The organism is Vibrio sp. 2132-1 (assembly GCF_033344315.1).
The window spans coordinates 1-57,671 of sequence record NZ_JAWPON010000008.1 but is presented as its reverse complement, the minus strand read 5'-3'; the positions used below and the strand labels follow the sequence as shown (position 1 = coordinate 57,671).

Genomic DNA, 57,671 nt, shown 5'->3' with positions numbered 1-57,671 from the left:
CCTTCAGAAACGTAATCGAAACGCCTTCCATATCGAGTGACGTACAGAAGTTACCGACCATATTCCGCACGATACGGAACCCCGCTTGCTCGCAGTTATGAGCAAGACGGCGGTACACTCCGTAAAGCTCTGAAGTTGGCGTACCACCCATACCATTCACCATCACGATGTAGTCGTGCTCAGCGGCGAAAGGCTCAATGCTGGATTCCACTTCATCCCATTCACCTTCGTCACGATTCCAAATACGCAATGTGCGCTGATAAGGCGTGTTTTCAGCAACTTCAGCAAACATCTCATCCACTAACGTATCGGCGTCGGTGTATTTCACTCGCTTGATACCTGGTTCACCATGGATACCAACACCAAACTCCACTTCATCATCTTCCAGAACAAAAGATGGTTTACCTGCTGCGGGTACAACACAAGCATTAAGCGCCACGCCAAATGAACGACAGTGATTATTCACGCGACGAGCCAGCGCTTCACATTGCTCCAACGAATAACCTTTGCTCGCGGCAGCCCCAACTAACTTTTCAACCAATACCGTTCCAGCAACGCCACGGCGACCAGCGGTGTATAGGCTGTCTTTGACTGCAACATCGTCATCCACCAACACCGACCCAACTTTGATACCATCGGTATGAAGCAGCTCCACAGCCGTTTCAAAGTTCAACACATCACCGGTGTAGTTTTTAATGATAAACAGCACGCCCTCACCGGTATTCACTTGGTTGCCACATTCGTACATTTGATCAGGCGTAGGTGAAGTAAATACCTCTCCTGGGCAGGCGCCTGTCAGCATGCCTTTACCAATAAAACCTGCGTGCAAAGGTTCATGACCACAGCCACCACCAGAAACCAGTGCCACTTGCCCCGGCGTTTCCTCATGCCACATGTAACGAGGTTCGTAGTTCGCTTTTAGCTCAGGGCGGGACAATGCTAGGCCTTCCATTTGCTGCAATACAACATCATCGACTTGGTTAATTAACTTTTTCATCGTTCTATCTCATTCCATTTATATTTTTATGTAGGGTATGAATTCATCTTAAACAGAGAAAAAACGTGCTCAACAAAAATCAATCTGTTTCATATTGAAACAACGACTTCGGTATTTTCGTTTCAATATGAAACGAAAAACGACAGATTCGCTTGAATAGTGATCGGCGCCATAAAGCATGCTGATGCTTATTACTTCTGACAGTCGGTTTGACACAGAGGTCATAAAAGCATGGAACAAAACCAGAGATATCCTTCACCACCTACCACACCAAACCTAATATAAACCTTATCCCTACAATGGATATTCATTGCAGTCCAAAACACACATAAAAAAGGTTAAAGGTTTGAATTATGGACAAAATTATTATCAGCCCAAGCAAATACGTCCAAGGTGAACAAGTACTTACATCTATCGCTCACTATGTGAAAACATTAGGTGAACGTCCGTTAGTAATTGCCGATGAGTTCGTGACTAACCTGGTTGGTGATGACGTCAAACAAAGCTTTGCTGACGAAAAGCTTCCACTCACTATGAACATTTTTGGTGGCGAATGTTCGCGCGTTGAGATTGAACGCATCACGGACATTTGTGCCACTCAGAAACACGATGTCATTGTCGGTATTGGTGGTGGTAAAACGTTAGATACAGCAAAGGCTGTTGCGTTTTACACAAAAATTCCTGTCGTGGTGGTTCCTACGATTGCCTCGACAGATGCACCAACCTCAGCGCTTGCGGTGATATACACACCTGAAGGTGAATTTGCAGAATATTTGATGATCCCTAAAAACCCAGACATGGTCATCATGGATACGTCAGTCATCGCCAAAGCCCCTGTTCGCTTAATTGTATCGGGGATGGGCGACGCGCTTTCCACCTACTTTGAAGCTCGTGCCAACATGACTTCTGGTAAGGCAACAATGGCTGGTGGGTTAGCGACGCGTTCAGCACAAGCGCTTGCGAAACTTTGCTATGAAACCTTGCTTGAAGATGGTGTAAAAGCAAAAGCTGCGGTAGAAAATGGTGTGAGCACCAAAGCGGTAGAAAACATTATTGAAGCCAATACATACCTAAGCGGTATCGGTTTTGAAAGCAGTGGTCTAGCGGGTGCTCACGCTATTCATAACGGCCTAACTAAGCTTGAAGAGTGTCATCATCTCTATCATGGTGAGAAAGTCGCGTTCGGCACACTAGTTCAGCTGGTACTAGAAAACGCAGCGATGGAAGAGATTAATACGGTTCTTGCATTCTGCCGCTCTGTAGGTCTACCAACCAACTTATTTGATATGGGCGTTAAAGAGCTTAACCACGCTAAGTTGCGCGAGGTCGCCGAAGCCTCAACGGCCGAGGGAGAAACCATCCACAATATGCCATTCCCAGTGACGGCAGAAAATGTCTACTCTGCAATTCTAACCGCTCACCAGTTGGGTCAATAACTCACCCCCTTAAAGTGGGCTTAAATAAAAAAGCGGCACATACTCTCGCATGTGCCGCTTGGATTTTTGCTGTTAAGCGTAATTACTCAACCGTTACCGCTTTCGCCAGGTTACGTGGTTGGTCTACGTCCGTACCTTTGATCAGTGCTACGTAGTAAGACAGCAATTGCATTGGGATGGTGTAGTAGATCGCCGCCGTGATTTCACTAACGTGAGGTATCGTGATGATCTTCATTGTTTCATCGCCTTCGAAGCCTGCGTCTGCATCTGCGAATACATACAGAAGACCGCCACGCGCACGTACTTCCTCAACGTTTGATTTTAGCTTTTCAAGTAGGTCGTTGCTTGGTGCAACCACAACAACAGGCATGTCAGCATCAATCAGCGCAAGAGGACCGTGTTTTAGTTCACCCGCCGCGTACGCTTCTGCGTGGATGTAAGAGATCTCTTTCAGTTTTAGAGACGCTTCCATCGCGATTGGGTAGAACTCGCCACGGCCTAGGAACAATGTGTGGTGCTTGTCTGCAAAATCCGTTGCTAGTGCTTCAATTTCTTTCTCGAAAGAAAGTGCCGCGTTGATTTGCTTAGGAAGTGCATGCAGCGCTTCAACAATCTCTTTTTCTTTCTCTTTGCTGATGCGGCCTTGCTCTTTACCTAGTGCTGTTACCAGCATAAGTAGTGCAGAAAGCTGAGTCGTGAACGCTTTGGTTGAAGCCACGCCGATTTCGACGCCAGCGCGAGTCATGAATGCAAAATCTGATTCACGAACCAGAGAAGAGCCTGCTACGTTACAAATGGTCATCGCCGCCATATAACCTTTCTCTTTCGCAAGACGAAGTGCTGCTAACGTATCTGCAGTTTCACCAGACTGAGACAACGTAATAAGAAGGCTGTTTGGACGAGTCACAAACTTGCGGTAACGGAACTCAGACGCGATTTCTACATCACAGCTAACGCCAGCAATGTCTTCAAACCAGTAACGCGCTGTCATACCTGCGTTGTAAGACGTACCACACGCGACGATTTGTACGTGTTCTACTTTGCTTAGAATGTCTGCCGCGTGCACACCGATCGCGTCTGTCACAACAGAGTCTGCCGTGATACGACCTTCCATTGTGTTGATCAACGCTTTAGGTTGCTCATAGATTTCTTTTTGCATGAAGTGACGGTATTGGCCTTTATCACCTGCATCATGCTCTGCGTTAGATTCAACAATTTCACGCTCAACTGGCTCACCCGTTGCATCAAACACAGTGACTTCACGGCGAGTAATTTCTGCTACGTCCCCTTCTTCTAGGTACATGAAACGGCGCGTAACGTTAAGTAATGCAAGTTGGTCAGACGCTAGGAAGTTTTCACCTACACCAAAACCGATCACGATCGGGCTGCCTGAACGCGCTACTACGATGCGTGAAGGATCTTTGCGATCCAACGCTACCGTGCCGTATGCGCCTTCAAGTTGTTTTGCTGTTTTTTGTACCGCTTCTAATAGCGTTTCTGAAGTACGAAGTTCCCACTCAACCATGTGTGCGATAACTTCTGTATCCGTTTGCGATTCAAACACGTAGCCACGAGATTGAAGCAGCTCACGCAGCTCTTCATGGTTTTCGATGATGCCGTTATGGACAACTGCGATATCACCAGACATGTGTGGGTGAGCATTGATTTCAGAAGGTTCACCGTGCGTCGCCCAACGAGTGTGCGCAATGCCAGTTCCGCCGATCACTTTTGCTTCTTCTACTGCATCAGCCAATTCTTGTACTTTACCCAAGCGACGAACGCGCGTTAGGTTTGATTCGCCATCAACAACCGCAACGCCAGCAGAGTCGTAACCGCGGTACTCTAAGCGGCGTAGACCTTCAACCAAAATTTCTGCAACATCTCGTTGTGCTACTGCACCTACGATTCCACACATGTGTTTATCTCCGTTTGTAGTTTTGTTCTTCCCTAGCCATGATTTCAAATAGAGGCAGCAAGCAAAGGCCTTTATCCAGAGGGAAGTGAAATATGAAACTGATTACATCATTAGGCGCAAATGACTTTCACGCCATGTTGTTCAATCTGTACTTTATGCTCTGCTTGGATATCTGCATCGGTCACCAACACATCAACTTGATGCCAAGCGAGCTCTAAGTTTGGGATCTTACGGCCGATTTTTTCGGACTCTATCATTACGATCACTTCACGTGACGCTTCTGCCATTACCTTACTTAAGCCAACCAACTCATTAAATGTCGTGGTTCCACGCTCGAGATCGATGCCATCCGCACCGATGAATAGTTGGTCAAAGTCGTAAGCTCGTAATACAGATTCGGCTACTTTGCCTTGAAAGGACTCTGAGTGCGTATCCCAAGTACCGCCAGTCATCAGCAGTGTCGGTTCGCTCTCTAATTCATTTAGGGCGTTAGCAACATGCAACGAGTTGGTCATGACCACTAAGCCACGTTTGTCATTCAACTGTTGAATCAGCGCGGCAGTCGTGCTGCCACTGTCGATCACGATGCGATTATGCTCGCGAATCAATGATGCTGCTGCTTTTGCTAAGCTTAACTTTCGAGTCGAAACATTAGCGCCCAATTCTTCGTGAATGACTTCCTTTGGGATAGCAATCGCACCGCCATAGCGGCGTAGAAGTTGGCCGTTTTTCTCTAAAGAAGCTAAATCCTTTCTAATCGTGACCTCTGAGGTTTCGAATTTCTGAGCAAGTTCATCAACGCTGACTTCTCCTAGTTCAGAAACCAAGTTAGAAATGGCGTGTCTTCTTAATTGAGTATTTCGTTTCGACATTTAAGTTTTGACTTTAAGTTTCGATGTGAAACTTATTATAGTCAAACCGAAACTTTCAAGTCCATTTATTTCGATCCAAAAAATTAATATTTCTCGATAAAACCTTGTCCTAAGACAATTCTTAAACAGTGATATTGGATTCATTCAGTGGTAGAATTCGCCACCGAAAAGAAAAAAAATTACAGAATTGAAGGCTATTTTTTTGCAACTTTCTGCATATAAAGTGGGATTAGTCACAAAAAGGTAACCAAAATCGCCGATCTTTTAGTCATAAAATGACTAAACTTGGTGAAAGACTTTCAGAATCTGAAGTTCTAATAATGAGACGAAAAATCGGTGGATGACAGGTACTAAATGTCATCAAAAACGTCCTGACTTCAGAGTAAATAACCGACTTTCAAATTGTAACTATACTTACCGGAGAGTATCTTCCATGAAAAAGACCAAAATCGTATGTACGATTGGCCCTAAAACAGAATCTGTAGAGAAGCTAACTGAACTAGTTAACGCAGGCATGAACGTAATGCGCCTTAACTTCTCTCACGGTGACTACGAAGAACACGGCACTCGTATCGCGAACTTCCGTAAAGTAATGGAAGCTACTGGCAAACCACTAGCAATTCTTCTAGATACTAAAGGTCCAGAAATCCGCACTATCAAGCTAGAAGGCGGTAACGATGTTGATCTAGTAGCAGGTCAAGAATTCACTTTCACAACTGACACTTCAGTTGTAGGTAACAAAGATAAAGTTGCAGTAACTTACGCTGGTTTCGCAGCCGACCTAAACGTAGGTAACACTATCCTAGTAGACGACGGTCTAATCGAGATGGAAGTTATCTCTAAGACTGAAACTGAAGTTAAATGTAAAGTTCTTAACAACGGTGCACTAGGCGAAAACAAAGGTGTTAACCTTCCTGGCGTTTCTGTAAACCTACCTGCACTATCTGAAAAAGATAAGAACGACCTTAAGTTTGGTTGTGAGCAAGGCGTTGACTTCGTAGCAGCTTCTTTCATCCGTAAAGCGTCTGACGTTCAAGAAATCCGTGAAGTACTTGCTGCAAACGGCGGCGAGAACATCCACATCATCTCTAAGATCGAAAACCAAGAAGGTGTTGATAACTTCGACGAGATCCTAGAGCTTTCTGACGGCATCATGGTTGCACGTGGTGACCTAGGTGTTGAAATCCCAGCTGAAGAAGTAATCTTCGCTCAGAAAATGATGATCGAGAAGTGTAACCGTGCACGTAAGATGGTTATCACAGCAACTCAAATGCTTGATTCTATGATCAACAACCCACGTCCTACTCGTGCGGAAGCAGGCGACGTTGCTAACGCGGTAATGGACGGTACTGACGCAGTAATGCTTTCTGGTGAAACGGCGAAAGGTAAATACCCTGTTGAAGCGGTAACTATCATGGCTCAAATCGCGAACCGTACTGACTCAGCGCTAAAAGCTGAACTAGGTTCTCGTCTAGACAGCCCACGCCTACGCATCACTGAAGCAGTATGTAAAGGTGCAGTAGACACAGCTGAGAAACTAGCTGCTCCACTTATCGTTGTTGCAACTGAAGGCGGTAAGTCTGCACGTTCAGTACGTAAGTACTTCCCAACTGCAAACATTCTAGCGCTAACAACTAACAAGAAAACTGCTGCACAGCTAGTTCTAACTAAAGGTGTTACTCCTGTAGTTGTTGATTCAATCGAAAGCACTGACGCATTCTACGTAGCGGGTAAAGAACTTGCTCTAGAATCAGGTCTAGGTAACAAAGGCGATATCGTTGTTATGGTTTCTGGCGCTCTAGTTGCTTCAGGTACTACGAACACAGCTTCTGTACACGTGCTATAAGACTGAACTTTTAACACTTCAGTTTCTTGAGAAGGAGGGCTTATGCCCTCCTTTTTTATATGGCTTTCTTGCTCTCATAATAGGCTAATTGTATTATTTACCTCTATCAGAATTTCGTACTGTTTAATTTTATCGTCACGATTAAAGTTTCTATGAGGTGTATGTGTCTAGTCCCACTCTTACCGACAAAGTATTAAGAATGATCCGTCAGGATATTCTCGATGGCGAGCTTAAACCAGGTCAAAAACTCGTGGTTGCCGAACTCAAAGAGAAGTACAACGTAGGAGCGTCACCCATTCGAGAAGCATTGGTGCAATTATCTTGGAGCAAATACGTCAAACTCGAGCCGCAAAAAGGCTGCTGGGTTGCACCTATATGTAAAGATGAGTTACATGACTTGTACGAAAGCCTGCAAATGGTCTCCGCATGCTTACTCAGTAAGGCAATTACGATTGGCGATGAAAAATGGGAACTGGATGTACTAACTGCTTATCACAAGTTATCCCGAGTAAAACCTGGCGAAAGCTTTTGCTGGAGGGAATGGGAAGAGCGCCAAAATCAGTTTCTTACTGCGCTGTTTGAAGGTGCTGGCTCTGTCAATATGTTTGGGTTTTTCCGCGATCTACTCACGCAAATTAAACGCTACCAATACTTCGCGATGCAGATTTTAGGCACAGGGAACCCTGGGCACTGTAATCTCGATGAGCAAGAAATACTGATGAAGGCATCGCTAGACAAAAAGAGTCAGGATGCTTTAGGTTATCTAGAGCGTTATTTGAGACAGTCAATACAGTGTATCGAAGCCGCCATCGACAACCAATGTCGCATACTGGCTAGCGAATAACGCTGAGACTAAAAAGCGGGGGTCTATCCCCGTTTTTTCGTTTTTGTAAAAGCACTAAGCAATATCATCATAACTATGACATAGCGATACGCAGTTACGCCCTGCACTTTTTGACTCATACAAAGCAATATCAGCACATTTATACGTTCTTGTACGATCAGAGGTTAAATCACTATACCCAGCACTGACAGTAATGCCTCTATCACTACGCATTTGAACCGCGACACGTAGCCTGTTCAATACAATTTCAGCCTCTTCTAGAGTTGTATGCGGCATAATCACTGCAAATTCCTCACCACCGACACGAGATACAAAGTCTGTGCTGCGGACTTCTTCTAGGAGGGTTTCTGCGACACTACAAATCACCTTGTCTCCTTCGTCGTGGCCAAGCTCGTCATTAATACGTTTAAAGTGGTCAATATCAAACAACGCCAAACAAGCAGGAGGGCTATCAGGATAGCGTTCAATAATCCCCGCATATTGCGCCAATTGCTCTTCAAATTTTCGGCGGTTCCACAACCCCGTCAAGCCATCTTTTTCGCTTAGGTTTCGTAATTTTTCTTCTAACTCTTTTTGCCCAGAGATATCCACCAGCGACGTAATGTAATAACTCACTTTACCTGATTTGGTTAAATTCGCCTGAATACGCATTATTGCAGTAAAGACTTGATTAAACTTAGTTCGACAACGAATCTCCCCTTCCCATACGTGTTCACTCTTCAGTGTTTTCCAGATACTCAGGTTTGCTTCGAGATCTTCAGGTAAGAGAATTAAATGATGTGCACTCCAACCTTGGGCATGCTTGGTTGAGTAACCCATCATGTTTTCAAACTCTTGATTAACCATGATGATTCTATGTGAAGCATCCGAGATCATCACCGCAGTCATACCATCAAGAGCAGCTCGAGCCAACTTCGATTCCATACTATGACGCCGATAATGCAGAGCAAGGGCTGCCGTCGGCAAAGTGAAGCCGAGCACCAAACTTAGAACAAAAAACGCTTCTTGGATTAAGTCATCAATATCCCTCTGAGCTCGGGATAATAACTGCTCATTGGTAAGATCAATAACCAGATGAAGAGGTTCGCTAGAAACAAACTGGATGGTGCGATACGCGACCAAATTCGAACCATTGTAAGCATAGCCCGAATCTTTTGAATTTAAACTACGCCAAATGTTTGGGTACATCCGGCCAAAATTAAATTGAGAGCGAGCGGGAATTATATGGCCATACAAACGAGCTGATTTAGGGCTATCAATGTAAAATCCGTCACTCTTAATCAGCTCAATATGGAAATCAAGCACTGACGAATAGTTGAGTCGAGAGGATAAATAGTCAATATCAACATTAAGCACAAGATACCCTTCGCGCTTTCCGTTAAGCGAAATAGGCATCAAAATACGCAGTGACGGGCTATAGGGATAGACTAACTCGCCATACTCTCGTTCTAAACCTATCCCCCACGAAGCGATTTCGCCATCGTCTAAGTTCTTAGCGAATTGAAAGTAATCTCGCTCTGACTTATTTTGCAATTTGATCGCGGGCAACGCAGCGCCTGTTTCAATCTCATAATTAATCCTCACTTTTTCTCGACCAGAAACATCAAGAAAGCGAATTTGCTTATACAACTTTTGATTGATTGCGACCGAGATCCACATGTCTTCTAAGATGGAACGGTTCACCCGGTTAGGTTGGCGCAGATATTCATACAGACTTTGGCTGTGACCAAGTAGGTCACTGATCGTTTCGATTTGATCCTGAATATTGCTGTATTCACGGCCAGTATAGGCCAATTGATGTACCGCTTCTTGAGCGGTGTTCTCAACATTGTTTTCTAACAACGTCAGATATTTCTGATAGTAGTAAGCGGCAGTGAGTGCACTAAAAAATAGTGCTGTCGCCAATAAGGTGCCGACTCGCTTAGGTACTTTCACACGTCTAATGCCTATCATGCTTACTAAAACGACAATTATATCATTAATTGTTATTTTCTAAACAAAAAAGCCACTTAGATTAAGTGGCTTTTCTATATGCAATCAGAGAGTTAAGGTTTGAGAGCTCGCTCTCCTCGCGCAATACCAACGACACCACTACGAGCAACTTCGACAACTTCGGTCACTTCGGATATCGCTTGAATGAAGGCATCTAGCTTTTCACTCGTACCCGCAAGTTGTACGGTGTATTGGGAAGCCGTGACATCCACGATCTGGCCACGAAAGATGTCTGCCGTCCGCTTCACTTCTGCTCGCGCAAAACCACTGGCTTTCACTTTCACCATCATCAGTTCACGCTCAATGTGCTCATACTCGGTGACTTCTTGCACTTTCAGCACATCGATCAATTTGTGTAACTGCTTCTGAATTTGTTCCAACTGCATCTCATCAGATGTCGTGGTAATGTTCATTCGCGACAGGGTTTCATCATCAGTCGGTGATACCGTCAAAGATTCAATGTTGTAACCACGTTGAGAGAACAAACCAACAACACGAGACAACGCACCCGGTTGGTTTTCCAATAGCAATGAAATAATGTGTCTCATATTAAGTTCTCTCCGTTTTGCTTAGCCACATTTTATCCATACCCTCACCTTTGATTTGCATCGGGTATACGTGTTCGGTTTCGTCTACGTTGATGTCCACAAACACCAGACGATCTTTCATATCCAACGCTTTTTGTAGCCCTTCTTCGAGCTGATCAGGCGTTTCGATACGAATACCGACGTGACCATAAGCTTCTGCAATCGCTGCAAAGTCAGGAACAGAACTCATGTAAGAATTAGAGTGACGACCTTGATAAATAATGTCTTGCCACTGTTTTACCATGCCTAAGAATCGGTTGTTCAGGTTGATGATCTTCACTGGAATGTCGTATTGCATGGCTGTCGACAATTCTTGAATATTCATCTGAATACTGCCGTCACCAGTCACAACCACGACCTCTTCTTGTGGCATGGCAAACTTCACGCCCATGCCAGCCGGAAGACCAAATCCCATGGTGCCAAGACCACCAGAGTTTATCCAACGGCGCGGCTTATTGAATGGGTAGTACAACGCCGCAAACATCTGATGCTGGCCCACATCAGACGCCACATATGCGTCACCATTAGTTAGCTTGTGCAGCGTTTCAATTACTTGCTGTGGCTTGATTCGTTCTGGAGACGTTTCATAAGACAAGCAGTTACGGTCACGCCATACTTGAATGTCATCCCACCATGCGGTGATAGCATCTTGATCATTTCCACTACCTTGCTCTGCAAGCAGCCCGAGCATGGTTGTCAGCACTTTTTCCGCAGAACCTACGATCGGCAAATCCACTTTCACGTTTTTCGAGATCGATGACGGATCGATATCAATATGCATCACTTTTGCGTTTGGGCAGTACTTTTCAAGGTTGTTGGTTGTACGGTCATCAAAACGCACACCGATACCAAAAATAAGATCGGCTTCATGCATTGCCATATTAGCTTCGTAAGTGCCGTGCATACCCAACATGCCCAGTGAGTTTTTATGTGTACCCGGGAATGCCCCCAAGCCCATCAAAGTACTCACAACGGGTAGGTTCAGTTTGTCGGAAAGCTCTAAAATATGTTCATGGGCGCCAGAAATCACCGCACCACCACCGATATAAAGCACTGGTTTTTTCGCTTCTAATAGCGATTTAAGCGCTTTTTTAATCTGGCCTTTATGGCCCGAAGTTGTCGGCTTGTAAGAGCGCATTGAAAGCGTTTCTGGATATTGATAAGGCAGTTTGATTTGCGGGTTCATTACATCTTTTGGTAAATCAATCACAACTGGACCAGGTCGACCTGTAGTCGCGATATAAAACGCTTTTTTGATTGTTTCAGGAATATCTTCCGCTTTTTTTACTAAAAAGCTGTGTTTGACCACTGGGCGGGAGACACCGACGATGTCACACTCTTGGAAAGCATCATTACCAATTAGGCTATTCGGTACGTTACCCGAGATAACGATCATTGGGATAGAATCCATATACGCTGTTGCAATACCCGTAATGGTATTGGTCGCGCCCGGCCCCGAGCACACAAGTACGACACCCGGTTTACCGGTAGCTCGAGCGTAACCATCTGCCATATGAGTGGCGGCTTGCTCATGCCTTACAAGTACGTGTTTGATTTGATCGGTTTTGGCATGCAGTGCATCGTAGATATCCAAAACAGAGCCACCTGGGTAGCCAAAGATCTGCTCTACGTGCTCTTCTATCAGAGATTGAACCACCATCTCTGCGCCTGACAACATTGCTGTCATAATTGCTCTCCTTAGCCAGTTTCCTCACCGTAAGGTCAACGGATTGGTCTGGTTTTACATAGTCTAGGTCTTATTCGTAGCCTAATCGAAATACTTCCACGTTTTCGGCTATGTCTTGCGTTCGTCATAACATCCCGCAAGGTTACCCAACAAATGTAACGTTTTATTATCAAAGGGTCTAATGAGAGATTGGTCTACTTTTTAAACAAGATACTAGTAATTAGAATGTTAGTAGGAATAGCAGCCACACATCTCCTATTTCACAGTACAACCTAAAAAGTTAACGCTCAAAAAAAGAACATTATTTCATAAGCTTTTAGCTACAGGGTGCGAAATAGCGTTATTTGACGAGCAGAACAGAAAAAATCAATACAAACAAAAATCCCCAGCAATGCGCGATCACATCACTGGGGATTTTTTCATCAATATAAAATCTAAGTCAGCTTAAGTTACTTTTTATCCGACTTTTCCTTATACATTTCTTCAATTTCATCTTGGTATTTGTCATTGATGACTTTACGACGAAGTTTTTGAGTTGGCGTTAACTCACCATCATCCATAGAGAAAGCTCTTGGTAACAATTTAAACTTCTTCACTTGTTCAAACTTTGCCAACTCTTTTTGAAGATCGTTCACACGCTTCTCAAGCATTTCGACCACCTGGTGGTGCTTAATCAACTCAACGCGATCGTGATATTTGATATTCAGCTCTTTCGCGTACTCTTCTAGCGAATCATAACAAGGCACGATAAGCGCAGAAACAAACTTACGAGTATCCGCAATGACTGCGATTTGCTCGATAAAGTGGTCTTTACCAATCGCACCTTCAATCATTTGTGGAGCGATGTATTTACCACCTGAAGTTTTCATCAACTCTTTGATACGGTCGGTGATGAACAAGTTGCCATTTTCATCAATGTAACCAGCGTCGCCCGTTTTTAGGAAACCGTGCTCATCAAAGGTCTTTTCCGTCTCTTCTGGCATTTTGTAATAGCCACGCATCACCATTGGACCACGAACCAGAATCTCGTTGTTTTCGCCGATCTTAACCTGTGCGCCAGGCATCGACATACCAATAGAGTCGGGGTTAAAACATTTATCATCCCAACACGATACTGTCGCCGTGGTTTCAGTCATGCCGTAGCCCAACTTAACGTTGATACCAATCGCATGGAAGAATCGACCGATGGTTTCATCCAGCTTTGCACCACCACAAGGCATAAAGTTGATTTGCCCGCCAAGTAGCGCACGCAGTTTGCTCAGAACCAACTTATCCGCCAAAGCGTATGACTTACGCAGCAAGAGCGATGGCTGACGTTTTTCTTGATGACAAGCGGCCATTTTTGCGCCCATGTTGACTGCCCAAGTAAACATGATCTTACGATGAATCGGCGCGCGAGACACTTTCTCATGAATCGCAGAGAAGATCTTCTCATAGAAACGCGGTACGGCACACATCACGGTAGGTCGCACCTGGCTCAGTGCATCACGTACTTGCATGGTGTCTTGCAAATAGCAGTTGGTCGCCCCTTTGTACAATACATAAAAGGTCCAAGCGCGCTCAAATACGTGTGACAACGGAAGGAAACATAATGACACGTCACTTTGAGAAAGGCTCAAGCGCTGATCGTGCCCTTCCAATTGCGCCGCAATGTTTGCGTAGTCCAACATAACGCCTTTTGGCTGCCCTGTTGTACCCGAGGTGTAGATCAGCGTGAGTAGATCATCTTCTTTTACCTGATCTAAACGCGCATCCAATTCAACTTGATATGTAGTGTCGCCTTTGGCAACAAATGCTTGCCAAGAGATAACGAAATCATGATCGCCAAGTTCTATATCATCAGACATCGCAACAATGAGCTCTAACTGTTCGCACTGGTCGAAAATGCTCACGGCTGCATCAAATTGAGGCTGTTCACCAACAAACAGAACTTTGACGTCTGCATTGTTAATGATGTACGCCGACTGAGCGGCAGTATTGGTTGGGTAAATAGGTACTGTCACGCTGCGTAATTGCAGTGCTGCGATATCAGCGATCGTCCATTGCGGCATGTTGTTCGAGAAAATGCCGATCTTATCTTGGACTCCTAATCCCTGAGCCAAAAGTGCAAGTGATAAAGCATCAACTTGCTGACCAAATTGCGTCCACGTAATACCTTGCCACTCCTCACCCACTTTATGCTTGAGTGCAACGCGTGTACCACCGTTCGCAATTTGTTCACGAATACGTTTAACGATATGAAAATCTAACTTGGCCATTCTTTTACTTACCTTTTGGCTTACAGGCGTAAGCTAATTGAGCGAACAAGTGTACTCACGGCTTGCTAAAACGCAACTGACCAGTATCAAACTTATCACTAATAAGAGACAACTATCACTTATACGTCGCGAACGTACCTAAAATTGCTGAATGATTACTCTATTTAACTTACTGTTTAGATTGTTTATTACGAAAACAAAAAGCCCCGAGAGACAAAAATCGCTCGGGGACCAATGAATTGTAAAAATTGATGATTACCAATATGGTCTAATCGAGAAGACCAAACGTCATCTTATTTTGCGGCAACGACTTCACCACAAGTGATCATCAGTTGATCGCGTAGCCAAATGTGGCCTTTATCTTTTTCACTTGATTCATGCCAGCTTAAGAATCCGCTGATTTCTTTGTTCGCAAATGGGAAATCAAGAATTTGCAGTTGATCGCTGTTTACCGCATTTTCCGCCATCCAACGTGGTGCAATAGTCACAAGCTCAGATTGACCCACCACGTATAGTAGGTTGCTTAAACTAGAACCTTCATACGCCGCTTGGCAATCCAGTTCACGGTACGCTTGCTCTGAGAAACTACGTTGGCCATGCACTTTCGATAACTTCGCATGCTTTTCGTTAAGCAGTTGCTCAGCCGTCACACCACCTTGAATGCGTGGGTGGGTTTTTGATGCGATAACCACTAATTCATCTTTGAAGATTTCAGTACTTGAGAAACCTTGCTCATCAAAACGAGCGTAGTCGATCACGAAATCAATTTCTTGGTAGCGCATACGCTCAGACAACAAACGGTCAAATTCTGCATCTAGATGAAGCTGAACGTTTGGTGCTTGTTGATTCACTTTTGCCATGATCTTCGGAGCAAAACGCATGTCACAAGGGCTGCAAATCGCAAGCTTGAATAAGCGAGTCGAAGATTCTGGCTGGAATACGGAGCTAGGAAGTTCATTGCGAATCAGCTGCAGTGCTTGGCGAATAGGACCAAACAGTTGACGTGCTCGTTGCGTAGGCTGAATACCACGGCCTTGGCGCATGAATAGCTCGTCGTTAAACATCACTTTTAAGCGTGCCACGGCGTTACTTACCGCCGGTTGAGACATGCCTAGGTTATGTGCTGCACGAGTAATATTTTGCTCTTGCATTACAGCATCAAATACTGTCAGTAGGTTTAAATCTACACCACGCAAAGTGCTTTCCATACGGTAGCTAGCAATTGCGCTCATCGCGTCTTTCTTCTCTAACATTGAGTGCGCCTCTTTTGTAATCGTCAACTTTGTTCATTAAATTCATAACGAATAGAATCCCATCTCGCACAAAAGACGGCGGCTGGATTCGAATCATTTTACGAATAGATAACCTAACTTTTTATTATATTTATCGTCCGGATACTTCCGGCTCGAACTGTACTATCAACTAATCGATTGCGGTTTCGCAACCAGATTGATATTTAATCAGTAAATTTTAGCCAATTAGGTATTTATTTGTTAAATAACAAAGGCTTGATAAAAACATAAAAAACTATAAAACACGTAAAAATGCATTCTTTGAGGACGTATTTAGCAAATTGATAGGACAGGCGGTCAACACAAGCATGCATTTAGCTCAGTTATTAGTTGAAATAAGAACAACAGATGACAGCTATATCTCTGATTGAATTTTGCACTTATCAGTCAAATTATCAGCAAATACACACTGAATAGAAATGAGAGAGGAAGAATAAAAATGCAGCCTTCCAAACAGAAAGGCTGCAACAAAATCGTGTCAAAAATGGAAGGAACAATGTACTTAGAACAACGTACTTAAATGTTCGACACGTAACTTGGAAAATCAACCTGCTCCCACAGTTGTCTGGATAACTCTGCTTTTGAATCCCATGCACCTTGCAGTACCCAATGAACAATAGCCTGAGCAACATCTGGGTATTTCACACTTTCGGCTTGTTGCTCCTTTAGCCACTGGCGTACTGCGGAAATGTCTAAGCTCTCCATCGACATCGCAAGCCCTAAACCTTCTAAGGTCGCAACATTGCTCTGCTGCTCGAATTGACCCGCGAGTGGCTTTAGTAACAATTTTTTCCCCAAAGACAAGGCTTCTGAAGGAAGCTCAAACCCACCATTAGCAATGACACCACTACAGCGATGCAAATGATGTTGGAAGTTGCTGTGGCATAAAGGGCGCAGTTCTATGTTTTCTACCTGCTCACATTCGATCACATCCGGGTGATAACAGATAAACGCTTGTTGATTAAAGTGGAACAATAAGTCCGAGATATCTTCAATCGATTCGAACGGTAGATACACCAACACGAAGTCGTCGTTTTCTGCTTGGCTATCGACGGTATGCACTATCGGCGGTAACAAAGGTTGATCAAAATGATGCCAATGCAAACCAAGGTGGTGTTGAGAAGGCGCAAAGTATTCAATGACGGATTTATCTAACCAACTTGCTCCCTTTAGTGGCACCGGATAACGAAAAGCATTTTGGTGGCTGATACCAATAGAAGGTTTATTTTGTTGTCTCGCTGCCCACGCTGTCACAGGTTCGAAATCATTAATGATAAGATCGTAGGACGACAGATCGAGTTGCTTAACTTCTTTGAAAAACTGCACCAAATTGTTATTCAATGCTGTTTTCGCGTAGTTTACAGAGCCTTTTTCGGTAATAAAGGTGAAGCCTCGGCGAGTCTGGTAATCGCCAAATGCTTCCATTGAAAAATATTTTTCCGGCGCTCGCCCAGAAAACAAAAAGTCGACCTCAACATCGTGCTCTTTAAACGCATGACTCATCGCCCTTGCGCGTGCAATATGTCCGTTTCCTGTCCCTTGAACACCGTACAAGATTTTCATCAATTAGCCTCCCAACATCGCAATCGCTAATCCACCACAAAGACTGCCAAGCAGTGCACCAATGATGACATCGGTAAAAAAGTGCACACCCAATAAGATTCGCGCGGTTCCGATTAAACTTGCCCAAAAGAATGCAGCAACGCCTAGGCTCGGATAGAAATGGTCAATCAGCGTCGCCATGACAAACGCAGCGGCAGTGTGTCCTGAAGGAAGACTATAGCGATCAGAGGGGGTAATAAAAGCAGGAAGGAGTGCACTAAGCTCTTCAGGACGACGACGCTTAAAACTATTTTTCAGCGTCCAATAAATTGGTAGCTCGATAGCAAAAGCAAGTAAACCCGCCAGTAAAAACCAGACTCCTTGCTCCTTATCTAAATACCAAGCTAATAAACCCAACACCAAGTAAAGGTGCCCGTCACCACTGTGGGAGACTCCTTTGCTGATATTGGCGACTTGTTGATTAAAACGGTGCTTAAGACAAACACTAGAGAGCGCTAAATCAAACTTAGCAATGGTTGCAATTGGCTGTGTAATTGTCTCTATGGTTCGCATGTGACCTTTCCTTACTTTGACAACGCCTTTGTGTGAAAAGTAGGAGGTTTAGGTGACAACAGCATGACGGGAGTTTGGACAATTAATGACAAAGGCCAAATTAAGGTGTGCCCAACAATTTATCTATTGGGCATAACCATAAAAATAGAACATTAAGAAGGGTTTGATGGTTGCGGTTGAGGGGTGTCTATATACCAGACTTTTCTCTTCTTGCGGCAGGCGCGCAAAGAGCCCGTCGTCATGTCGCCATCTTTTGTAAGCTCATAGCTCAGTGAGCGGCAAGTATAGTTTCCCGACAGTTCATGCTCTATACTCGTTTGCTCCGTTTTACTCGAGTTAGGCTCTAGTAGAGGGTTAGGCTGAGTAGATAAAATGTCACGATTTATCACATTGCTGCGCGCATAATCCTTATGGACATAACCTTTTATCACTCCTTTCTGTTCAACGAGAAACCAAGGTTGATCAACCACTTTTGCTAGCACATTAAAGACTTCCCCTTTCGATAATACGCCAAGCTTTGCCCCTTCAAGACTCGGTTTGGAGCGTAGGTTTAATGTGGTCTTAGAGCGGTAAGAAACATCCATAAACTCTACTGGGTTTGAAGTATCGACACCTTCAGTGGTTGGTCGGAAAACTTCCGCTTGCTGTTTCTCACTAGGTTGAACGCGGATCTTCCACCAAGAATACGTTTCCGGATCTTTACCTTTAAACTTATTTCGGCTGTCAGACTCAAGGGCAACAAGCATCTGATTCAAGAACGATTCGCGTCCCTCATAACTCAAAAATCGATCCATTTGATCATTGATAACCATGACGCTCTGCGAGTGATCATTCATAACAACGGGGGAAGCCACTTCCACATAGGTCTGCGATTGAAACAGCTGACAACCCGACAAGCTGACCAGAGTAAATACTATGGCTGAACGTCCAAATTGTTTTGTTAACCTCATTCTTTCCCTAACCCTTATTTCTTTTACCTAGTGCAACTGCACTACTATAAATGGTCATTCAAAACTTTTGCCAAACAATTCGGACCTTTGTGTGACAAGTCGCAATCCCGATGCTTGTTTTGGTAATGAAACGTCGCAAACTTGATGAGAACTTACTTCTTCTAGCACGTTTCTATCGCATCATGTCGTTTCACTTAGTGCATCATTTTTTTCAAGCAAACGAAAAGACTCATCCGATATGAATAAAAAATCGACTTTAGGGTTGACGCGCTTCATGGAGTGCGGTACTAATTTGTTAACTTAATTTTGTGGAAAGCTTAACAACTATGTCAGCTCATTTTTCTATCCTGCTTAGCCTCCTCCTGATCGTGACCAGTTCGCGCGGGTAGGCTGTGGAAGAAAAATAACCACACCAATTTCTAAGAACCCGCATGAGAATGCGGGTTTTTTTATATCTAAATACTGGAAGTAAACGATTCACTTGCGCAAAAGTGCAGAAATCAGGAAGGAAGCAAACATGAACGATCAGGTCATTATATTCGACACCACATTGCGTGATGGCGAGCAAGCGTTGTCAGCAAGCTTGACGGTTAAAGAAAAACTGCAGATTGCCTATGCGCTGGAAAGACTCGGCGTTGATGTTATCGAAGCTGGCTTCCCAATCTCTTCACCAGGTGATTTCGAGTCTGTACAAACCATCGCAAAAAACATAAAAAACAGTCGAGTTTGTGCCCTTTCGCGTGCCGTTGCGAAAGACATTGATGCTGCCGCTGAAGCATTAAAAGTGGCTGACCAATTCCGTATTCACACGTTTTTAGCCACTTCCACCATTCACGTAGAAGACAAACTACGCCGCAGCTACGACGATGTACTAGAAATGGCAGTCAACGCCGTTAAACATGCACGTAACTACACTGATGATGTCGAGTTTTCTTGTGAAGATGCTGGTCGTACTCCAATCGACAACCTATGTCGCATGGTAGAAGCCGCCATCAATGCAGGTGCGAGTACAATCAACATTCCAGATACCGTTGGCTACACCGTACCAAGTGAGTTTGGTGGGATTATTGAAACCCTATTTAACCGCGTTCCGAACATTGATAAAGCGATCATCTCCGTTCACTGTCACGACGATTTGGGGATGTCAGTTGCCAACTCTATTGCCGCCGTTCAAGCTGGCGCACGTCAGATAGAAGGCACGATCAATGGCATTGGAGAGCGAGCGGGTAACTGTTCACTTGAAGAGATCGCAATGATCATCAAGACTCGTCAAGAGTTTTTGGGCGTTCACACTGGCATTAAGCATGATGAAATTCACCGCACCAGTAAGTTGGTTAGCCAGCTATGCAATATGCCTATTCAAAGCAACAAAGCAATTGTGGGTGCAAATGCGTTTAGCCACTCTTCAGGCATCCACCAAGATGGCATGTTGAAGAATAAGAATACCTACGAAATCATGACCCCTGAGTCTATTGGCCTAAAAAACCAAGCTCTGAACCTAACCAGCCGCAGCGGTCGCGCTGCCGTGAAGAGCCATATGGATACCATGGGTTACAACGAAGACGAGTACAACCTAGACGCGCTGTATGCGGATTTCTTGAAACTTGCTGATCGCAAAGGCCAAGTGTTCGATTACGACCTAGAAGCCCTAATGCACTTCTCGAACTTGCGTGAAGAAGATGACTTCTACAAATTGAGCTACCTAAGCGTGCAGTCTGGCAGCGTAATGGCTACCACCAGCATCAAAATGCAATGCGGTGATGAAGAAATGTGTGAAGCAGCGGTCGGTAATGGCCCAGTTGATGCGCTATACCAATGTATCTACCGCGTGACAGGCTACGACATCGTTCTGGATAAATTCGACCTAACCGCGAAAGGTGAAGGTGAAGATGGTTTGGGTCAAGCAGACATCATTGCCAACTACAAAGGTCGCAAATACCACGGTACGGGTGTTTCCACCGACATCGTTGAGGCTTCCGGCCAAGCATTATTGCACGTTATTAACAGCATTCATCGTGCAGATAAAATCGAAGAAATGAAGCAGAAAAAGATTGCGACTGTGTAATAACAACCGGGCTACACGGCTCAGGAAAGAACACGCTCGTTGAAATAATTAAGCTCAAAATTAGAAAACTTAAAGGATTAACATGACAGACAAATCGTACAAAATTGCCGTCCTACCCGGTGACGGCATTGGCCCGGAAGTAATGGCGCAGGCACATAAAGTATTGGATGCAATCGAAAAGAAACATGGTATTGCGTTTGAGCGTGACGAGCATGATGTAGGTGGTATCGCGATCGACAATCACGGTTGCCCACTTCCAGAGAGCACAATAAAAGCATGTGAAGAGTCTGATGCAGTCCTATTCGGCTCGGTTGGCGGCCCTAAGTGGGAGCACTTACCACCAAATGACCAACCTGAACGCGGTGCCCTACTGCCACTACGCAAACACTTCCAACTGTTCTGTAACTTACGTCCAGCGCAAATTCACTCAGGTCTTGAAGCTTTCTCACCGCTACGTGCAGACATCTCGGGTCGCGGCTTTGACATCGTGGTAGTCCGTGAACTGACGGGTGGTATCTACTTCGGCCAACCGAAAGGTCGTGAAGGTGAAGGCGCAACAGAAAAAGCATTTGATACTGAGGTGTACCACCGCTTTGAGATCGAACGTATTGCAAAAATCGCTTTTGAATCTGCTCGTCTACGTCGCAAGAAAGTGTGCTCTATCGACAAAGCGAACGTTCTACAAAGCTCTATCTTATGGCGTGAAGTAGTCGAAGAAATCGCAAAAGACTACCCAGATGTCGAGTTGTCACATATGTACATTGATAACGCGACTATGCAGCTTATCAAAGACCCTGCTCAGTTCGACGTAATGCTGTGTTCAAACATCTTCGGCGACATCATTTCTGATGAATGCGCGATGATCACAGGCTCTATGGGTATGTTGCCATCAGCAAGTCTAAACGAAAGCAAATTCGGTCTGTACGAGCCAGCAGGCGGCAGTGCACCAGATATCGCAGGTAAGAACATCGCTAACCCTGTGGCACAAATCCTATCTGCTGCACTGATGCTGCGTTATAGCCTAGGTGAAGAAACGGCGGCGCAAGACATTGAAGCCGCAGTATCAAAAGCACTTTCAGCTGGGGAGCTAACGGGCGATCTTGCTGGTGACAACCCTGCGCTTACAACATCTGAGATGGGCGATAAGATCGCTGAGTACATCTTAAACTCGTAATACAGAACAGATTCATAATAAATACTAAATCCTCTATCCACCAATGACTTACCTCTAAGTCATTGGTGCTAAAACAAAGCAACAAGGATAACGAGGAAAGGAAGCAAACAATGGGCAAAACACTATACGAAAAAGTCTACGACGCACACGTTGCCGTCGCAGCAGAAGGGGAAAACCCAATCTTGTACATCGACCGTCACTTGGTACATGAAGTGACGTCTCCGCAAGCATTTGACGGCTTGCGTGAAAAAGGTCGTAAGGTGCGTCAGGTCAGCAAAACTTTTGCCACCATGGACCACAACGTTTCAACAACCACCAAAGACATCAACGCATCCGGTGAGATGGCTCGTATCCAGATGGAAACGCTATCGAAAAACTGTGAAGAGTTTGGTGTTACGCTTTACGACATTAACCATAAATATCAAGGTATTGTGCACGTTATGGGCCCAGAGCTTGGTATTACCCTACCGGGCATGACCATTGTTTGTGGTGACTCGCACACTGCTACACACGGTGCGTTCGGCTCGCTAGCTTTTGGTATTGGAACATCAGAAGTTGAGCACGTATTAGCAACTCAAACGCTAAAACAAGCGCGCGCTAAAACGATGAAGATCGAAGTGAAAGGCAAAGTGGCTCCGGGTATCACGGCGAAAGACATTGTGCTAGCCATCATCGGTGAAACGACAGCAGCAGGCGGTACAGGCTACGTAGTTGAATTCTGTGGTGAAGCGATCACTGACCTTTCAATGGAAGGCCGCATGACCGTATGTAACATGGCGATAGAGCTAGGTGCGAAAGCCGGTTTGATTGCGCCAGATGAAACCACGTTCGAATACATCAAAGGCCGTAAATTCTCACCTCAAGGTGCCGACTTTGATGCAGCAGTAGAATACTGGAAGACATTAAAAACTGACGATGATGCTCAGTTTGATGCAGTCGTGACACTAAACGCAGCAGACATTAAACCACAAGTCACTTGGGGTACTAACCCAGGCCAAGTGATCGCAGTAGATCAACCTATCCCAGCACCAGAAAGCTTTGCCGACCCAGTAGAAAAAGCATCGGCAGAAAAAGCATTGGCTTACATGGGCCTAGAGGCAGGCAAGTCATTGTCTGATTACAACGTCGATAAAGTCTTCGTTGGTTCTTGTACTAACTCACGTATCGAAGACATGCGCGCAGCCGCTGAAGTAGCGAAAGGTCGCAAAGTCGCGCCTCACGTTCAAGCGCTAATCGTTCCTGGCTCTGAGCAAGTAAAAGCGCAAGCAGAAGCGGAAGGCTTGGACGTTATCTTTAAAGAAGCGGGCTTTGAGTGGCGCCTGCCAGGTTGCTCGATGTGTCTAGCAATGAACAATGACCGTTTGGGTCCACATGAACGTTGTGCGTCTACTTCAAACCGTAACTTTGAAGGCCGCCAAGGTCGTGATGGCCGTACCCACCTAGTGAGCCCTGCGATGGCAGCGGCGGCAGCAATTGCTGGTCACTTTGTAGATATTCGTGAACTAGACTAAGGAGCAAACAAATGTCAGGCTTTAAACAACACACAGGCTTAGTTGTTCCTCTAGATGCAGCGAACGTTGATACTGATGCCATCATTCCAAAGCAGTTCCTACAAAAGGTCTCCCGCCTAGGGTTTGGTAAGCACCTATTCCATGACTGGCGCTTCCTAGACGATGCTGGCGAACAGCCAAATCCAGAGTTCGTGATGAACGCACCTCGCTACCAAGGCGCGTCTATCTTGCTGGCTCGTGAGAACTTCGGCTGTGGCTCATCTCGTGAGCACGCACCGTGGGCACTGGCGGATTACGGCATCAAAGCGATGATCGCTCCAAGCTTTGCCGATATTTTTTACGGCAACTCGATCAACAACCAAATGGTACCAGTTCGCTTGACTGAGCAAGAAGTGGATGAAATCTTCCATTTTGTTGAGGCGAATGAAGGCGCAGAAGTGGAAGTAGACCTAGAAGCGAATGTGGTTCGCGCCAACGGCAAAGAGTACAGCTTTGAAATCGATTCGTTCCGTCGTCATTGCTTGCTAAACGGTTTGGACAACATTGGTCTAACCCTTCAGCACGAAGATAAGATTGCCGAGTACGAAGCGAATATTCCGAGCTTCTTGCGTTAAGACGCGTTAGTAAATACACAAATCAAGGGCTGGCAATTGTCGGCCCTTTTAATTATTTAGACAACTGATTTTATATCGCTTTGCTTACGGAATACCGAACGCCTCTGTTGAAATTCGTCATCCTGAACAGCGACGAAGGAGTGTGATTCAGGAGCGACTGCCAGAGCGCACTGTGCAGATTCATACTGTCTTTACTCAAGATTTTGTGGGTATTAGATTCCTGATATCGCTTATGCTCCTCAGAATGACGGCGAATAAAGGCCACTGATTACTGAAAGAAAACAAGCACTAAACTGGTCTACACTATCAACAATATCTCATTCAAAGGTATCTCTATGAAGCGTCTGTTATTGCTGTTGTGTGCTCTGGTTTCTTTCTCGACATTTTCCGCTCCAAAATCCGACTTATGGCTATATTGGAAACAATCGAATCAAGCCAACCAAGCCCAAATTTCTCATCAAGAATGGCAACAACTACTCGATACTTATTTAGTTGAACAAGGCGAGAATACCTTGTTTCGTTATAGCCAAGTCTCCTCTGCCGATAAAACTAAGCTGAAACAATACATCCAGCGTTTGGCAAAACTAGACCCTCTACAATACAGCCAAGCAGAGCAATATGCCTATTGGGTAAACCTTTACAACGCCATCACGGTAGATCTTATTTTGGATAACTATCCAGTCGAATCAATCACCAAGCTAGGTGGTTTATTTAGCTTTGGTCCTTGGGGAGACGATGTGGTCGTGGTCAACGGGAAGGATCTAACTTTAAACGATATTGAACATCGAATTTTGCGTCCAATTTGGAATGACCCAAGAACACATTACGCGGTTAACTGTGCCAGCCTAGGATGCCCTAATCTGCAGTCTCAAGCATTCACTGCTGACAACACGCAAGCTCTACTGGATAGTGCCGCCAAAACATTTATCAACAGCAGCAAAGGCGTATCTATCCAAGGTAACACGGCACAGCTGTCTTCTATTTATGATTGGTTTGCAACGGACTTTGGTGGAGAAAAACAAATCTTCAAACACATCGCAAAGTACGCACCGCAATACAAAAACTTCTCTGGCAAAGTGAAATACGAATACGATTGGGACTTGAATCAAGCCAACTAAACTGGGGGATGTGAGGTCAATTAGCATTAGGGACATAATAGGCCAAAAGCTAAAGACACCGGCAACTCAAAGACTAAGACATGAAAAAAAAGGGCACTGAGTGCCCTTTTTTACATCCAAATGTTTGATAGAAAACGTCCGACTACTTAAAGCCTTTAACCTTCTTAATAAGATCGTAAGCGTTTTGAATCTCTTGAGATTTCTCTTTCGCGACGTTCATCATCTCTGGTGGTAAGCCTTTAGCCATCAATTTGTCCGGGTGATGCTCGTTCATCAGTTTACGATAAGCACGCTTAACGGTTTTACTGTCTGCATCTGAAGACACATCCAGAATTTTGTACGCGTCGGCCAACTGATCCGCTTGTGAAGCTTGTTGCCAGCTACCACCTGAAGATTGGCCTTGATGCTGACCATGAAAACCGCCCTGGCTTTGGAAACGAAATGCGGCTTCTTGCATTTGCAAACGACGCTCTAATTGCTCAGAAGAGAAACCCAAACCACGTGCAATCTTGTGTAGTACATTTCGTTCACTCGGGTGGATCGAGCCATCTGCAAAGGCCGCCGAGATTTGCAGCTCTAAGAAAAATTGCAACAAGTCAAAGCGACCAGCTGTCGAAATTTTCACACGAACAAGAACATCTTCTAACGGAAAGTCGCTGTCTTTACCTTCACGAAACGCGTCTTGCGCTGCGCGACGCTGTTCGCCATGCAAATTCATGCGGTCCATCATGGCTGAAGCCAGTTGGATTTCCTCTTTGGTGACTTGGCCTTTCGCTTTTGCCACATGTCCCATTACCGCAAACGCCGCTTTAAAAAACTCTTCTTGGCGTTGAGCTTGACTTGGCCCTTTTCCAAAGCCGCCAGTAGAGAACCCGGCTTGACTCAAGCGACGTGCTTTATCGAATTGATGGCCAATAAATAAGCCAAAGAGTAAACCTAGCGGCCCGCCAAGTAACAAGCCAAAAAAGGCACCCAGAATTTTGCCAAAAATATGCATTATGTGTTCTCTATCAATGAATTTTTATCGACGACGGCGGTCTTATAGTGCCGGATGCAACGATTTCCTTTATGATAATGGAATTAGTTTTATTTCGGCTAGGCCATTTCGCCTGCTTATCTTTGCAGCTATTTTGTCGTCATTATGCCACAGTGAATCAATACGCTGGGATAAATGCGACTATAGTTGATTCATTTGGCTATTACGCTAGGGTACAACAAGCCCTATAGCCATCGAGTAGTAGTGACACAGGAAAGTTCAATTCAATGCAACATTTCTCCCGCACATTTTTAGCGGCCTCTATCAGCACCGCCTTGTTTGTACCCACCACTCAAGCTGAAGCGAATATCCATGATAGTGTGCAGGAAATGCCCGCCACAGATCAATGTTTGGTCGATACAAGTGGCGAGGAGGACGCTCTTAATACCCCAGTAGTGGTAGAAGCTGACACCCTGCAAGCCATCAATGGTGACAAAGCTCAGTACTCAGGTAATGTACAAGTCACCCAAGGCCAGAAGAAAATTACCGCAGATAGCGTAACGCTGCACCAACAAGACAACGTCGTGGTTGCCGAAGGCAACGTGACTTTCAATGACGGCCAAGTCAAAGCTCGATCTGATCGTGTTACTAACGACATTAATCAAGATACGTTTTCACTTGAGAACACCGATTATCAGTTCCTTTGCCAACAAGGCCGAGGCACTGCAGCCTATATCGCTCGCACAGGTCAGTCGGTTTATGAACTCGAAGACGGCTCTATCACATCGTGCCCTCAAGGCGATAATTCATGGCGATTGGTTGCGTCAGGCATCGATGTTGACCAAGATGAAGAGACAGCGACGCTGCACCACCCTCGATTTGAAGTGTTAGATGTGCCTGTTTTCTATGTGCCGTATCTAACCATGCCAATTGGAGATACGCGCAAAACGGGTTTCCTCTTCCCTTCTTTATCGTACGGTTCTAGTGATGGTATGGAAGTCGAGGTGCCATTCTATTGGAACATCGCGCCTCAATATGACATGACACTCACCACGCTCTATATGCAGCAACGTGGTACAAAACTCGATACTGACTTCCGCTACCTAACAGATGGTTGGGGAAATGGAGAAATCAAAGGCGAATACCTCAATAGTGATCGCAAATATCAGGACGAGTCTCGTTGGGGCTACCAAGTTAAACACGACGGTATCATCAATAAACAGTGGATAGTCAAAGTCGATTACTCAAAAGTGAGTGATATTGATTACTTCCTCGATCTCGACTCCGACATTGGTAACCGTGAAGATGGTCAACTGGTTCAAGAAGGACAAGTACAATATCGTTCTGACTTCTGGGATGCCTCGTTAACCGTTCGTGACTTCCAAATCTTATTGAAAGAAGAGAACCGCCCTTATCGCCTGCTTCCTCAGTTAGACTTGAACTACTACACGCCGTTGTGGGGAGATTACCTTAACTTTGACGTGAAGAGCCAAGTCAGCCGCTTCGATACGAGCGATGCTGCGCGACCAAATGCGACCCGTGTTCACATTGAACCAGGGCTTACATTACCACTCTCAAACTCATGGGCAACGTGGACAACAGAAGCGCGTGTGCTCTCTACGTATTACTCTCAAGACTTAACGGGTTTGACAGATGTAAACTTGCAAAACCAGTTGGATGATGAAGTTTCTCGTGTTATTCCTGAGTTCCGTACGCATGCGCAACTTTACTTAGAGCGAGATACAAGCTGGATCAAGGGCTACACACAAACACTGGAGCCTCAGCTGCAGTACTTGTACGTACCTGAAGAAGATCAAACCAACATCTACAACTACGATACCACCTTGCTACAAACCGACTACTACGGGCTATTCCGCAGTCGTAAGTACAGTGGTATTGATAAAATCGCCTCGGCGAACCAGTTAAGCTACGGTGCGAGTACTCGCTTCTTTGATGATGACTATAAAGAGCGTCTTAACGTTTCATTTGGTCAGATTTACTACTTCGATAAAAAGACCAAACTGAGCAACAGCCCAAATCTTCCGGATGAGACAACCAATTACTCATCATGGGCAATTGAAGCTGATTTCAACTACAACGATTACTTGTTCTATCACGGTGGAATTCAATACGATATTGATTTGAGCTCCATGCAGTTGGCAAACAGTACCTTGGAATACCAATTCAACGGCGGCTTTATTCAGGGTAACTATCGCTACGTTACGCGTGAATACATCGAAGATACGATCATTCTCGAAAACCTAGACACAATTACTCGTAAAGGTATTTCTCAAGCAGGTATTGTAGCGGCCTACGAGTTCAACCCGAACTGGTCTGCGAGTGGTCAATACTACTACGACCTCAATGAAAATGCGGACCTAGAATGGTTAGCGAGCCTACGTTACCAATCTGACTGTTGGTACATTGGCGTCACTTACTCAAACCAATTGCTTGGTTGGGAAGACCAAGCTATCGGCAGCACCGGAGCATCACCTGAATACGAAAATAACTTCAGCGTTAACTTCGGTATTCAAGGCTTTGCGACCAACCAGCGTGAAGACACTGCTGTCAAAGAACTGGATGGTTCTGACAACGCGATTAAGTACGGCCGCCCATTCTATCTGAACAATTAATCAAAATAGGCGTCTTAAATGAATAAGACGCCTATTCAAAAATACTGACGGAATTTTAAATGAAAATTTGGAAATCAATCTTATTCACGACCCTACTCTCTTGCGGAGCGGTTGCAGCACCAGTAGAGATCGATAAGGTTGCGGTCATCGTGAACGACGGTGTAGTTCTACAAAGCGACATCGAAACAGCGATGAAAACGCTGCAAGCCAACGCACGTCAAAGTGGAAAGAGCTTACCTTCTACCAGCGTATTAAAAGAACAAGTTGTTGAAAAACTTATTATTGACACGTTGCAAGGCCAAGAAGCAGACCGTATTGGTGTGCGTATTGACGACAACCGTTTAAACCAAGCGATTGCAGAGATCGCACGTAATAATGAGCAAACAGTAGAACAACTCGCCGCTTCTGTAGAAAGTGAAGGTTTAAGTTACTCAGAATTCCGCGAACAAATTCGTAAGGAAATCGCCGCATCAGAAGCTCGCAATGCACTGGTTCGTCGCCGTATTAATATCCTTCCAGCAGAGGTCGATAGCCTTGCTGAACAACTATCACAAGAAACCAATGCGACTGTTCAATACAAAATTGGACACATTCAACTGCGCTTCTCTGACGATAAAGAAAAATCTGCTGTAGAAGCAGAAGCTAAAGTGCTCGCGAAAAAGCTAAACGAAGGTGCAGATTTTACGGAGATGGCCTACACCTACTCTAAAGGACCTAAAGCTTTACAAGGTGGTGATTGGGGCTGGATGCGTAAAGAAGAGATGCCAACCATCTTTGCTGATCAGATCAAGATGCAAAACAAAGGCAGCATTATTGGTCCTTTCCGTAGTGGCGTTGGTTTCCACATCCTAAAAATAGAGGATGTAAAAGGCCTAGAAACGGTTGCGGTAACGGAAGTAAATGCGCGTCATATTTTGATTAAACCAACCGTGATTCTGAGCGACGAAGGGGCGAAGAAGCAACTGAATGAATTTGTACGCCGCATCAAAGCCGGTGAAGCAACGTTCGCTCAATTGGCAACACAATACAGTCAAGATCCTGGCTCGGCAGCACAAGACGGTGAACTAGGTTATCAAACACCAGATCTTTACGTGCCAGAATTCAAGCACCAAGTAGAAACTCTGCCAGTTGGCTCAATCAGCGAACCGTTCAAAACCGTTCACGGCTGGCATATCGTTGAAGTGTTGGATCGTCGCCAAGTTGACCGTACTGACTCAGCGATGAAGAACAAAGCTTACCGTATTCTATTTAACCGTAAATTTAATGAAGAAGCGGGCGCATGGATGCAAGAGCTACGCGCAAGTGCGTTTGTTGAAATCGTGGATGACAACAATGACAACTAATACAATTCGTAGAATTGTCGTAACCGCAGGGGAACCTGCGGGTATCGGCCCAGACTTAGTGCTTGCCCTATCGAAAGAAGATTGGGCGCACCAAATTGTCGTCTGTGCCGATAAGAATATGCTGACGGAGCGAGCCAAGCAGCTTGGCATCGAAGTCCAACTGTCTGATTACAATCCAGAAGAAGCACCTAAAGCACAAAAAGCGGGCACGCTTATCGTTGACCATATCCAAATATCGGAACCTGCGGTCGCAGGCGAGCTCAATGAAGCGAATGGCCACTATGTACTAAAAACGCTAGAAAGAGCGGCTTTAGGCTGTATGAATGATGAATTTGATGCTATTGTCACCGGCCCTGTTCATAAGGGGGTGATTAATCGCGCAGGTGTTGCATTCAGTGGTCATACTGAATTTTTCGCCGAGAAGTCACAAACGCCGCTAGTCGTAATGATGCTAGCAACGGAAGGACTACGCGTGGCGCTGGTTACAACACATATTCCTTTAGCTTATGTGTCCAAAGCTGTCACCGAAGAGCGATTAGAAAAAATCATCGATATTCTTCATAAAGACCTTGTAGAAAAGTTTGCTATCGCACAACCAAACATCTACGTTTGCGGGCTTAACCCTCATGCTGGCGAAGATGGCTGCTTAGGTCGTGAAGAGATCGAAACCATCACTCCGACACTGGAAAAAATTCGACAAGAAAAAGGTATCAACCTGATCGGCCCTCTGCCGGCTGATACCATTTTCAATGAAAAATATTTAAATGATGCTGATGCTGTTTTAGGCATGTACCATGATCAAGTGTTGCCAGTATTAAAATACAAAGGCTTTGGTCGTTCAGTAAACATTACTCTTGGTCTACCTTTTATTAGAACATCGGTGGACCACGGTACTGCATTAGATCTGGCAGGGACAGGTCAAGCGGATACAGGGAGTTTCCGAACAGCGCTCACGCATGCGATAGATTTGGTAGAGAAGAAACAATGAGAAATGATGTCCATTTAGGACACAAAGCGCGTAAACGTTTTGGTCAAAACTTCCTGAACGATCCATACATTATTGATGGAATCGTATCAGCGATTAACCCAAAACCAGGTCAAAACCTGGTTGAAATCGGTCCTGGTCTTGGAGCAATTACTGAGCCAGTAGGTCGTGAAGTAGATAAGTTCACAGTTATCGAATTAGACCGCGATCTGGCGGAACGCCTACGTACTCACCCTGAACTGGCAGATAAGTTGACCATCCATGAGGGTGACGCTATGCGTTTTGACTTCACTCAACTAGTGAAGCCAAACAACAAGCTGCGCATTTTTGGTAACTTGCCGTACAACATCTCTACACCATTGATGTTCCACCTTTTTGAGTTCCATAAAGACATTCAAGACATGCACTTTATGTTGCAAAAAGAAGTGGTAAACCGCTTAGCCGCCGGCCCTGGCAGCAAAGCTTACGGCCGTTTAACGGTAATGGCTCAGTACTACTGTAAAGTGGTACCGGTACTGGAAGTACCGCCAACGGCATTCGTTCCACCACCGAAAGTGGATTCTGCCGTTGTTCGTTTAGTGCCTTACGAAGAGCTGCCATGCCCGGCGAAAGATCTGCGTTTGCTCGATCGCGTTTGTCGTGAAGGCTTTAACCAACGTCGTAAAACAGTTCGTAACTGCTACAAATCGTTGTTAAGCACAGAAGTACTAGAAGAGCTAGGTGTTAATCCAAGCATGCGTCCAGAGAACCTGACGCTAGAACAATTCGTCGCAATGGCGAACTGGCTTGCGGATAACCCGCAGCACTAAGAACTCAAACAATAAGCCAAACCCTTGTAGGTTTGGCTTATTATTATTGGGATATTACGTTTCTGAGGAGTGCACATGGACGTCATTCAACCTTGCATCAAAATTCAAGTTCACACCAAATACATCGAAGAACAGTCCAACCCAGAGCTACAACGCTACGTTTTCGCTTATATCATCACCATCAAAAACCTTAGCCAACAAACCGTACAGTTAGTGAGCCGCCGCTGGCTAATCACAGACTCGAATGGCAAGCAAATGACGGTTGAAGGTGACGGAGTGGTAGGCCAGCAGCCCTTTATTCCAAGCAATGATGAATACACGTACAGTAGCGGAACCGCGTTAGAAACCCCTGTCGGCGTTATGCAAGGACACTACAAAATGCTGGATGAGAAAGGGCAAGAGTTCATCACCGAAATCGAACCATTTCGCTTGGCTGTTCCAAATGTTTTAAATTAGTAAATTGGAGATTCAGTGGCTACCTATATTGTTGGTGACATCCAAGGCTGTTTTGATGAATTGCAGCGATTACTAGAAAAAGTATCTTTCTCTGCGAAAAAAGACCAACTTTGGCTTGCTGGTGATTTGGTCGCCAGAGGGCCTAAATCACTAGAAACGTTACGCTTTGTGAAGTCACTTGGCGCAAGCGCAATCGTGGTGCTTGGTAATCACGACCTTCACCTTCTCGCAGTGGCTCACGGGATAAAAAAGGTCAAAGACAAAGATAGAACCGCACCTATTTTCACGGCCCCTGACAAAGAGGAACTACTGACATGGCTAGCTCAGCAACCTCTAATGGCCGAGCATGACGAGTTCGTGATGTGTCACGCTGGCATATCACCGCAGTGGAATCTAAAAACAGCGAGAAAGTGTGCCCGTGAAGTTGAGCGCATCATCCAAAGCGAAAAGCTCCCTTGGCTATTAAAAAACATGTACAGCAATCAACCTGATTCCTGGGATGACTCTCTACAGGGTTTGGAGCGATACCGTTATATTATCAATGCTTTTACGCGGATGCGCTTTTGTTTCCCTGATGGTCGTTTGGATATGGATTGTAAATTGCCACCGCAACAAGTTTCCGGTAACGAACTTATTCCATGGTTTGATGTGCCTAAACGTATCCACTTAAACAAAGCGGTGCTCTTTGGGCACTGGGCTGCACTACAAGGCTATATGAACAACGAAGTCATCGGGCTAGATACTGGCTGCGTTTGGGGCGGAAGCCTGACCATGATCCGTTGGGAAGATAAGAAAATTTTTACTCAGGATGCACTACATTAATAATGAGCCCTTTAGATAAACAAAAGCACCGCATTCGCGGTGCTTTTTTGTTATATCCGATGACTTTTCTGACTATTGCTTTTCTAACACCGTAAAACGCATGTTGTAGGCGTTCTTCTCATCGGCTTGATACATTTCTGAGTAAGTTTCCTTAAACTCGTCTCCCCAATCTGGGAACTGAGTATCACCATCAATGGCCGCTTCAATGTGTGTTACATACAGTTTATTGGCCATAGGCAGACAAGATGCGTAAATCGCACCACCACCAATGATCATCACTTCTTCCACGTCACCAGCCACGTCCAAAGCTTGCTCAATCGATGTTACGGTAGTGACACCTTCGATCTTTAGTGTCTCATCACGGCTAATAACAATATTCAAGCGACCAGGTAAAGGGCGACCAATAGACTCATAGGTTTTGCGTCCCATCACAACCGGTTTTCCCATGGTACAACGCTTAAACCAAGCGAAATCGGCGGGAAGATGCCAAGGCATTTGATTGTCTTTGCCAATGATGCGATTGTCGGCCATCGCGGCAATCATACTAATGATCATGTTAGGTCCTTATACAATTGGTCTGCGGCGATAGAATAACAGCCCCGGAACCGCAAGACCAACTGCTAAACCTGCAATAATAAACATGGCCTTAAGAAAGTTTTCCATACAGGTTGCGACAAGCTCGGGTGAGTAGCCAACATGATTGATTTCTACCATAGCGATCATTGCTTTGTACGCAAACACACCCGGCACCATCGGGATCAAAGCAGCCACAGTAAACACTTTTGGATGCGCGAGAAAACGGTGAGACCAGTACACACCAATCATCCCAACTAACGTCGCGGCAAAAAAGGTTGCCCACTCAATAGGAATGCCAAACTGCATCATCAAGTAGCGGCTACCATGACCAATCGCACCACCAACAGCGCAATACACTAAAGCTCTTTGTGGCACGTTAAAAACCAATGCAAATCCTACGGCGGGAATCGCCGCAAAAAACATGTCATTCAAAAGGCCAAACATCAAATCAAATAAACTCATTAGATTGCCCACCCCCAAATTCCAGTTACACTCATCGCAGCAACGATCCCCAAACATGTCGCCAACGTTAGTAAACTAGCCATCACAAATCGAGCAATGCCCATATTAATGTGGCCTTTCAACATATCTGCGACAGAGTTAATGAGTGGGAAACCAGGTACAAGCATTAATACCGACGATGCCATTGCTACGGTAGGTAGATTACCGATTTGGTAAATTTCCGCCTGTGCTGAAATTAAGGTAGTCACAAAAGCGGTCGCAGCAAAGTTCAATAGAGGGTTGAAATGACGATGACCAATTTCTTGGCGAACGATCATGCCACCAGCTGAAGCTAAAAAGGTCATGATGAATACTCCCCAATCACCACCAGCTAGATGACTGAATGCCGCACAAGACAAGCCAATCATAAACACCACCAACCAGCGGTTATAACGCTCTGGACTGATAGCGTTCAGCTTTTTCTGCGCCATGGTTGAATCGAGCAAACCACGTTCCATCATGATACAGATTCGTTGAATTTGCGTAATAACGCGCATATTGATGCCACGATCAGCGCAGCTTCGGGTGGTGGTGATGCAATGCCCATCCATTACCGTCGTCACAACCAATGCATTAGCTGATAGTGCTACCGCAACTTCATTCACCCCACAAGCAAGGCCAATACGACGCATAATATCGCTCACAAGAGTACTTTCAGCACCATGAGCAAGTAGCATTTGTCCGGCTTGGGCGACAAGACGAGAAATCGATCGTTGAGTAGATACCGCCAACTCTCTAGGCGGTATGGTTTCTAGAGTCATAAATAAGTCTAATTCCTTTTAGGGTGTTACTCATTCATACGCGCGAGGGCCAAACTAACCCTCAAAAAAAACACGACGTATCAGTTATTGTGCCGTAAATCACATCACCTAAATATGATTTAGATACAAAAAAAGCCGCAATAAATAATTGCGGCTTAATGAATTATAGGCAAACAGGCATTGTTTGACCGTTCTGATTAGTCACGAACGTAGACAACGTGACCGTCATCTTCTTCATCGTCCCAGTCATCCCAATCGTCGTCGTCATCTTCAGTGATAACGTCTTTACCCGCCATCGCATCTTTATGGTAATCATCCCACATGAAGTTAACTTTATCTTCTTCAGCCACTTCTTCCTCTTCGCGAGGTAGGTTATCCATAAAGTCAGCCAGTTTGTAACAAAGCTCTTTAGTACCGTTACGATTGATCGCCGAGATCTTAAAGTACTCGTCTTCCCAACCTAGTGCGTCTAAGATTTCTTGGATCTTCTCATTCGCTTCTTCTTCAGGCATTAGATCAACTTTGTTGAACACTAACCAGCGCGGCTTACTTGCCAGTTTCTCGCTGTATTGTTCTAGTTCATCAATAATCGTCAATGCATTTTGCACCGGATCGGACTGATCAATTGGCATTATATCGATCATGTGCAGCAACACTCGACAACGCTCTAAGTGCTTCAAGAATCGAATACCAAGGCCAGCGCCATCTGCTGCACCCTCGATCAAACCAGGGATGTCTGCAACAACAAAGCTTTTCTCTGGTACGACACTTACAACACCCAAGCTTGGGATCAAAGTCGTGAATGGGTAATCAGCGACTTTCGGTTTTGCTGCTGATACTGCGCGGATAAAGGTTGATTTACCGGCATTAGGTAGACCAAGCATACCCACATCAGCAAGAAGCAATAGCTCAAGGCGAATTTCGCGTACTTCACCTTTTGTACCCAATGTTCTCTGACGAGGCGCGCGGTTTACTGAAGATTTGAAACGCGTGTTACCTAGACCGTGCCAACCGCCTTTTGCGATCATCACTTTCTTACCGTGTTCAGCAACTTCCGCCACGATTTCATTTGTGTGGATATCCACAGCGCGCGTACCCACAGGTACACGAAGAACGATGTCTTTACCACGCTTACCTGTACAGTTACCACCGCGACCGTTTTCACCACGCTCAGCTTCGTAGAAGCGCTGGAAACGGTAATCAATCAGGGTATTTAGGTTTTCATCGGCTTGGATATAAACATCACCACCGTCACCGCCATCACCGCCATCAGGGCCACCTTTAGTGATGAATTTTTCACGCCAGAAACTGACAACGCCACTACCGCCATCACCAGCCTGAACTTTTACTACCGCTTCATCTACGAACTTCATCTTTTACTCCGACTACTTCGTGCGTGGATTAAATCTTACTATGTCATCCGACAATTTTAGCAGATGACAGATCTAAGCTCCCAGATTCAAATCGCTTAGGATCTTAGCGAGAAACTTCGATATGTCGACTGCCACAAATAAAAAACCCCGCCGATTCGGCAGGGCTTTTGAATTCAGCTTAAAGCTATTAAGTAATTTGGTTAAAAACCTAATTACTCAGCTTCGATGCTTACAAACTTACGGTTCTTAGGACCTTTCACTTCGAACTTCACTTTACCTTCAGTAAGAGCGAATAGAGTGTGGTCTTTACCGATACCTACGTTGTTACCAGCGTGGAACTTAGTACCACGTTGACGAACGATGATGTTACCTGCAAGTACAGATTCACCACCGAAACGCTTAACACCTAGACGTTTGCTTTCTGAATCGCGGCCGTTACGAGTAGAACCACCAGCTTTTTTGTGTGCCATTGTTAAACTCTCCTAATAGATTAAGCGTTGATACCAGTGATCTTCACTTCAGTGAACCACTGACGGTGACCCTGTTGCTTACGAGAGTGCTTACGACGACGGAACTTAACGATTTTAACTTTATCGCCACGACCGTGTTGCACAACTTCAGCAACAATTTTGCCGCCCTCTACAAGAGGAGCACCAACTTTGATGTCTTCGCCGTTAGCAACAAGAAGAACTTTATCAAATTCTACAGTTGCACCAGTTTCAACGTCTAATTTCTCTAAACGAAGAGTTTGACCTTCGCTTACACGGTGTTGTTTACCACCAGATTGGAAAACAGCGTACATATTTTACTCCGCTTTTTCCGCACAGCCTTTCTTGAGGGTGTGCGCTAAACTAATCATCAATAGGGCGCAGATTCTACAGAATAGATGCTCCTATGACAAGCCATATTTTGAAAAAATTGGCGAAAAGCTAATCGCCAAAGAAAAGTGCGGCAATCATGCCCTTTAGTAATGTATTAATCAACGTTTTTTAGTGTATTATTCGACAATTATATAAATCGAATAAGCCTTGCAGGGTCTAACTTCAGCCGGATATACGATGGATTTTAAAACTATCCAAGCGCTTACTGCCGATGACATGGCAAAAGTGAATGAAACAATTCAAGCCCAACTTAATTCTGATGTCTCTTTAATCAACCAGCTCGGTTTTTATATCGTGAGTGGTGGAGGCAAACGTCTAAGACCGCTTTTAGCGATACTGTCAGCCCGTGCACTTGGTTACCAAGGCAATGGTCATACAATGGCAGCTGCGTTTATTGAGTTCATCCATACAGCGACTTTGCTGCATGATGACGTGGTAGATGAATCAGACATGCGCCGTGGTAAAGCCACTGCGAATGCAGCATTTGGCAATGCGGCTAGCGTATTAGTTGGGGACTTTATCTATACACGCTCATTTCAGATGATGACGGAACTAGGATCCATGAAGATCCTTAAACTAATGAGCAATGCCGTAAACGTGATCGCCGAAGGTGAAGTACAGCAGTTGATGAACTGTAACGACCCTGACACGACAGAAGAAAGCTACATGCAAGTCATCTACTCTAAGACTGCGCGCTTATTTGAATCCGCAACTCAAATCGGTGCAATCTTAAATGATGCTCCTGAGCATGTGGAAATCGCAATGCAAAATTACGGTAAGTATCTAGGCACTGCGTTTCAGCTCATTGATGACGTCATGGATTACACTTCTGATGGCGAAGACATGGGTAAAAATGTGGGTGATGACTTGGCCGAAGGCAAGCCAACTTTACCTCTACTCCATGCTATGCGTAATACCACACCAGAAAACGCCATCATGATTCGTGAAGCGATTGAGAAAGCGAATGGCATGGATCGCTTAGAAGAAATTCTTGCGGTCATGAAAGAAGCAGGCTCTCTGGAATACACAACGCAAAAAGCTCTAGAAGAAGCAGACAAAGCAATCGCAGAACTATCAGTGTTGCCAGAGTCTGAATACAAACAAGCGCTTGTTACTCTGGCTCATGTCGCAGTACAACGCACGAAGTAATCAATAGCTACCCATAACGCAAGACTTATAGCAAAAAGGAAGAGCATGCTCTTCCTTTTTTACGTTTGATACCTAATGACGACGCCGGAGGCGCTAGTAATATCTGTCACTACCGCCATGCAGTTGTGGATCATCTTCTATTTCATCAAAGCTAACGGCGAGCTGCTGTTCAGTCCCTTGTTTGGACAACAATACCGTCTCTGCTTCATGGTCGACCACTAATATCGTACCGACGCCTTGTTGGCACTCAACAACCATGCCTTTACGGATTCGACTCGCTTCCATCATCTTCTCCTTCACTACGTGGTTTTATTCGACCATTTTTACGAAGTTGAGAAATCAAGGATCAAAAAAGCCGATCAAAATGATCGGCTTTCTTCTTATATAGGCTTTCTAGATTACTTTGCGAATTCAACACCAATGTTGATGTCGCCATTTAGTGTTTCTAGCATACCGTCTAATGTAGACTTTTCGTAATCGCTGAGTTTGCCGTAGCTTAGTACTTCTTCAACGCCTTCTTTACCCAGTTTCACAGGTTGCGCGAAGTAAGTCGCGTGTTCGCCGTCGCCTTCAACGTAAGCGCACTCAACTACGCCTTCTTCACCTTGAAGAGCACGAACCAGAGACAGACCAAAGCGACATGCAGCTTGGCCCATTGATAGTGTTGCACTACCACCACCCGCTTTCGCTTCTACAACTTCAGTACCTGCATTTTGAATACGTTTCGTTAATGCTTCTACTTCTTCAGCTGCAAACTCAACACCTTCTACTTGAGACAGTAGAGGTAAGATCGTTACGCCAGAGTGACCACCAATTACTGGCACGCGAACGTCACCTGGATCTTTGTCTTTTAGCTCAGCAACAAACGTTTCTGAACGGATAACATCCAACGTTGTTACACCAAATAGACGACGCTTATCATAAACACCCGCTTTTTTAAGAACTTCAGCAGCAATTGGCACTGTTGTATTTACAGGGTTTGTGATGATACCAACACAAGCTTTCGGACAAACAACCGCAATCTTCTCCGCTAGCGATTTAACGATACCAGCGTTTACATTAAATAGATCCGCACGATCCATACCTGGCTTACGCGCAACACCAGCAGAAATTAGCACAACATCCGCGCCTTCTAGTGCTGGAGTAGGATCTTCACCAGCGTAACCTTTGATAGAAACTGGCGTAGGGATGTGGCTAAGATCAGCGGCCACACCAGGAGTTACTGGAGCAATATCATATAGGGCTAGATCAGAACCAGCAGGAAGACGGTTCTTAAGTAGAAGGGCCAGGGCTTGACCGATGCCACCAGCGGCACCAATAACGGCGACTTTCATGTAGTTCTCCTTGAGAGTATTTCTCTTATAAACGTATTCGTAGGGTAGTTTGTAACCAACTTAAATAAAGCTATCGGAATCACAACTTGATTACAATCAATTAACGCTAGCTTTGCGACCTCGCGCAACTCGCTGTTACCGTGCTACAAATGGGGCTTGGATTATTCTTTTATTCTGTTGAAATGACAAGGAATTCAAGAAAACAGATACAGCCCTACTTCAGCGCGCTAAAGAATTCTATGTGGTATATAGTTTACAGTGACGCATCTAACATAATCCTGGGACTCTTTGGCACCGCCTGAATATATATGCGAGAATATGCAAAATTGCTGACCCGTAATAAGAGATTTGTAATGACTATGCGCAATTCAGAAAAACAAGACAACTTAGTTCGCGCCTTTAAAGCCCTGTTAAAAGAAGAAAGCTTTGGCTCACAGGGCGAGATTGTTGACGCACTCAAACAGCAAGGGTTTGAGAGTATCAACCAATCTAAAGTCTCACGTATGCTGACTAAATTTGGCGCCGTCCGTACGCGCAATGCAAAAATGGAAATGGTTTACTGTCTTCCTGCTGAGCTAGGTGTCCCAACAGTCAGCAGCTCTCTGCGTGAACTGGTACTAGACATCGATCGTAACGCAGCGTTAGTGGTAATTCACACCGGCCCAGGTGCAGCACAGTTGATTGCTCGCTTGCTTGATTCACTCGGTAAATCCGAAGGTATTCTTGGCGTTGTCGCGGGTGACGATACCATTTTCATTACGCCAACCATGGCAATTACGACTGAGCAACTCTTCAAATCAGTGTGCGAGCTGTTCGAATATACTGGTTAAGTTCTATAAAGCTTCAATCAGCTAACTCATTGTGGGTTATAAAAGAAGTCTCATTTTGTAGCCCATAATTTATGTAAATTTTTTGCTTACTCCGCTCATTCTTTAACCACCCATTTTGTGATTAACATCACGCAATTGATCTTTTTCATTTCAGTCACTAAACGTTAATTAAGTAATTGTTATAAAAAGAATTAAATCACAAATTGAATCCTATCTCCTGATACAAAATTCAGACTTATCAACTATAACATTTAACAATTGGATAATTTTCTGCCAATTTTTTGTTATGATTCGCTCGCTTTTTCAAACGATTGGATTGAAAAAGGTGCCGTTTCCAAATAGGAAACTCCAGAAGTGATTTATGGTTATTTCCGGGTAAATAATGAATATAAGGAAGGGAAATTCATGGCATTTAACAAACTTCTCAAAGTAGGCGCTATCGCTGCAGCCGTAATGGGCGCAGGCGCAGTTAACGCTCAAGAGTTTATTACCATCGGTACTGGCTCTGTGACAGGTGTTTACTACCCAACTGGTGGTGCTATCTGTAAGTTGGTAAATAAAGGTCGTAAAGACCACAACATCCGTTGTTCAGTAGAATCGACTGGTGGCTCAATTTACAACGTTAACACTATCCGTGCAGGCGAATTAGATTTTGGTATCGTGCAATCGGATTGGCAGTACCACGGCTACAACGGTACGAGCAAGTTTGAAGAACAAGGCCCGTACAAGAAGCTACGCGCAATGTTCTCTCTTCACACAGAACCTTTCAACATCATTGCGCGTGCAGATTCAGGTATTGAAAACGTCCAAGACCTAGCAGGTAAGCGTGTCAACATCGGTAACCCAGGCTCTGGTGACCGTGCAACGATGGGCGTTGTCATGGAAGCGATGGGTTGGACAAACGACAGCTTCAAATTGGCGTCTGAGCTAAAAGGCTCTGAACGCTCTCAGGCACTTTGTGATAACAAAATTGACGCCTTCATTTACATGGTCGGCCACCCGAACGGTTCAATCAAAGAAGCAACCACATCATGTGATGCGAAGCTAGTTTCAGCAACAGGCCCTAAAATCGATAAAATTGTTGCCGACAACCCATACTACGCCTTTAGCTCAGTACCGGCTGGTATGTACCGCGGTACAGACAAAGACGTAAACAGCTTTGGTGTTGCAGCAACAATGGTAACGACCTCTGATGTTTCAGACGATGTCGCTTACAACGTGGCAAAAGCTGTGTTTGAAAACTTTGATACCTTCAAACGTCTACACCCTGCATTCGCAAACTTGAAGAAAGAAGACATGGTGAAAGCTGGTCTTTCTGTTCCTCTTCACCCAGGTGCAGAAAAATACTACAAAGAAATGGGTCTAATTAAGTAATTTCCTCAGACTCTACATACAGGCAGGAAAGAATATTTTCTGCCTGTTTGAGCATACAGGTTGTAGCACGTTCTAACTGTATGCTTCATTCGCCAGTTTTCTTCTGAAAACTGCGAGCTCATACCCAAGAAAACTTAAACGCCGCCTAACAGAGTATCCAACAATCAACACTTTGAGTTCAGGCAGCAAAATACTCGAAAGCAAACTTCGCTCCATTCACTACACTGATAGAGGCGAAGTGTGGTTCTCGATAAAAATCAGACAGGACCATCAATAATAAGGAAAAAGTACATGGCGACGAATCAAGCTCCGTCACAAGATGTGCAAGAAATGGTGGCTCAGGCAGACACAGGTGCACGTAGCCCTTCGGGAATGCAAGGACGAATCCTTTGGTTTGTTCCTCTGTGTTGGTCACTATTTCAATTATGGTACGCATCCCCGTTACCATTTATTTTCAATTTTGGCGTACTGAACGACACGGAAGCGCGATCTATCCACCTTACTTTCGCGATCTTTTTGGCTTTCACTGCTTATCCAGCGATGAAGAATTCTCCTCGCGATCATATCCCTCTTGTTGATTGGATACTCGCGTTGGCTGGCAGCTTTTCAGCAGCCTATATATACCTTTTTTATACCGAGCTAGCAGGACGCTCAGGCGCACCGACAACGGTTGATATCGTTGTTGCTGTTATCGGTATGCTCCTCCTTTTAGAAGCAACACGCCGAGCACTTGGTCCACCATTAATGGTCGTGGCTGCTGTTTTCCTTACTTACACCTTTGCAGGCCCTTACATGCCTGACGTTATCGCGCACAAAGGGGCAAGCTTGAACAAGGCCATGTCTCACTTGTGGCTAACAACAGAAGGCGTATTTGGGGTTGCGCTAGGTGTTTCTACCTCTTTTGTCTTCTTGTTTGTATTGTTTGGAGCAATGCTGGAACGCGCTGGTGCTGGTGCTTACTTCATTAAAGTTGCCTTCTCGTTACTTGGCCATATGAAAGGTGGTCCAGCTAAAGCCGCCGTTGTTGCATCAGGTTTATCTGGTCTGGTTTCTGGTTCTTCAATCGCAAACGTAGTAACAACTGGCACCTTTACGATTCCACTGATGAAGCGTGTTGGCTTTCCCGGCACAAAAGCGGGTGCGGTAGAGGTAGCGGCTTCAACCAATGGTCAGTTAACACCGCCAATCATGGGTGCAGCAGCATTTTTGATGGTGGAATACGTCGGTATCTCCTACGTTGAGGTGATTAAAGCCGCCCTACTTCCAGCGCTAATCTCTTATATTGCTTTAATTTACATTGTTCACCTTGAAGCGTGTAAAGCAGGCATGACAGGCCTTCCTCGTCGCCACAACCCAACACTAGTACAAAGTCTGCTGTCCTTTACTGGCACAATCTTAGGATTGTGTGTGATCAGCGCATTGGTTTACTACGGAGTGGGTTGGACAAAGGACGTCTTTGGTGATGCCGCGACACCAATTGTTACGGTTGCACTGTTAATTGCGTACGTTGGCTTGGTGAAAGTCTCAGCAAATCACGTGCAAGATGGCGCAATTGAGATTGATGCAGAGTTAACAGAAGTACCTGATCCCGGCCCAACCGTTAAGTCTGGCTTGCACTATCTACTGCCTATCGTTGTATTGGTTTGGTGTCTGACTGTAGAGCGCTTCTCGCCAGGTCTTTCGGCATTCTGGGCAACGGTGTTCATGATTTTCATTTTGCTGACTCAACGTCCGTTGATTGCACTGCTGTCAAAGCAAGGTGACATGCTTCAGCAAACCAAAGATGGCTTTGTCGATCTTGCCGAGAGCTTAGTTTCTGGTGCGCGCAATATGATTGGTATCGGCGTTGCAACCGCGGCAGCGGGTACCGTTGTTGGTGTTGTTACACTAACGGGTATCGGCCTAGTGATGACCGACTTCGTCGAGTTTATCTCTGGTGGCAGCATCATTCTTATGCTGCTGTTTACCGCCATCATTAGCTTGGTTCTGGGGATGGGTCTGCCAACAACGGCGAACTACATCGTGGTCTCTACGCTAATGGCGCCGGTTATTGTTACGCTCGGCGCAGCGCATGGCTTGATTATTCCGTTGATAGCTGTGCACTTGTTCGTTTTCTACTTTGGTATTTTGGCCGACGATACCCCACCTGTAGGTCTTGCGGCTTTTGCAGCAGCAGCAATTGCGAAATCAGATCCAATTCGTACCGGTATCCAAGGTTTTACTTACGATATTCGAACCGCTATTTTGCCGTTCATGTTTGTGTTCAATACCCAGTTATTGTTAATGGGGATCGACTCTTGGTGGCATTTGGCACTCACGGTCATCTCATCGATCATTGCAATGCTGATATTCTCTGCGGCAACTCAAGGGTGGTGGTTCACGCGTAACAAGTGGTGGGAAACAGTCCTATTATTAGTACTGACGTTTTCGTTTTTCCGTCCAGGTTTTTGGTGGGACATGCTGTACCCAGCGAAAGTTCTTTCTCCTGGCGTTGAGGTAGCTCAAATCACGGAAACACTAAATGTAGGAGAATCATTGGAGTTACGTGTTGCCGGTGAAAACCTTGAGGGCGACTACATTGAGAAAACGGTTCGTCTTCCATTCGAAGACAGTGCGACAACAGCAGACGCACGTATTTCATCTATGGGTCTGATGCTGACCGAAAGTGACAACAAAATGATTGTCGATATGGTTGAATTTGGTAGTCCAGCAGAGTCCGCAGGTATCGACTTTGATTGGGAAATCAAGTGGGTTATCCAGGATGCAGACCGTCCGATGAAAGAGTGGGTGTTTGTACCATGCTTAATGATTTTGCTGGTGCTTGCAATGAACCAAAAACGTCGTGCTCGTAAGGAACAATTGAGCGCATAACCGATTTGGCCCCGAGGATAAAGGGGCCTTAATGAGAGACATTGAATGTACAAACAAATTCTTGTTCCGGTTGATCTAAATGACCAAGGCTTTTCAGACCGAGCGGTTGAACTAGCGGTTTGGCAGGCAAAGCAAGCAAATGCTCAAATCCATCTTCTGACGGTACTACCTGGTATTCACATGTCGATGGTTGCCACATACTTTCCGAAAGATGCTGCGGCCAAAATGAAGCAAGACGTGAAGCAGCAACTAAAAACTTTCGCTAATGAGCATATTGCTGAAGATGTGGTTTACCAAGTGCATGTTGCTGAAGGCAAGGCCTACGCGACCATTCTTGATTATGCAGAACGCTTAGGCGCTGATCTCATCATTATGCCAAGTCACAAGCGCTCTAAAATCAATAAAGTAATGCTTGGCTCCGTCGCGAGTAAGGTTGTGGAATATTCTCCAATCAATGTGATGGTCGTAAAACCGCAAGGCTAAGTAAATACAGAAACGAAAAAGGACGCTAACATTAGCGTCCTTTTTATATTAAACAAGTAAGGGTTATACCATCACTGGGTAATCGGTATAACCTTCTGCTCCACCCAAATAAAAGTGTTCTGGTTTCGCCTCATTAAGAGGTGCATTTTTCTTAAATCGCTCAACTAAATCTGGGTTTGCGATAAAGGGAACGCCAAATGCGACCACATCCACTTTGTTTTCTGCAATTGCTGTTGCCGCTTCTTGTGCACTGTAGCCCACGTTCGCCATTAAGTGACCTTTATAGTTTTCGCGTGCTGGCTTGAGAACATCTGCTTTTTGTACGCCTTTCAGATCCGCACGCATCACGTGCCAATAAGCAAGATCGAAAGAATTAAGTTGCTCTGCTAAGTAACGCACCAAGCCAACTGGATCACTGTCTTTCATGTCATTAAATCCATTTAGCGGAGATGTGCGCAGACCGACTCTTCCAGGTCCCCACACCTCAACGACTTCTTTCACTATCTCAAGTAAAAATCGAGCACGATTTTCAACCGAGCCACCGTATTCATCGGTACGTAAATTTGAACCGTCACGAAGGAAGTTATCAATAAGATAACCATTGGCGCCATGTATCTCGACCCCATCAAAGCCGGCTTTCTTGGCGTTTTCTGCACCTTGTTTAAACGCCGCAACAATGGAAGCTATCTCATCCACTTCGAGTGCTCGTGGTACCGTATATGCTTGCTTACCCGAAGGGGTATGAACTAATTCATCACGAATGGCCAATGCGCTCGCCGCTACAGGTGTTTTTCCTTCATTCAGATCAGGATGACAAGCTCGTCCCGCATGCCAAATTTGCAGTACAATCTTACCGCCTCTCTCATGAACCGCATCCGTTACCTTTTTCCAAGCTGCGATTTGCTCTTCGTTGTAAATGCCCGGCTCTGCCATGAAAGCAGACGTACCTTCCATCACCATGGTGCATTCAGCAATGATAAGTCCGGCACTCGCACGTTGAGCGTAGTATTCAACCATAAGGTCATTAGGAATATGGTCTGCGCCAGCACGAGCTCGCGTTAAAGGCGCCATAATGGCACGGTTATCTAATGCTAATTGACCGAGTTCGATAGGAGAAAATAAGTCTACAGCGTTGGACATGGTGTTTACCTCAAATGACAATAACTTGATGGCTAAGGATGAGGTGCCAGACTATAATCAGATTAATATTGAAACAATATGGATAATTGAAAGTGATTGTTCGCAATTTAGAAACAATTGACTTTAGAACGCTTTCTATCTTTGTCACAAGCTGTCGACTACTGAGCTTAACCAAGTGCGCGCTGGAGTTAAACCTACCAAAATCTACTGTTAGCAAAGCCATAACCAAACTCGAACAACACTTTGAAGCCAAACTGCTAGAGCGCACAACCCGAAAGTTAGTGATCACCGAAGCTGGCCAAATGGTTTTAGAGCGTGCTGCAAGCTTAGTTGAGGAATTCCACTCAATTGGCCATGACGTTCAGGAGATGGAACAACAGATCCAAGGCCGGCTGCGTATTTCCGCGCCACCAGCGTTGGATGCGTATATGGCGGAGCACATCTTTTTGCCATTTTTAAAACAATGGGCAAAAGTACAAATTGCGTTAGAAGCATCGAACGATTTTGTTGATCTGTTTTCACACGGCTTTGATATGGCAATTCGAGTCGGTCAGATAGTTGATGATCGATTAATCGCGAAAAAATTAGGCTATACCACTCGAGTCCTGGCTGCTAGCCCTGAGTATTTAGCTGAGTTCGGCGTACCTGAAACGCCAGAAGACCTGACAAAACATAACTGTTTGAGGTATCAATATGTTTCAGAAATAGGACCTTGGACGCTGATCTCACACGATAATACCGTCAATGTTTCAATAACCAGTAACTTCTCAAGTACAACTGTAGAAGCAATATTGAAAGGCGCACTTAAAGGACTAGGCATCGCGAACTTACCTGTGCAGAACATGACGCAAGAGCTAGAAAGTGGCACCTTAGTCAGAGTGTTACCGCAATGGCACACGGTACCAATGCCTATTTATTTAGTGTATCGTCCTGGAGCAAACCGCCCACGGCGTGTACAAGCAATGATTGACCATATCATGAGCTTAAGATCTCAATTTGAATTTGGCCCTCGGCATGGTTTGTGTTGCGGAGAAGCATAACCTAGCAACTATCAGGCACTAGCATGCTGCTCGGATAAATGCCGCAAGCTTCTCACTAGCATGCTGTTCACTCAATGCAGACATATCACCCGCGGCTTCCACTTTACCATCTGCCACAAACACAAAGTGGCTGGCAATCGCTTTGGCATCGCTTAAATGGTGCGTGACCATCAATACAGTTATTCCCCGCTCTGCTGCGAGTTTTTTTACCAAGCTCAGCATCTCTTCACGCAACACCGGATCAAGCGCCGAGAACGGCTCATCCAATAGCCACATGGGATGAGGCTGAACAAAACAACGCGCTAAGGCAACACGTTGACGCTGGCCACCAGAAAGATGCTCTGGCAAACGGTCGAGGTACTCTGCAACACCAACTTGCTGCGCGGCTTGTTCAATCTGACGATTTTGGTCCACCGTAAGCTTTAGCCCTGGGTGTAAGCCCAAACCGATGTTGTCACGCACCGATAAGTGAGCAAACAAATTGTGCTCTTGGAACAACATAGAGAACGGACGCAGATAAGGCTCTTTACGCACAATGGACTCACCATCAACACAAATATCACCACGGTCAGGATGGATGAATCCTGCCACCAACGCCAGCAAGGTTGACTTCCCTGCCCCACTTGGTCCCATCAGCGACACAATCTGTCCTTGCTCAATCGTTAAGTCAAAACGAAACAGTTCACGTTGGTAGGTGTACTGCACATCATCCAACACTAACATTACGCTCTCTCCTTCGTTTTCAATACTTTCTCAATCAAGGCAAAACAGCCCACACTCAACAACAATAAGGTCACCGATACCACCGCAGCCGCGTCCATCTGATAGCTGCCAAGCAGCTGGAATAAATACAGAGGTAAAGTGCGGAACTCTTGTCCACCAAACAGTGCGATGGCACTTAAATCCCCTATTGCAAACATAAAGCTGATCGCAAACGCATGTGCAAACGGCTTGCGTAGCGCCTGCCACTCCACCACTTTAAACCGTTGCCAGCCACGCATGCCTAAGCTGGCACATACATACTGATACTGTTGTTCAATGTGCAGCATTGGCTGCGCTAGCGTTTTGATCACGTAAGGCAAAGCCATCAAACCGTTCACCAAAATCACGACAAAAAATGCCAAGCTAAAAACATCGGTAAATGCGCGCAGTAGTAAGAATAAACCGGTGCTAATCACCAGACCTGGAGTCACCAAAATAACGGTGCCGATTAACTCAATCTGATCGGCTCGCGTGTTTTTGTACTGCAACCGCCAACGGCGACTGGTCAATAGTATGGACACCCCTGCAGCGACCGCAAGCGCGCTAGCGACACAGGCGACTTTGAGGGAGTTCAATAGCGCAGACCAAAAACGCTCATCGGTTAATACTGTCCAAACTTGTTGGTTGATGCCACTCAGTAACACCATCAATAACGGCGGTATTACCAGTAAAAAGGCACCTATGATCCAAAAGCTATCCCAAGCTTTTGACCACCCATGATCCTTCGTTAAATATTGCTGTACCGATGTGCTTCCAGCACTGATAGAAACAGGCCTTGTTAACTTCTGCACTCCAATAGCAAGCAGTCCACATAACAGCATCTGCCACAGCGCCAATAACGCCCCAGCTTGTAAATCAAAATCAAACTTAATCGCTTGGTAAATGGCCAATTCAATGGTGGTGGATTTTGGCCCGCCCCCCAACGCCATTACAGTGGCAAAACTGGTAAAGCACAACATAAACACCAACCCACAAACGTGGGGAAGCTGCTGCCTTAAACGCGGCCATTCTACCCAGCGAAACTTATCCCAATGGCTCATCCCAAGATGCGCGCAAAGCTTATGCTGCTCGGCAGGAATAGACTCCAAGGCTTGCAGAAGCAATCGTGCCGCGTAAGGTAAATTAAAGAACACATGGGCGAGTAAAATGCCGTTCAAACCGTAAATAGAGAATGGCAGTTTAGTGTCGAAACTTTGCAACCACTGCGCCAACAAACCACTGTTGCCATAAATCGCTAACAGCCCAAAAACACCAACCAAAACCGGCAAAACCAGTGTCGATGCAAACAGCTTAAGCAGTAATGATTTACCAATAAATTGGCGACGCGAAAGTGCGTGCGCTACTGGAATGGCAAAGCCAACACTGAGCAATGTGGAAAGAAACGCTTGGTAGAAACTGAACTTGGTGACATGTTGATAGTACGGGTCGCCCCATACCACAGACACATCAAGTGAAGGGGCTTGAACAATCAAAGCACCTAGGGCAGAAATAACAAAGGTCGCGATGATCATCGCGACCCCTAAACCTATTTTTGGAACAGAATTCAAAGGTAAAACCTATCTCATTCAGATGAGGATGGAAACGTCAGCTAAAACGTCAATGCGCTTTGCCATTCGCGAATCCAAGACTTACGCATTTTTGCCACTTCATCAGCACTAAAGCTCAACGACTTGCTTGGAACACTCAAAGTTTCAAAACCTTTAGGTAACTCAACGTCAGTGACTGGGTACATCCAGTTACCCGTTGGCATCGCCGATTGGAACTCATCACTTAAAATGAAACTCATAAATTGATCAGCAAGTTCTGAATTTTTTGCCCCTTTCACTTTAGCGGCTACTTCAACTTGCATGTAGTGGCCTTCAGCAAAATTCGCCGTAGCAAACTTCGAATCGTTTTCCGCAATTAAGTGGTACGCAGGTGAAGTGGTGTAAGAAAGCACTAAATCGGACTCACCATTGAGGAACATAGAATACGCCTCAGACCAACCTTTCGTGACCGTTACGGTTTTGCTCGCTAGCTTCTGCCACGCTTGCGTCACATCGTCGCCATAAATAGATTTCATCCATAGCATTAAGCCTTGGCCCGGCGTTGAAGTCCGCGGATCTTGGTAAATCACTTTCAGATCGTTGCGCGTTTCCACCAGCTCTTTCATGCTTTTCGGCGGATTAGCCAGTTTCTCTTTGTTGTACACAAACGCGAAGTAGCCGTAATCGTACGGTACAAACGTCGTGTCACTCCAACCGTTTGGTAACACTGTGTTAGCCGTATCCACATTGTGCTCGGCAAGCAGATCGGTTTTCTTCGCTTCTGCCATCAGATTGTTATCCAAACCTAATACGATGTCCGCTTTGCTATTACCGCCTTCAAGACGAAGACGATTCAGAATCGACACACCATCGTCCAACGCTACGAAGTTAACGTCACAGCCACATTTTGCTTCAAAAGCTTGCTCGATTTTAGGACCCGGCCCCCAATCTGCGGCAAAAGAGTCGTAGGTATAGATGGTTAATGTGTTTTCAGCGGCAAACGCTGAAGTAGAGGTGATTGCAGCTAGGGCAATCAGATTTAGAGTGGGTTTCACTGCTCGCTCTCCATGAGTATTTCAGAGAAATAAGTTGAGCGGCACAGGGTTTGAGGCGGCTATTAAGGACTTCCAATATCCAGACTCAATTCCTACGCCAGCATTATCTGGTTCAGGTAATACGGGTCCCTAGTTAAACACTTAGGTCTCAGCGCCCCAATGCATTGATTGACTCAATGCTAAATGGGTTTGCTCCCCGATGAGTTGGATGGATTGTAAAGGTATTTGAGTGGTTACACAATCAGCTCACGAGCGCTGGTCATAACCCCAACGAGGCACCAAACCTTGCTCAATACCTAAGTGGTCAAGAATTCTCGCCACCATAAAATCCACTAAGTCTTCAATACTCTTTGGCTGATGATAGAAGCCTGGAGCTGCTGGCATGATGGTGACGCCCATTTGCGACAGTTTGTGCATGTTCTCCAGATGTAGCGTTGAAAATGGTGTTTCGCGAACCACGAGCAACAGCTGCCCGCGCTCTTTCATTACCACATCAGCGGCCCGCTCGATCAAGTTATCTGACATACCATGCGCAATCGCTGCAACGCTTCCCGCAGAACATGGGCAAACCACCATTTGCTTTGGTGCAGCAGAACCAGACGCAACCGGTGAGAACCAGTCATCTTTACCGCAAACGGTGATGTTATCGGGATTGCAGTTCAGGTGCTCTACTAATGCTTGCTGCGCCGCTTCTGGGCCACTTGGTAGCTTAAGATTATGCTCGGTTGCCATCACAACACGAGCCGCCGAAGAAATCAGAACGTAGACATGATAATCCGCCGCAACCAAGCATTCTAAAAGACGAAGGCCGTAGGGAGCACCAGAAGCACCCGTTAATGCCAACGTGATGGCTTTTTTGTGAGAGGGTTGTGTTTTGTTTTGCATATCAATCAGGCTTTTTGTTTTAACTGCTCAAGAAGTTTTCCGTGAATACCACCAAAGCCACCGTTACTCATGACTAGAATTTGGTCACCTGGTCGCGCACGTTCGACGATCTTGGCTACAAAGTTATCTATATCGGCATCGACAAACGCTGGCTGTTTGCATTGGTCGGCAATGTCTTGCACAGACCACTCGATATTATCTGGCTGGAACAAGAAGACTTCATCTGCACTGTGTAGTGACTCTGCAAGTGTGTTGTTGTGTACACCACGCTTCATGGTGGCAGACCGCGGCTCTAACACAGCAAGGATGCGTTTTTCACCTACCTTGTTACGCAAACCACCGACAGTAAGTTCAATTGCCGTTGGGTGATGCGCAAAATCATCGTAAACCGTCACACCTTGTTCTTCACCTTTCAGCTCTAAACGGCGCTTGGTATTGATGAAACGCCCTAATGCCTGGCAAGCAAGATCCGGAGTGACTCCAACATGTCGTGCAGCAGCGATTGCCATCAGCGCATTATCCACATTGTGGTCACCCACCAAATTCCATTCGACGGTACCAACCTTCTCGCCTTGCAACGCAACGTCAAATTTTGAGCCATCAAGCACTAATTTGTGCGCTTGCCAGTCACCATTCTCACCAGAGAACTGTTTTTCAGTCCAGCAGCCACGCTCTAATACATCCGCTAACGCCTGATCTTTTCTCGGCGCTAAGATCAATCCATTGCCCGGTACAGTTCGCACTAAATGATGGAATTGGCGCTTGATCGCTTCTAGATCATCGAAGATATCAGCATGATCAAACTCAAGGTTATTCATGATTAAAGTGCGAGGATGGTAATGCACAAACTTAGAACGCTTATCGAAAAAAGCACTGTCATATTCGTCCGCTTCAACGACAAAAAACATACTTTCACCCAAACGAGCAGACACTCCGAAGTTACCGAGTACCCCACCGACTAAGAAACCCGGTTGATAACCACAATCTTCAAGTATCCAAGCAAGCATGCTCGACGTGGTCGTTTTCCCATGTGTACCCGATACCGCCAATACCCAACGATCATGCAGCAAAAACTCGTTGAGCCACTGCGGGCCAGAGGTGTAACGCATGTTAGTGTTGAGCACATGCTCGACACAAGGGTTGCCACGGCTCATCGCATTACCAATCACCACAAGATCTGGTTGAGGGTCGAGTTGAGACGGGTCAAAGCCTTCAATAATTTCAATACCTTGAGACTCAAGCAGTGTGCTCATTGGCGGATAAACGTTGGCATCAGAACCAGTGACTTTATGTCCTAATTGGCGCGCTAGAATCGCTGCGCCGCCCATAAATGTGCCACAGATACCCAAGATATGAATGTGCATAAACTAAACCTTGTAATGCGTTTTTTAATGCTTTCATTATCGCGATTACCGCCTGAAAAGCGAGTGACTTTAGCCTTCTTCTTGCAGTCCCTTTCACAAATATGACAAGGTTGAACACAGACTGTACAACCTCTTGCTTACTGATGAATCCCTCAAACAAGTCTACAAATAAATTGAGATCTCAAACAGTTACTTCATTACCATTAAAAAGATCTGCGACTTAAACTTACATCCAGCGCAATCGTTTAACATCCATAAAGAGATGCTCACTTGCGCACTACCCCCAATGAAATGAAAATGTAAGGATTAACCATGTCAGGACTGCGCACCCTAGGCGAGTTCATTGTCGAAAAACAAGCGGATTTCCCCCACGCTAGCGGTGATCTATCATCCCTTTTAGCCTCCATTCGTTTAGCTGCAAAAATCGTTAACCGCGAAATCAACGCAGCGGGTCTCGGTGATATCACTGGTGCTGTAGGCACGGAAAATGTCCAAGGTGAAGATCAGCAAAAGCTCGATGTTTACGCGAACGATAAGTTCAAAGCCGCGCTTGAAGCTCGTGATCAAGTGTGTGGCGTTGCCAGTGAAGAAGAAGACGAAGCAGTTGCGTTCAATAAAGAACTCAACCAAAACGCCAAATATGTAGTACTGATGGACCCACTTGATGGTTCTTCTAACATCGATGTGAACGTCTCTGTTGGTACTATCTTCTCGATTTACCGTCGTGTTTCTCCAATCGGTACTCCACCAACTGAAGAAGACTTCCTACAACCTGGTCACAAACAAGTGGCTGCGGGCTACGTAATTTACGGCTCCTCCACCATGTTGGTATACACAACTGGTAACGGCGTAAACGGCTTTACTTACGACCCATCTATCGGCAGCTTCTGTCTTTCTCATGAAAACATGATGATTCCTGATGATGGTAAGATCTACTCCATCAACGAAGGTAATTACATTCGTTTCCCTCAAGGGGTGAAGAAGTACATCAAGTACTGCCAAGAAAACGTGCCAGAAGACGGTCGCCCATACACTTCTCGCTACATTGGCTCGCTGGTTGCTGATTTCCACCGCAACCTACTGAAAGGTGGTATCTACCTTTACCCAAGCACACAAAGCCACCCACAAGGCAAGCTACGCCTGCTTTACGAATGTAACCCTATGGCATTCCTCATTGAGCAAGCTGGCGGCATTGCATCGGACGGCGTGAATCGCATTATGGACATCAAGCCTACTGAGTTGCACCAGCGTGTACCTTTCTTTGTGGGTTCGAAGAACATGGTTCGCAAAGTTGAAGAGTTCCTTGAACTGCACCGCGACGAAAAATAATTTCAGACCTTTGTCCAACGCGGCAGGTGTTTACCTGCCGCGTTTTTGTCGCTAAAGTGAAACGCGAATTTATCATCAGATGAAGCCGCTTTTGTGTGACTCATCGTTAATGAAAAGGAATATTCTAATGAGCTTAAACCATGTACCAGCAGGCAAGTCGCTGCCTGAAGATATCTATGTCGTTATCGAAATTCCTGCAAATGCAGATCCAATCAAGTACGAAGTAGATAAAGACTCTGGTGCTGTATTTGTCGACCGTTTCATGTCTGCACCAATGTTCTACCCATGCAACTATGGCTACGTGAACAATACCCTGTCTCTTGATGGCGACCCAGTCGACGTATTGGTACCAACACCATACCCACTCATGCCAGGTTCAGTCATTCGCTGCCGTCCTGTTGGCGTTTTGAAGATGACAGATGAATCGGGTGAAGATGCAAAAGTGTTTGCGGTTCCCCACTCAAAAATCTCGAAAGAGTACGAGCACATCCAAGATGTGGACGATATCCCAGAACTACTGAAAGCGCAGATCACGCAATTCTTTGAGCGTTACAAAGAGCTTGAAGCAGGCAAATGGGTGAAAGTGGATGGTTGGGCAGATGTTGCTGCCGCCAAAGCTGAAATCCTAGAATCTTACGAACGAGCTCAAAATAAATAAGCGCTCCTGATGCTAAAAAATTACAAAGGCTAACTCATACGAGCGGTCCTTGATAAGGGCCGTTTTTTAGATATGACGCCACCAGATGTTTCAGGAGCACTCTCATCCAGAATTACGGATACTTTTCAGGTTTTGGAACTGGCATCTTCAAGTTGAACTGGTATATATAAAAATCATGATGTCACATCAAAGTAAGCATTTAAGCCGTTAATCTTATGAGTTAACTGACAGCGCTTAGCTTTAAATTTATAACTAAGAGTATCGCCGCCAGAAAACGATCTAACAGCAATTAATAGTTTAAATACTGAGCCGTTAAAAAAAGCACCTTGCAAGACTACTTGACCTGATTTTCTTGATGCTTGGTATTTTTGAAGATGTTGTAGGTTTAAGCTTAAACGGTAGCCACGAACATTTGGTAAAAAAACTTCTTCCGTAGATAGAGTCAATGGAAATTCATCGTCAAAGTTACTATCCGTTCGATGTCCGTATCTTTGAGAATGCATTTCAGCAAACAATTGTCCGAATTTGCTTGTAAACAATGACGGGAATTCAATGTTTAAGTTTTGTCCTGCCCTGCAAGCACTGACTGCTTGCATTATGTATTCCGGATCGGCGAACGAACTACCCGCAGTTTCAACAAAGTGAGCAATAATGTGCATTAGCGCTTTTTTGGAAACGCTATTCGTTGCGTTATAAGAATCCCACACCATGGGATCAAAAGCATCGTTAGCAAGCAAAGCAATTTTGCTTACAAGCGATTTATCATAGGATTTCTTCGATGCGTACCGACTATTTACGTAAAAGTAAAAGAAGTCGCGATGTATACTTTGTGGTGCTATATATTCATATTTACATGTTTTTCTTCATCAATAAATATCGTAAAGGCTAGCTGAAAACTACCCTGTATTTTTAATCCACATTAACGCATTCTCCAATGAGAAATAAGACTAATCGGTTATGTTCATAAAATTCATGCCAATACCCGTGATCATCAAAAATGCTTAAATCAGATTCATGCTAAGCACCAAATAATGGCTTATGTACAAGCTAGTTTGGTATCTCTATACCGTAGATGGAATGAATAAATTGAATGAGTATAGATAGCGAATATGATATTTTAATTGATGGTTAAGTTTTATAAAATTTCGGTTTAATACAAGTTTTAAAAGGAGGAATTAACCCTCCTTTTTATTCTTATTCCTCAATTTGAATAAATGAAGACAAAGAGGAATGAACAGAAACATCTTCAACGTGATCCTGTCCTTTATCTATTACATCAATCTGCACAAGTGAATTACTCAAAGTGCAGAAGTTCATACCAAGAAAGATGCTCTCCCCATTTATTTCACTATTAGTGACAACTTTACCTAAAGGTGCAAGTGGTATGAATTTAGAAATGATAAGTTTTACTAAATGATGATCGAGGTCATACTCGAAATTAACAACTTGAAATTCAAGAGGTTTATATACTAAACGTCCTATTCGTGAGACTTCTGGTTTTAGATCAACAACAACGACAAAATCCAGATTTGACAGCATCGATTCTAGAACTAACCCTAAACCATGAATATTCATACTTGCCCCTTAGTTTTAAAAAATGCTAATTGGTTTGATAATTCGTTCAAACGTACATCTCTAATTTTCATATCGTCTGAAGCTTGATATACATTCTGAATATTTTCTTCAAGCCCACGATTAATCTCGTTAATACGCATGGAGATCTCCTCAGTCACCGTCGATTGCTCTTCGGATGCCGCCGCAACCATAGCATTAATTGAAGTCAGTGTTTCTACCTCTTCAGAGATACTGCTAAATGCATGATCTAGTTCACTGGCAATCTTAATTGACTCGTCAATTAAATTGTTATTTACCGACATAACCTCATCAGCCTCATTGGACTTAACCTGCAAACGAGCAACCACTTCTTGAATATTAACCGTAGACTTTTGTGTCCTTTCAGCGAGCGCGCGGACCTCTTCTGCTACAACAGCAAAGCCGCGCCCATACTCACCAGCCCTAGCCGCTTCAATTGCTGCATTAAGTGCTAATAAATTGGTTTGTTCGGATACTGAAGCAATCATTTCTACTATAGGGTTAATTTCTTCACTATAAGCACGAAGCTCACTGACAATATCAGATGACGAACTCAAAGAACTATTAATCTCTGTTATGACCTGTTGGGCACGGCCTAGGACTGCAACACCACCTTGTATTGCCTCATTCATAGTACTGTTTGCACGCTCAGCATTAACAGCATTATCAGCAACTTCACGAGCAGTAGCGGATAATTCTGCGGCTGCAGTAGCAACTTGTTCAATTTCCAAACGCTCTTGTTCTGAATTGGCAATAAAAGTTCCAACAATGACTTTTGTTCGTTTGTCGCTAGCCAGAATAGCAAGCGTAGTACTGAGGGATCCCCTCATAATTTCCCCAAAGCACAACCATGTTTGAATAGATTTTGAGCAAGCAGGGTTGCAGCCGC

51 protein-coding genes and 1 riboswitch (1 of these 52 running past the window's edge) are annotated in these 57,671 nt (G+C 45.0%); of the genes, 22 read left to right on the top strand and 29 right to left on the bottom strand.

What is annotated here, in order from left to right; genetic code table 11:
• On the bottom strand, positions 1-997 hold the 5' portion of the coding sequence (gene dhaK / locus R8N47_RS10710; protein WP_047101950.1) for a dihydroxyacetone kinase subunit DhaK. Its footprint begins 62 nt before the window's first position; 997 of the gene's 1,059 nt are visible here — the first part of the coding sequence; its start codon is at positions 995-997; its stop codon lies beyond the left edge, outside the window.
• Between the two features lie 353 nt (positions 998-1,350).
• Here dhaK and R8N47_RS10705 point away from each other — a divergent pair, with 353 nt between their 5' ends.
• A complete protein-coding gene (locus R8N47_RS10705; RefSeq protein ID WP_213913673.1) occupies positions 1,351-2,433 on the top strand; it encodes a glycerol dehydrogenase in 1,083 nt (360 codons plus the stop codon).
• An 82-nt stretch (positions 2,434-2,515) separates the two neighbouring features.
• Here R8N47_RS10705 and glmS read toward each other — a convergent pair whose 3' ends face one another.
• Both glmS and R8N47_RS10695 read right to left on the bottom strand, forming a co-directional pair.
• Complete coding sequence (gene glmS / locus R8N47_RS10700; protein WP_318070327.1) at positions 2,516-4,348, bottom strand: glutamine--fructose-6-phosphate transaminase (isomerizing); 1,833 nt, start codon at positions 4,346-4,348, stop codon at positions 2,516-2,518.
• A gap of 110 nt (positions 4,349-4,458) precedes the next feature.
• On the bottom strand, positions 4,459-5,220 hold the full coding sequence (locus R8N47_RS10695; protein ID WP_033906045.1) for a DeoR/GlpR family DNA-binding transcription regulator: 762 nt from the start codon (positions 5,218-5,220) through the stop codon (positions 4,459-4,461).
• A gap of 433 nt (positions 5,221-5,653) precedes the next feature.
• Between R8N47_RS10695 and pykF the strand changes: the two genes are divergently transcribed.
• Together pykF and R8N47_RS10685 are read left to right on the top strand one after the other, a co-directional pair.
• Positions 5,654-7,066: a pyruvate kinase PykF gene (gene pykF, locus R8N47_RS10690; protein WP_005392243.1), complete on the top strand. Its 1,413-nt coding sequence runs from the start codon at positions 5,654-5,656 to the stop codon at positions 7,064-7,066.
• A 157-nt stretch (positions 7,067-7,223) separates the two neighbouring features.
• Positions 7,224-7,910: a GntR family transcriptional regulator gene (locus tag R8N47_RS10685; protein WP_081886409.1), complete on the top strand. Its 687-nt coding sequence runs from the start codon at positions 7,224-7,226 to the stop codon at positions 7,908-7,910.
• Positions 7,911-7,964: 54 nt separating this feature from the next.
• On the opposite strand, the gene R8N47_RS10680 is transcribed toward R8N47_RS10685, so the two are convergent.
• The 8 genes from R8N47_RS10680 to R8N47_RS10645 all read right to left on the bottom strand — a co-directional run bounded on the left by R8N47_RS10680 (position 7,965) and on the right by R8N47_RS10645 (position 18,791).
• Positions 7,965-9,845 carry a GGDEF domain-containing protein gene (locus R8N47_RS10680; protein ID WP_213869518.1) on the bottom strand — a complete coding sequence of 627 codons (1,881 nt, stop codon included), beginning with the start codon at positions 9,843-9,845 and terminating at the stop codon, positions 7,965-7,967.
• Between the two features lie 110 nt (positions 9,846-9,955).
• The gene (gene ilvN / locus R8N47_RS10675; protein WP_005379697.1) at positions 9,956-10,450 is read right to left on the bottom strand and encodes an acetolactate synthase small subunit; all 495 of its coding nucleotides are present in this window, start codon (positions 10,448-10,450) and stop codon (positions 9,956-9,958) included.
• Between the two features lies 1 nt (position 10,451).
• Positions 10,452-12,176: an acetolactate synthase 3 large subunit gene (locus tag R8N47_RS10670; RefSeq protein WP_005379695.1), complete on the bottom strand. Its 1,725-nt coding sequence runs from the start codon at positions 12,174-12,176 to the stop codon at positions 10,452-10,454.
• Positions 12,177-12,625: 449 nt separating this feature from the next.
• On the bottom strand, positions 12,626-14,434 hold the full coding sequence (locus tag R8N47_RS10665; protein ID WP_213913675.1) for an AMP-dependent synthetase/ligase: 1,809 nt from the start codon (positions 14,432-14,434) through the stop codon (positions 12,626-12,628).
• Between the two features lie 293 nt (positions 14,435-14,727).
• Positions 14,728-15,687, bottom strand: coding sequence for a LysR family transcriptional regulator CalR (gene calR / locus R8N47_RS10660; RefSeq protein ID WP_005379693.1), 960 nt, complete (start codon positions 15,685-15,687; stop codon positions 14,728-14,730).
• Positions 15,688-16,242: 555 nt separating this feature from the next.
• Positions 16,243-17,289, bottom strand: a complete 1,047-nt coding sequence (locus tag R8N47_RS10655) for an MJ1255/VC2487 family glycosyltransferase (RefSeq protein ID WP_213913678.1) — start codon at positions 17,287-17,289, stop codon at positions 16,243-16,245.
• A gap of 3 nt (positions 17,290-17,292) precedes the next feature.
• Positions 17,293-17,841 carry a phosphatase PAP2 family protein gene (locus R8N47_RS10650; protein ID WP_005379690.1) on the bottom strand — a complete coding sequence of 183 codons (549 nt, stop codon included), beginning with the start codon at positions 17,839-17,841 and terminating at the stop codon, positions 17,293-17,295.
• Between the two features lie 152 nt (positions 17,842-17,993).
• Positions 17,994-18,791 (bottom strand): SH3 domain-containing protein, encoded by a 798-nt coding sequence (locus R8N47_RS10645; RefSeq protein ID WP_054574255.1) that lies wholly within the window; start codon positions 18,789-18,791, stop codon positions 17,994-17,996.
• 517 nt (positions 18,792-19,308) lie between these two features.
• Between R8N47_RS10645 and leuA the strand changes: the two genes are divergently transcribed.
• The 5 genes from leuA (at position 19,309) to R8N47_RS10620 (ending at position 25,273) form a co-directional block, all read left to right on the top strand.
• Positions 19,309-20,856, top strand: a complete 1,548-nt coding sequence (leuA, locus tag R8N47_RS10640) for a 2-isopropylmalate synthase (protein WP_005379685.1) — start codon at positions 19,309-19,311, stop codon at positions 20,854-20,856.
• A gap of 82 nt (positions 20,857-20,938) precedes the next feature.
• Positions 20,939-22,030: a 3-isopropylmalate dehydrogenase gene (leuB, locus tag R8N47_RS10635; protein WP_042522421.1), complete on the top strand. Its 1,092-nt coding sequence runs from the start codon at positions 20,939-20,941 to the stop codon at positions 22,028-22,030.
• A 110-nt stretch (positions 22,031-22,140) separates the two neighbouring features.
• On the top strand, positions 22,141-23,541 hold the full coding sequence (gene leuC, locus R8N47_RS10630) for a 3-isopropylmalate dehydratase large subunit (protein WP_005379681.1): 1,401 nt from the start codon (positions 22,141-22,143) through the stop codon (positions 23,539-23,541).
• 11 nt (positions 23,542-23,552) lie between these two features.
• Entirely contained in the window at positions 23,553-24,155 is a 603-nt protein-coding gene (gene leuD, locus R8N47_RS10625; protein ID WP_042522424.1) for a 3-isopropylmalate dehydratase small subunit, read from the top strand.
• Between the two features lie 335 nt (positions 24,156-24,490).
• Positions 24,491-25,273 (top strand): DUF547 domain-containing protein, encoded by a 783-nt coding sequence (locus R8N47_RS10620; RefSeq protein WP_318070328.1) that lies wholly within the window; start codon positions 24,491-24,493, stop codon positions 25,271-25,273.
• Positions 25,274-25,415: 142 nt separating this feature from the next.
• Here the strand turns inward: R8N47_RS10620 and djlA are convergent, their stop codons facing one another.
• Entirely contained in the window at positions 25,416-26,270 is an 855-nt protein-coding gene (gene djlA, locus R8N47_RS10615) for a co-chaperone DjlA (protein ID WP_005383076.1), read from the bottom strand.
• Positions 26,271-26,536: 266 nt separating this feature from the next.
• Here djlA and lptD point away from each other — a divergent pair, with 266 nt between their 5' ends.
• The 6 genes from lptD to apaH all read left to right on the top strand — a co-directional run bounded on the left by lptD (position 26,537) and on the right by apaH (position 33,297).
• Positions 26,537-28,882 (top strand): LPS assembly protein LptD, encoded by a 2,346-nt coding sequence (gene lptD, locus R8N47_RS10610; RefSeq protein ID WP_005379673.1) that lies wholly within the window; start codon positions 26,537-26,539, stop codon positions 28,880-28,882.
• Between the two features lie 59 nt (positions 28,883-28,941).
• The gene (gene surA, locus R8N47_RS10605; RefSeq protein WP_054700982.1) at positions 28,942-30,225 is read left to right on the top strand and encodes a peptidylprolyl isomerase SurA; all 1,284 of its coding nucleotides are present in this window, start codon (positions 28,942-28,944) and stop codon (positions 30,223-30,225) included.
• The gene (gene pdxA / locus R8N47_RS10600; RefSeq protein WP_005383085.1) at positions 30,215-31,213 is read left to right on the top strand and encodes a 4-hydroxythreonine-4-phosphate dehydrogenase PdxA; all 999 of its coding nucleotides are present in this window, start codon (positions 30,215-30,217) and stop codon (positions 31,211-31,213) included. The genes surA and pdxA overlap by 11 nt, the downstream gene beginning before the upstream one ends.
• Positions 31,210-32,019 carry a 16S rRNA (adenine(1518)-N(6)/adenine(1519)-N(6))-dimethyltransferase RsmA gene (gene rsmA / locus R8N47_RS10595; protein ID WP_005379669.1) on the top strand — a complete coding sequence of 270 codons (810 nt, stop codon included), beginning with the start codon at positions 31,210-31,212 and terminating at the stop codon, positions 32,017-32,019. The genes pdxA and rsmA overlap by 4 nt, the downstream gene beginning before the upstream one ends.
• Before the next feature lie 75 nt (positions 32,020-32,094).
• Positions 32,095-32,475: a Co2+/Mg2+ efflux protein ApaG gene (gene apaG / locus R8N47_RS10590; RefSeq protein WP_005379668.1), complete on the top strand. Its 381-nt coding sequence runs from the start codon at positions 32,095-32,097 to the stop codon at positions 32,473-32,475.
• A 15-nt stretch (positions 32,476-32,490) separates the two neighbouring features.
• Positions 32,491-33,297: a bis(5'-nucleosyl)-tetraphosphatase (symmetrical) ApaH gene (apaH, locus tag R8N47_RS10585; protein ID WP_064376674.1), complete on the top strand. Its 807-nt coding sequence runs from the start codon at positions 32,491-32,493 to the stop codon at positions 33,295-33,297.
• A 72-nt stretch (positions 33,298-33,369) separates the two neighbouring features.
• On the opposite strand, the gene folA is transcribed toward apaH, so the two are convergent.
• From folA to rplU, 6 genes are all read right to left on the bottom strand, one after another.
• The gene (gene folA, locus R8N47_RS10580) at positions 33,370-33,852 is read right to left on the bottom strand and encodes a type 3 dihydrofolate reductase (RefSeq protein ID WP_064376673.1); all 483 of its coding nucleotides are present in this window, start codon (positions 33,850-33,852) and stop codon (positions 33,370-33,372) included.
• A gap of 9 nt (positions 33,853-33,861) precedes the next feature.
• A complete protein-coding gene (locus R8N47_RS10575; protein WP_005379665.1) occupies positions 33,862-34,335 on the bottom strand; it encodes a threonine/serine exporter family protein in 474 nt (157 codons plus the stop codon).
• Entirely contained in the window at positions 34,335-35,135 is an 801-nt protein-coding gene (locus R8N47_RS10570) for a threonine/serine exporter family protein (protein WP_005379664.1), read from the bottom strand. The genes R8N47_RS10575 and R8N47_RS10570 overlap by 1 nt, the downstream gene beginning before the upstream one ends.
• Before the next feature lie 197 nt (positions 35,136-35,332).
• Entirely contained in the window at positions 35,333-36,508 is a 1,176-nt protein-coding gene (gene cgtA, locus R8N47_RS10565; protein WP_005383091.1) for an Obg family GTPase CgtA, read from the bottom strand.
• 212 nt (positions 36,509-36,720) lie between these two features.
• Positions 36,721-36,978, bottom strand: a complete 258-nt coding sequence (gene rpmA / locus R8N47_RS10560; protein WP_005383095.1) for a 50S ribosomal protein L27 — start codon at positions 36,976-36,978, stop codon at positions 36,721-36,723.
• A gap of 20 nt (positions 36,979-36,998) precedes the next feature.
• Positions 36,999-37,310 (bottom strand): 50S ribosomal protein L21, encoded by a 312-nt coding sequence (rplU, locus tag R8N47_RS10555; protein WP_005383096.1) that lies wholly within the window; start codon positions 37,308-37,310, stop codon positions 36,999-37,001.
• Between the two features lie 256 nt (positions 37,311-37,566).
• On the opposite strand from rplU, the gene ispB reads away from it, so the two are divergent.
• Positions 37,567-38,538: an octaprenyl diphosphate synthase gene (ispB, locus tag R8N47_RS10550; protein WP_005383097.1), complete on the top strand. Its 972-nt coding sequence runs from the start codon at positions 37,567-37,569 to the stop codon at positions 38,536-38,538.
• A 93-nt stretch (positions 38,539-38,631) separates the two neighbouring features.
• Here ispB and R8N47_RS10545 read toward each other — a convergent pair whose 3' ends face one another.
• Both R8N47_RS10545 and mdh read right to left on the bottom strand, forming a co-directional pair.
• Positions 38,632-38,823 carry a hypothetical protein gene (locus R8N47_RS10545; protein ID WP_005379661.1) on the bottom strand — a complete coding sequence of 64 codons (192 nt, stop codon included), beginning with the start codon at positions 38,821-38,823 and terminating at the stop codon, positions 38,632-38,634.
• Between the two features lie 113 nt (positions 38,824-38,936).
• The gene (gene mdh, locus R8N47_RS10540; protein WP_318070329.1) at positions 38,937-39,872 is read right to left on the bottom strand and encodes a malate dehydrogenase; all 936 of its coding nucleotides are present in this window, start codon (positions 39,870-39,872) and stop codon (positions 38,937-38,939) included.
• Between the two features lie 359 nt (positions 39,873-40,231).
• Here mdh and argR point away from each other — a divergent pair, with 359 nt between their 5' ends.
• The 4 genes from argR (at position 40,232) to R8N47_RS10520 (ending at position 45,430) form a co-directional block, all read left to right on the top strand.
• Complete coding sequence (gene argR, locus R8N47_RS10535; RefSeq protein ID WP_005379659.1) at positions 40,232-40,702, top strand: transcriptional regulator ArgR; 471 nt, start codon at positions 40,232-40,234, stop codon at positions 40,700-40,702.
• A gap of 405 nt (positions 40,703-41,107) precedes the next feature.
• The gene (locus R8N47_RS10530; RefSeq protein ID WP_064376671.1) at positions 41,108-42,076 is read left to right on the top strand and encodes a TAXI family TRAP transporter solute-binding subunit; all 969 of its coding nucleotides are present in this window, start codon (positions 41,108-41,110) and stop codon (positions 42,074-42,076) included.
• A gap of 291 nt (positions 42,077-42,367) precedes the next feature.
• Positions 42,368-44,947, top strand: coding sequence for a TRAP transporter permease (locus tag R8N47_RS10525; RefSeq protein WP_017820274.1), 2,580 nt, complete (start codon positions 42,368-42,370; stop codon positions 44,945-44,947).
• 45 nt (positions 44,948-44,992) lie between these two features.
• On the top strand, positions 44,993-45,430 hold the full coding sequence (locus R8N47_RS10520) for a universal stress protein (protein WP_005379654.1): 438 nt from the start codon (positions 44,993-44,995) through the stop codon (positions 45,428-45,430).
• 63 nt (positions 45,431-45,493) lie between these two features.
• Here R8N47_RS10520 and R8N47_RS10515 read toward each other — a convergent pair whose 3' ends face one another.
• Positions 45,494-46,570, bottom strand: coding sequence for an alkene reductase (locus tag R8N47_RS10515; protein WP_017633459.1), 1,077 nt, complete (start codon positions 46,568-46,570; stop codon positions 45,494-45,496).
• A 92-nt stretch (positions 46,571-46,662) separates the two neighbouring features.
• Between R8N47_RS10515 and R8N47_RS10510 the strand changes: the two genes are divergently transcribed.
• Positions 46,663-47,610: a LysR family transcriptional regulator gene (locus R8N47_RS10510; protein WP_017633458.1), complete on the top strand. Its 948-nt coding sequence runs from the start codon at positions 46,663-46,665 to the stop codon at positions 47,608-47,610.
• Positions 47,611-47,628: 18 nt separating this feature from the next.
• Here the strand turns inward: R8N47_RS10510 and thiQ are convergent, their stop codons facing one another.
• The 5 genes from thiQ to mpl all read right to left on the bottom strand — a co-directional run bounded on the left by thiQ (position 47,629) and on the right by mpl (position 53,202).
• Positions 47,629-48,333, bottom strand: a complete 705-nt coding sequence (gene thiQ / locus R8N47_RS10505; RefSeq protein ID WP_005379648.1) for a thiamine ABC transporter ATP-binding protein — start codon at positions 48,331-48,333, stop codon at positions 47,629-47,631.
• The gene (thiP, locus tag R8N47_RS10500; protein ID WP_017820277.1) at positions 48,333-49,919 is read right to left on the bottom strand and encodes a thiamine/thiamine pyrophosphate ABC transporter permease ThiP; all 1,587 of its coding nucleotides are present in this window, start codon (positions 49,917-49,919) and stop codon (positions 48,333-48,335) included. Before thiP ends, thiQ begins: the two co-directional genes overlap by 1 nt.
• A 41-nt stretch (positions 49,920-49,960) precedes the next feature.
• The gene (gene thiB / locus R8N47_RS10495; protein WP_047101920.1) at positions 49,961-50,953 is read right to left on the bottom strand and encodes a thiamine ABC transporter substrate binding subunit; all 993 of its coding nucleotides are present in this window, start codon (positions 50,951-50,953) and stop codon (positions 49,961-49,963) included.
• Between the two features lie 72 nt (positions 50,954-51,025).
• Positions 51,026-51,162, bottom strand: a riboswitch (TPP riboswitch).
• Positions 51,163-51,199: 37 nt separating this feature from the next.
• A complete protein-coding gene (locus R8N47_RS10490) occupies positions 51,200-51,838 on the bottom strand; it encodes a flavin prenyltransferase UbiX (protein ID WP_033906022.1) in 639 nt (212 codons plus the stop codon).
• A 5-nt stretch (positions 51,839-51,843) separates the two neighbouring features.
• A complete protein-coding gene (gene mpl, locus R8N47_RS10485; RefSeq protein ID WP_104975823.1) occupies positions 51,844-53,202 on the bottom strand; it encodes a UDP-N-acetylmuramate:L-alanyl-gamma-D-glutamyl-meso-diaminopimelate ligase in 1,359 nt (452 codons plus the stop codon).
• 312 nt (positions 53,203-53,514) lie between these two features.
• Between mpl and fbp the strand changes: the two genes are divergently transcribed.
• A complete protein-coding gene (gene fbp, locus R8N47_RS10480) occupies positions 53,515-54,531 on the top strand; it encodes a class 1 fructose-bisphosphatase (protein WP_104975822.1) in 1,017 nt (338 codons plus the stop codon).
• Positions 54,532-54,658: 127 nt separating this feature from the next.
• Complete coding sequence (gene ppa / locus R8N47_RS10475) at positions 54,659-55,189, top strand: inorganic diphosphatase (protein WP_064376668.1); 531 nt, start codon at positions 54,659-54,661, stop codon at positions 55,187-55,189.
• A 173-nt stretch (positions 55,190-55,362) separates the two neighbouring features.
• On the opposite strand, the gene R8N47_RS10470 is transcribed toward ppa, so the two are convergent.
• From R8N47_RS10470 to R8N47_RS10460, 3 genes are all read right to left on the bottom strand, one after another.
• The gene (locus R8N47_RS10470; protein ID WP_128740536.1) at positions 55,363-55,926 is read right to left on the bottom strand and encodes a hypothetical protein; all 564 of its coding nucleotides are present in this window, start codon (positions 55,924-55,926) and stop codon (positions 55,363-55,365) included.
• Between the two features lie 457 nt (positions 55,927-56,383).
• Entirely contained in the window at positions 56,384-56,764 is a 381-nt protein-coding gene (locus tag R8N47_RS10465; RefSeq protein ID WP_064376666.1) for a hypothetical protein, read from the bottom strand.
• On the bottom strand, positions 56,761-57,671 hold a 911-nt coding region (locus R8N47_RS10460; RefSeq protein WP_318070330.1), incomplete at its 5' end, for a methyl-accepting chemotaxis protein. The genes R8N47_RS10460 and R8N47_RS10465, both read right to left, overlap by 4 nt.

Bases quoted from the DNA above. Each gene is read 5' to 3' on its own strand.
- R8N47_RS10705 (WP_213913673.1), top strand. From the start codon at position 1,351: ATGGACAAAATTATTATCAGCCCAAGCAAATACGTCCAAGGTGAACAA.
- glmS (WP_318070327.1), bottom strand. From the start codon at position 4,348: ATGTGTGGAATCGTAGGTGCAGTAGCACAACGAGATGTTGCAGAAATT.
- R8N47_RS10695 (WP_033906045.1), bottom strand. From the start codon at position 5,220: ATGTCGAAACGAAATACTCAATTAAGAAGACACGCCATTTCTAACTTG.
- pykF (WP_005392243.1), top strand. From the start codon at position 5,654: ATGAAAAAGACCAAAATCGTATGTACGATTGGCCCTAAAACAGAATCT.
- ilvN (WP_005379697.1), bottom strand. From the start codon at position 10,450: ATGAGACACATTATTTCATTGCTATTGGAAAACCAACCGGGTGCGTTG.
- R8N47_RS10670 (WP_005379695.1), bottom strand. From the start codon at position 12,176: ATGACAGCAATGTTGTCAGGCGCAGAGATGGTGGTTCAATCTCTGATA.
- R8N47_RS10665 (WP_213913675.1), bottom strand. From the start codon at position 14,434: ATGGCCAAGTTAGATTTTCATATCGTTAAACGTATTCGTGAACAAATT.
- calR (WP_005379693.1), bottom strand. From the start codon at position 15,687: ATGTTAGAGAAGAAAGACGCGATGAGCGCAATTGCTAGCTACCGTATG.
- R8N47_RS10655 (WP_213913678.1), bottom strand. From the start codon at position 17,289: ATGAAAATCTTGTACGGTGTTCAAGGGACAGGAAACGGACATATTGCA.
- R8N47_RS10650 (WP_005379690.1), bottom strand. From the start codon at position 17,841: ATGCGAACCATAGAGACAATTACACAGCCAATTGCAACCATTGCTAAG.
- R8N47_RS10645 (WP_054574255.1), bottom strand. From the start codon at position 18,791: ATGAGGTTAACAAAACAATTTGGACGTTCAGCCATAGTATTTACTCTG.
- leuA (WP_005379685.1), top strand. From the start codon at position 19,309: ATGAACGATCAGGTCATTATATTCGACACCACATTGCGTGATGGCGAG.
- leuB (WP_042522421.1), top strand. From the start codon at position 20,939: ATGACAGACAAATCGTACAAAATTGCCGTCCTACCCGGTGACGGCATT.
- leuC (WP_005379681.1), top strand. From the start codon at position 22,141: ATGGGCAAAACACTATACGAAAAAGTCTACGACGCACACGTTGCCGTC.
- leuD (WP_042522424.1), top strand. From the start codon at position 23,553: ATGTCAGGCTTTAAACAACACACAGGCTTAGTTGTTCCTCTAGATGCA.
- R8N47_RS10620 (WP_318070328.1), top strand. From the start codon at position 24,491: ATGAAGCGTCTGTTATTGCTGTTGTGTGCTCTGGTTTCTTTCTCGACA.
- djlA (WP_005383076.1), bottom strand. From the start codon at position 26,270: ATGCATATTTTTGGCAAAATTCTGGGTGCCTTTTTTGGCTTGTTACTT.
- lptD (WP_005379673.1), top strand. From the start codon at position 26,537: ATGCAACATTTCTCCCGCACATTTTTAGCGGCCTCTATCAGCACCGCC.
- surA (WP_054700982.1), top strand. From the start codon at position 28,942: ATGAAAATTTGGAAATCAATCTTATTCACGACCCTACTCTCTTGCGGA.
- pdxA (WP_005383085.1), top strand. From the start codon at position 30,215: ATGACAACTAATACAATTCGTAGAATTGTCGTAACCGCAGGGGAACCT.
- rsmA (WP_005379669.1), top strand. From the start codon at position 31,210: ATGAGAAATGATGTCCATTTAGGACACAAAGCGCGTAAACGTTTTGGT.
- apaG (WP_005379668.1), top strand. From the start codon at position 32,095: ATGGACGTCATTCAACCTTGCATCAAAATTCAAGTTCACACCAAATAC.
- folA (WP_064376673.1), bottom strand. From the start codon at position 33,852: ATGATCATTAGTATGATTGCCGCGATGGCCGACAATCGCATCATTGGC.
- R8N47_RS10575 (WP_005379665.1), bottom strand. From the start codon at position 34,335: ATGAGTTTATTTGATTTGATGTTTGGCCTTTTGAATGACATGTTTTTT.
- R8N47_RS10570 (WP_005379664.1), bottom strand. From the start codon at position 35,135: ATGACTCTAGAAACCATACCGCCTAGAGAGTTGGCGGTATCTACTCAA.
- cgtA (WP_005383091.1), bottom strand. From the start codon at position 36,508: ATGAAGTTCGTAGATGAAGCGGTAGTAAAAGTTCAGGCTGGTGATGGC.
- rpmA (WP_005383095.1), bottom strand. From the start codon at position 36,978: ATGGCACACAAAAAAGCTGGTGGTTCTACTCGTAACGGCCGCGATTCA.
- rplU (WP_005383096.1), bottom strand. From the start codon at position 37,310: ATGTACGCTGTTTTCCAATCTGGTGGTAAACAACACCGTGTAAGCGAA.
- ispB (WP_005383097.1), top strand. From the start codon at position 37,567: ATGGATTTTAAAACTATCCAAGCGCTTACTGCCGATGACATGGCAAAA.
- R8N47_RS10545 (WP_005379661.1), bottom strand. From the start codon at position 38,823: ATGGAAGCGAGTCGAATCCGTAAAGGCATGGTTGTTGAGTGCCAACAA.
- mdh (WP_318070329.1), bottom strand. From the start codon at position 39,872: ATGAAAGTCGCCGTTATTGGTGCCGCTGGTGGCATCGGTCAAGCCCTG.
- argR (WP_005379659.1), top strand. From the start codon at position 40,232: ATGCGCAATTCAGAAAAACAAGACAACTTAGTTCGCGCCTTTAAAGCC.
- R8N47_RS10530 (WP_064376671.1), top strand. From the start codon at position 41,108: ATGGCATTTAACAAACTTCTCAAAGTAGGCGCTATCGCTGCAGCCGTA.
- R8N47_RS10525 (WP_017820274.1), top strand. From the start codon at position 42,368: ATGGCGACGAATCAAGCTCCGTCACAAGATGTGCAAGAAATGGTGGCT.
- R8N47_RS10520 (WP_005379654.1), top strand. From the start codon at position 44,993: ATGTACAAACAAATTCTTGTTCCGGTTGATCTAAATGACCAAGGCTTT.
- R8N47_RS10515 (WP_017633459.1), bottom strand. From the start codon at position 46,570: ATGTCCAACGCTGTAGACTTATTTTCTCCTATCGAACTCGGTCAATTA.
- thiQ (WP_005379648.1), bottom strand. From the start codon at position 48,333: ATGTTAGTGTTGGATGATGTGCAGTACACCTACCAACGTGAACTGTTT.
- R8N47_RS10490 (WP_033906022.1), bottom strand. From the start codon at position 51,838: ATGCAAAACAAAACACAACCCTCTCACAAAAAAGCCATCACGTTGGCA.
- mpl (WP_104975823.1), bottom strand. From the start codon at position 53,202: ATGCACATTCATATCTTGGGTATCTGTGGCACATTTATGGGCGGCGCA.
- fbp (WP_104975822.1), top strand. From the start codon at position 53,515: ATGTCAGGACTGCGCACCCTAGGCGAGTTCATTGTCGAAAAACAAGCG.
- ppa (WP_064376668.1), top strand. From the start codon at position 54,659: ATGAGCTTAAACCATGTACCAGCAGGCAAGTCGCTGCCTGAAGATATC.
- R8N47_RS10465 (WP_064376666.1), bottom strand. From the start codon at position 56,764: ATGAATATTCATGGTTTAGGGTTAGTTCTAGAATCGATGCTGTCAAAT.